Below are 57,123 nucleotides of genomic sequence, written 5' to 3'. Positions count from 1 at the left end.
AGGCGGTTGTCGAGCGTCATCACGGACAGCTCGCCCGCGCCGGGGAACAGTTGCTGCACGATGGCCCTGCCCAGCGCGATGCGCACCAGCGCCGTCAGGTCGTTCGGGTCCTGCGTGTGGACGGCATGCTCGGCCAGCGTCTCGATGATGGTGCGCATGTCGCGGATGTGCACGCCTTCGACGAGCAGGTTCTGCAGCACCTTCTGCAAGGTCGACAGCGACACCATCTTCGGCACCAGGTCCTCGACCAGCTTGGGCGCGTCCTTGCCCAGGTGATCGAGCAAGGCTTGCACCTCGGCCCGGCCCAGCAGTTCGGACGCGTGGGTGGTGATCAGATGGTTCAAGTGGGTGGCCACCACCGTGCCCGCGTCGACCACCGTGTAGCCCATGCTCTGGGCCTGGTCGCGCAAGCCGGCGTCGATCCACGTGGCCGGCAGGCCGAAGGCCGGATCGGTGGTCACCAGGCCGGGCAGCGTGCCGCTGGCCATGCCCGGATTGATGGCCAGGAACTGGCCGTTGAACGCCTCGCCCATGCCCACCTCCACGCCCTTGAGCGTGATGCGGTAGGCCGACGGCTTCAGTTCCAGGTTGTCGCGGATGTGCACCGGCGGCGCCAGGAAGCCGACCTCCTGCGCGAATTTCTTGCGGATGCCCTTGATGCGCTTGAGCAGCTCGCCGCCCTGGGTCTTGTCGACCAGCGGAATCAGGCGGTAGCCGACCTCCAGGCCCAGCGTGTCGACCGGCATGATGTCCTGCCAGGTCGCCTCCTCCTGCTCGGGGGCGGCCGGCGGCGGCGCCTCGGGCGCGGCCTCGGCGGCCGTGGCCGCGCTGCTGGCGCGGCGCGTGAGCAGCCAGCCGGAGCCGATCAGCACGCCGGCCAGCAGCAGGAACACCAGGTTGGGCATGCCGGGGATCAGGCCCATGCCGCCGATGATGGCGCCGGTGATGTACAGCACCTGCGGCTTGGCGAACAGCTGGCCGATCACCTGGCCGCCGATGTCCTGCTCGCTGGCCACGCGCGAGACGACGATACCGGCCGCCGTCGAGATGACGAGCGAGGGGATCTGCGCCACCAGGCCGTCACCGATGGCCAGCAGCGTGTAGTTCTTGATCGCGTCGCCGAACGTCATGTCGTGCTGCAGCAAGCCCACCAGCAGGCCGCCCACCACGTTGATGACGGTGACCAGGATGCCGGCCACGGCGTCGCCGCGCACATACTTACTGGCACCGTCCATGGCGCCATAGAACTCGGCCTCCTGCGCTACCTCGCTGCGGCGCTTGCGCGCCTCGGCCTCGCCGATCAGGCCGGCGTTGAGGTCGGCGTCGATGGCCATTTGCTTGCCCGGCATCGCGTCCAGCGCGAAACGGGCGCCCACCTCGGCGATCCGGCCCGCGCCCTTGGTGACGACGGTGAAGTTGATGATGGTGAGGATCACGAACACGACGATACCAACCGCGTAGTTGCCGCCGATCAGGAAGTGGCCGAAGGCCTCGATCACCTTGCCGGCCGCGTCGGCGCCGGTGTGGCCCTCGGTCAGCACCACGCGGGTGGAGGCCACGTTGAGCGACAGGCGCAGCATGGTCGACACCAGCAGGATGGTGGGGAAGGCCATGAAGTCCAGCGGCTTGACCGTGTACAGGCTGGTCAGCAGCACGATGATGGCCAGCGCGATGTTGAAGCTGAAGAACATGTCGAGCACGAAGGCCGGCAGCGGCAGCACCATCATCGCCAGCAGCATGACGATCAGGATGGGCGCGGCCAGGCTCTTGTTGGCGCCCTTGGACAGGCTTTGCAGCCAGGCCGGCAGCTTGATGTTGTTCAAGGCGTTCATGCGGGTGCTCCGTTATTCGTATCGTTAAGCTTGCCACGGCCGGCGTAGGCCGGGTTGAGCGGGTCCAGCTCGGCTGGCACGTCCAGCTTGGTCGGGGTGTCGGGACGGTGGCCGCCCTGCTTGCTGAACATGCGCAGCTGGAACACATAGGCCAGCACCTCGGCCACGGCCGCGTACAGCGCCTCGGGGATCTCGTCGCCGATCTCCGTGTGCTTGTGCAGCGCGCGGGCCAGCGGCGGGGCCTCCAGGATGGCGACCTTGTTCTCCTTGGCGATCTCGCGGATCTTGGCGGCCACCTCGTCGGTGCCCTTGGCGACCACGCGCGGCGCGCCGCGCGAACCGTCGGCGTACTTCAGCGCCACCGCGTAGTGGGTCGGGTTGGTCACCACCACGTCGGCCGTCGGCACGTCGGCCATCATGCGGCGCTTGGCCATCTCGCGCTGCATCTGGCGGATCTTGGCCTTGATCTGGGGATTGCCGTCGGCCTCCTTCGCTTCCTGGATCATCTCCTGGCGCGTCATCTTGAGCTTGTTGGCGTAGTGCCACATCTGGTACGGGCCGTCGACGGCGGCGATCAGGCCCAGCGCGCCGACGATGAACAGGAAGCTCATGGCGATCATGTCGAGCAGGTGCACCGTGCCCAGCTTGAGCGGCTCCACGGCCAGGCCCAGCACGGCGTCCTTCTGCTTCATCACCACCAGCCACGCGACAAAACCCACCACCAGCGTCTTGGCGATGGCCTTGAGCAATTCCACCAGCGCGTTGGACGACACCAGGTTGGACAACCCTTTGACGGGGTTGAGCTTGCCGAAATTGGGGGTGACGGCCTTGCCGCTGAACAACCAGCCGCCGACCAGCAGCGGCGAGGCCAGCGCCACCAGCATCACGGCCAGGCCCAACGGCAAACAGGCCAGCAGCACGCGGCCCACGTCCATGCCGATGCGCGTCAGCAGCACATCGGCGTGGAAAATCTGTTCCTGGTCCAGCGCCAGGCCCGACACCATGGCCGAGCGCAACTGGCGCACCAGCGAGGATCCGGTCAGCCACAGGCCGGCGCCGGCCACCATCAGCACGGTGAACGTCGCCACTTCACGCGATCGGGGAACGTCGCCTTCTTCTCGCGCCTGCTCGAGGCGCTTCGCTGACGCCGGTTCTGTCTTTTCTGCGTCGCTTTCTTCAGCCATCGCCTGCTCCTGTGGATACGCTAGCCATCATAGGCGATATTGCCGTATGGCTATGCGCGGAACAGGGCGGAAAACAGGCCTTATTTCGCGCTCCCGGCCGGGTCGGCCCGCGTCACCGTCTGCTCGATGGCGCCGAACACGGACTTGCCGTCGCCGTCGAGCATCTCGATGCGGATGGTGTCGCCGAAGGCCATGAACGGCGTGACGGGCGCGCCGCCGGCGATGGTTTCCAGGCAACGCTGCTCGGCGATGCAGGAATAGCCGCGCTTGCTGTCCTTGTTCGACACGGTGCCCGAACCGACGATGCTGCCGGCCCGGATGTTGCGCGACTTGGCCAGGTGGGCCAGCAGCTGGGGGAAGTTGAAGATCATGTCGACCCCGGCGTGCGGCTGGCCGACCAGCTTGCCGTTCCACGTCGAGCGCAGCGGCAGGTGCACCTTGCCGCCCTTCCACGCGTCGTCGAGCTCATCGGGGGTGACGGCCACCGGCGAGAAGCTGGTGGCCGGCTTGCTCTGCAGGAAGCCGAAACCCTTGGCCAGCTCGTCCGGAATGAGGTTGCGCAGCGACACGTCGTTGACCAGCATCAGCAGACGGATCTGCTGGTACGCCTGGTCCGGCGTCGCCCCCATGGCGATATCGTCGGTGATCACGGCCACTTCCGCCTCGAAATCGATGCCCCACTCCGCGTGGAACAGCGCGATGTCGTCGCGCGGACCGAGGAAGTCGTCGCTGCCGCCCTGGTACATCAGCGGCTCCTCCCAGAACGCGGCCGGCAACTCGGCGCCGCGCGCCTTGCGCACCAGCTCCACGTGGTTGACGTAGGCCGAACCGTCGGCCCACTGGTAGGCGCGCGGCAGCGGCGCCATGCAGTTGGCCGGGTCGAAGTCGAACGTGCGGCGGCCGCGTCCGTTGCTGAGGTCCTGGTACAGCTGCTGCAGCTGGGGCGCGATGAAGGTCCAGTCGTCGAGGGCGCGCTGCAGGGTGGGCGCGATGCCGTCGGCCAGCTGGGCCGTTTTGAGGTCGCGCGCGACGACGGCCAGCTGGCCGTCGCGCGTGCCGTCTTTGAGGGTGGCGAGTTTCATGGCGATGCGGGAAAAGTGAACGGCGTCGCCGCGCGGCGGCGGCACGGACGCCGGAAAAAGCGCTTAGACCGGGGCCAGCTGGGCCAGCTGTTCAGGCGTCAGATAGCACCATTCGCCCTCGGCGATGCCGAGCGTGTCGAGCTGCAGGGTGCCGATGGCCGAGCGGTGCAGCGCGCTGCAATGGTTGCCGGCGGCCGCCAGCATGCGCTTGACCTGGTGGTACTTGCCCTGCTCCAGCACGATCTCCAGCTGGTGCTCGCCGCGCTGCGCGCAGACCTGGGCGGCCAGCGGCGCCGGTTCGTCGTGCAACTGCACGCCGGCCAGCAACTGCGCGACCAGCGCCGGCGTCACGGGATCCTGGGTGGTGGCCTGGTAGACCTTGGGCACGTGGCGCTTGGGCGAGGACTGGGCGTGGATGAACGGGCCGTCGTCCGACATCAGCAGCATGCCCGTGGTGTCATGGTCGAGCCGGCCCACGGGCTGCACGTCGCGCCACGTGAATTGCTCGGGCAGCAAGGTCAGCACGCCGGGATGGTGGCTGGGCTTGCGCGAACATTCGAAATTGGCCGGCTTGTTGAGCGCGATATACACGTGTTCACGGTAGACCCACTCCTCGTCGAACACGGTCAACACCAGGCCTTCCGTCTCGACCGTGGTGCGGTAATTGTCCTGCACCTGGCCGGCGATGCTCACTTCGCCGTCCTCGATCAGGGAACGGCAATACTTACGGGTACCAAAACCCTGCGATTGCAGGATGCGGTCTAGGGATAGTTTACTCATGGCGAGACTTTAACAGATGCGGCCGCGACCGTGAAGGCGAGCGCCGTCCCGGCCGGCCCGCGCGGCCACCCCGCGCTTCATTGATGCAAATCAATAAGCGCCGGTTTGACGTTGATACACTGAAACTTCATTAGGAATCGGCTGAACACCGATTGGGAATAACGGAAGAGGTTGTTAGAACGCACCGGCTGTCCGCTGAAGGAAGCATCATGTTAAAACGCGCCCCACCCCGCCAGCACGCCTCCCCCCACGATCAAGCCGCGCCTGCCGATCCGCAGCTGCGGGCGGCCGCCGAAGCGGCCGCCGCGCACCGCGCCGCGCTGGCGTTGTCGCGCTGGTCCAGCGGCGAAACCGCGGCCGCCCTGAAGACGGCGGCCACCCTCCATCCGGGCCCGCAAGCCCAGTGGCACGCGGCCTTGCAGCGTCAGTTCTGCGCGTGGCTGGAAGCCGGCGGCTTCGCGGCCGGCGAGCAGGAACCGGCACAAGTGGCGCCGCCAATGAAAACAGCGGCTTTGCGCCGCTGTTCTCAGCCCCATTGCGGGACTATTGACGAGGAATTGAAATTCTCTCTACTCCGCATTCGCGATGCGGTTGAGTAGTTCCATCAATTGCTTGGCAAGACTGTTAATCCGACCTCCCTTGGAAAGAACTACAACACCACTATAGACCAAGGTGAGCGATATACAAGGCGATTCCAGACCGGATTAATAATGTTAATCATCATGCCAGACGCGGTCAGTGCAGCAGCGGCCGCGCGCCGGCGTAGACGGATTTGACGGCGCCCGCCCCCATCGCCGCGCCGAATTTCTTCAGCACCCGCTCCGGCAAGCCCTCGTGCTGGGTGTAGTCGATGATGTCCTCGGCCTTGACGATGTCGCGCGCCACGCTGTCGACCGTGCCCAGGCCATCGGCCAGGCCCATGTCGATGGCCCGCGCGCCGCTCCAGAACAGGCCGGAGAACATCTCGGGCGTTTCCTTCAGACGCTTGCCACGGCCGCTACGCACCACCTGGATGAATTGCTGGTGAATTTCATTCAACATGGCCTGGGCGTGCTGCTTGTGTTTCTCGGTCAGCGGGCTGAACGGATCCATGAAGCCCTTGTTCTCGCCGGCCGTCAACAGACGGCGCTCGACGCCGGCCTTCTCCATGATGCCGGTGAAGCCGAAGCCGTCCATCAACACGCCGATCGAGCCGACGATGGAGGCCTTGTCCACATAGATGCGGTCGGCGGCGGCCGCGATGTAATAGCCGCCGGAGGCGCAAATCTCGTCCACCACCACATACAGCGGCTTGTCCGGATAGCCCTTGCGCAGGCGCCGGATCTCGTCGACGATCATGCCGGCCTGCACCGGGCTGCCGCCGGGGCTGTTGATGTGCAACACCACGGCCACCGAGCCGCTGTCGGAGAACGCCTTGTCCAGGGCCGGGATCACGACGGCGGCCGAACCGCTGCCTTCGCTGTCGATCTCGCCCTCGATCTCGATCAGGGCCGTGTGGCGGCCGAGCGCCTCGCCATCCACGCCGGGCCAGCTGAAATCGAAATAGGCGGCCAGTCCCACCAGCACCACCAGCAGGAACAGGAACTTGAAGAAGATGCCCCAGCGGCGGTGCGCGCGTTGCTCCTTGAGCGTGGCGAACACCAGCTTCTCCAGCACCTCGCGCTCCCAGTTGGAGGGCGCGGCGGCCGGCTTGGCCGGCGCGGCCGGCGGGGTTGGCGGGGTTGGCGGAATGGGCCCGCGTTCGGACGCGCTGTCGCTTGTGTTTTCGCTCATGGTTGCTGCCGGATGAAATACATGGATAGTGGAGGTGACGACGGCTCAGGCCCGGGCCGGCCGCAGATAGTCGTCGGGTTGCCAATAGATATGCCCGTCGCGCTCGACCACGGTGATCGGGCGCAGCCGTCCGCCCCGGCACGGCCCGCCGGCGCAAAAGCCGCTTTCGGGCACGTAGATGGCGCCGTGCGTCGAGCACATCAGATACAGGCCGCTCGATTCGAAGAACTCGCCTTCTGCCCAGTCGAGCTCGATGGGCACGTGGGCGCAGCGGTTCAGATACCCGTACACGGTGCCGTGGTAACGCACGACGAAGCCGGTGCCGTCCTCGCCGCCGGCCGTGACGGGAAAGCGCACGCCCTTGCCGCCTTCCAGCACGGCATCGGCGGCGCACACGAGAATCTGGTCGACATGCGTTCCGCTACTGCTGCTGTCAGTCATGGTCATGCGTGCTCGTTCAGCCATTGATGCAATTCGGCAATGGAAGCGGCCGAGAACAGCGGCTGGCAGGCGGCCAGCTGGTCGACCGGATGGGCGCCATACTGGACGGCGATGGCCGCCGCACCCGCGTTGTTGGCCATCAGCAGGTCGTGGGTGGTGTCGCCGATCATCACCGTGCGCTTCATGTCCTGGCCCAGCTCGCGCGTCAGTTCCTGCAGCATGGCGGGATGGGGCTTGGAAAATGTTTCATCGGCGCAACGCGTCGCATCGAACATCGACAGCAGGCCGGCGTCGTTCAGGGCGCGGTTCAGGCCGACCCGGCTCTTGCCCGTGGCCACGGCCAGGAAATACGCCTGCTGCGACAATTCCTCCAGCATGTCGCGCGCGCCCTTGAACAGGGTCAGCTCGTGGTCGCGCGACAGGTAGTGGTAGCGGTAGCGCTCGACCAGCCGCGGATAGAACTTCGGGTCGAGGCCGGGCATGGCCGCCTGCATCGCCTCCGCCAGGCCGAGGCCGATCACATGCGCGGCCGCGTCGTCCTTGGGCACGGGCAAGCCGAGGTCCTTGGCCGCCGCCTGTATGCACTTCACGATCGCCGATGTGGAATCCATCAGCGTGCCATCCCAATCGAATACGATTAAGTCAAATTGCTTTCTTGCCATGTCTCCCGGCTGCGGTCGCTGCCGGCTCCTTGAGTCCGTGCCCGGCGACGACGGTTTGCCGTGCCCGACTATATATTAGGTTGATGCGTTAAGCGGTTTCCCCAAGCTTAACAAGAAACGCTCACATTCGGCGGCCAGCGGCGCATTTAATGTTAACAATTTACCAGTTTCCGGATGGGTGAACGTGATTTGATGGGCGTGCAGGAACATGCGCTTGAGCGCGCCGCGCGTGGCATCGGCCTTCAACAAGGCGCGGTTGAGCGCGAAATCGCCGTACTTGTCGTCACCTGCGATGGCAAAGCCCGACGATGCCAGATGAACGCGGATCTGGTGGGTGCGCCCCGTCTTCAGTTCCGCTTCCAGCAGCGCGAAATTCTTGAATTTGCGCAACAGGGTGAACACGGTGTGCGACGGCATGCCGTCGGCCTGCACGGCCACCCGGCGCTCGCCGTCGGCCGTCGTGTATTTATGCAAGGGCAACTTCACGTGCTGGCGCGCGTTCGTCCAGTCGCCGGCCACCAGGGTCAGGTAACGCTTGTCCGTATGGCCCTCGCGCATCTGCTCGTGCAGATTGGTCAGCGCCGAACGTTTCTTGGCGAGCAACAACAGGCCGGACGTGTCGCGGTCCAGCCGGTGCACCAGTTCCAGGAATTTCGCCTGCGGGCGCGACGCGCGCAACTGCTCGATCACGCCGAACGACACGCCCGAGCCGCCATGCACGGCCACCCCGGCCGGCTTGTCGATCACCAACAACTGCGCATCCTCGTAGATGATGTCGAATTCGGCCGCCGGCACGGCGGCGTTGTCGGCCTTCTCGGCCACGCGCACGGGCGGGATGCGCACCACGTCGCCCTGCGCCAGGCGGTACATCTGGTCGATCCGCCCCTTGTTGACGCGCACCTCGCCCGAGCGCAGGATGCGGTAGATATGACTTTTCGGCACGCCTTTGCATACACGCAACAGGTAGTTATCAATGCGCTGGCCGGCCTCTTCTTCAGTGATTGTGACGAATTGTGCTTGCGGCGGAACCTGTGTTGAAGGGGGAACAACATCGTTTTGCATCTTCATTTGCTCTGTCTTCCCAGAAAATCTCTCTAAGTCCTTCATTTTGAATATATAATCATTTAGCGGCGGTTCTAGCTGCTGCAAGTGTAAGAATAAAAGCACATTTTACACAGGGGCGTCTCCACTGGCCTCGCCAAATTGCAAATTCAGAGGAAAAAATGTATATGCACCACCCCTGCGCGGATCAAGGTTGCACCGTCGTTGTAATCGGATGGCGCGCAAGAGTGCTGAATTAGGATGGTTGGATAGTAAGGATAACGCCGGCAAGCATGATCAAGAGTCGTGCTCGCTGGTAAATGAAGTTGATAACGCTTGCCGTTTTCGCCAGACCCCATGCTTAGTAGCAAGCTAATGACGGAAGGCTGAAACAAGCCTAATTTGAAGTTGTAGCACTTGTCATGTAAGCAAGGCCAGGATCTGGCTCATCGACGCTGCCCACCGTCTGCGTTCTCTGCCCCCCGCCCACGCGGGCCGCATGGAAGAATCGCAGGCGACGCGGGTACTCGGCATGTCGATCGACTTCATGCGCCCAGTGGCGGCCGCAACCCACGTTGCTGCGCCGCCCCTCAGGGCATACCCACCGCAACCATGTTAATTCTCGCGTATATCCCTGTAGCTTCGCTGTTCCACGGAACAGCATTGAGATGGCCCATAGGGTCGCGGAGTTAATAAAAATGAAACGCATGTTGTTTAATGCTACGCAACAAGAGGAGCTGCGTGTCGCGATCGTCGACGGTCAGAAACTGATCGACATCGACATCGAAACCGCCGGGCGCGAACAGCGCAAGTCCAACATCTACAAAGGCGTGATCACCCGCATCGAGCCGTCGCTGGAAGCGTGCTTCGTCAGCTACGGCGAGGACCGCCACGGTTTCCTGCCGTTCAAGGAAGTGGCCCGCACCTACTTCCGCGAAGGCGTGGACGTGCGCAACGCCTCGGTCAAGGAAGCCCTGCGCGAAGGCCAGGAAATCATGGTGCAGGTCGAGAAGGAGGAGCGCGGCAACAAGGGCGCGGCCCTGACCTCGTTCGTGTCGCTGGCCGGCCGCTACCTGGTGCTGATGCCCAACAACCCGCGCGGCGGCGGCGTGTCGCGCCGTGTGGAAGGCGAGGAACGCCAGGAACTGCGCGAAACCATGGACAAGCTGGACCTGCCGCCAGGCATGTCCGTGATCGCCCGCACGGCCGGCATCGGCCGCAACGTGGAAGAGTTGCAGTGGGACTTGAACTACCTGATGCAACTGTGGCGCGCCATCGAAGGCGCCGGTAAGTCGGCCTCGGGCGCGTTCCTGATCTACCAGGAATCGTCGCTGGTGATCCGCGCCATCCGCGACTACTTCCAGCCCGACATCGGTGAGATCCTGATCGACACCGACGAGATCTACGAGCAGGCGCACCAGTTCATGAGCCACGTGATGCCCGACATGGTGCACCGCGTGAAACGTTACAGCGACGACGTGCCGCTGTTCTCGCGCTTCCAGATCGAGCACCAGATCGAGACCGCCTACTCGCGCACCGTGCCGCTGCCATCGGGCGGCGCCATCGTGATCGACCACACCGAAGCGCTGGTGTCGGTGGACGTCAACTCGGCCCGCGCCACCCGCGGCTCCGACATCGAAACCACGGCCTTCAACACCAACTGCGAAGCGGCCGAGGAAGTGGCGCGCCAGTTGCGCCTGCGCGACCTGGGCGGCCTGATCGTGATCGACTTCATCGACATGGAAGTGGCCAAGAACCAGCGCGAAGTGGAACAGCGCCTGAAGGACGCGCTGCACCACGACCGCGCCCGCGTGCAGATGGGCAAGATTTCGCGCTTCGGCCTGATGGAACTGTCGCGCCAGCGCCTGCGTCCTTCGCTGTCCGAAGGCTCGCACGTGACCTGCCCGCGCTGCTCGGGCACCGGCCACATCCGCGACACCGAATCGTCGGCGCTGCAGGTGCTGCGCATCATCCAGGAAGAGGCCATGAAGGAAAACTCGGCCACCATCCACGTGCAAGTGCCGGTGGATGTGGCGGCCTTCCTGCTCAATGAGAAGCGCGGCGAAGTGCTGAAGATCGAGAACCGTCACCGCATCGCCGTGATCCTGATCCCGAACAAGCACCTCGACACCCCGCACTACAAGCTCGAACGCATCAAGCACGACGATCCGCGCCTCGAAGACAGCCAGGCCAGCTACACGCTGGCCGAGCAGGCCGAGACCGACATGGCCTACAGCAAGCGCCAGAAGGAAGAAGCCAAGCCGCGCCAGGAAGCCGTGGTCAAGACCATCACCCCGGACCAGCCGGCGCCGATGGTCGAGCGCACCGCCAAGCCGGCCGAGCCGGTCAAGGCCGCCGCGCCGGCCCAGCCCGTTGCCGAGCCTGGTTTCTTCGAGAAACTGTTCAGCTTCTTCCGCGCCAAGCCGGAAGCGCCCGCCCTGCCCGTGGCGCCGACCATCGTCGTCAAGCCCGTGCCGACCGACCGTGGCGACCGCAACGCCCGTGGCCCGCGTGGCCGCAGCCGTAACGGCAAGCCAGGCAGCCGCGAGCGCGACGAGCGCGAACCAGGCGCCCGTCCGGGCCAGGAAGACGGCGTCAAGGCAGCCGACAACGGCCGTCCGGCCCGCCCGCCACGTCCACCGCGCGAGGCCCGCGAAGGCCGTGAGCCACGCGAGCCGCAAGCGGCCGAAGGCCAGCGCGAGCGCGGCGAACGCGGCGAGCGCGCCGAGCGCCCGCCACGCCCACCGCGTGAGCCACGCGGCGAGAAGCCACAAGTGACGGAAGCGAAGGTCGAGGAACTGGCACTGACGGCCGCCGCCGCACCAGCGGTTGCTGGCACGGGCCCGGTCGTGGAAGCGACCTCCATCCTGAAGACGGCCCCGCAGACGGGTCCGGAAGGCGAGGAAGCGGAAGCGGCTGACGGCGAAGAGCCACGCCGCCGCCGCCGCCGTGGTGGCCGCAACCGCAACCGCCGCGAACGCGAAGGCGGCGAAGGCATGGAAGCGGGCGCCGACGAAGGCGAAGCCCCCGTCGTGACCTTCACCGTGGCGCCGGAAACGGCCGCTGAAACGGTCGCCGCCGTGGCGCCCGTAGCCGAAGCCGCGCCAGCGGTGGAAGCCGTCGCAGCGGCGCCGGTCGCCGCCGAGCCGGCAGCGCCAGTGGCAGCCGTCGTCGAGACGGCCGCTCCGGTGGTGGAAGCAGCGCCGGTCGCTGAAGCCGCCCCGGCCGCCGCGCCTGTGGCCGAAGTGGCACCGGCGGAACCGGCGGCAGTGGTGGAAGCGGCCGCCCCGGTCGTGGCCGAGGCCGCCGCGCCGGTCGCAGCGGAAGTCGCCGCCCCGGCCGCCGTCGAGCTTGTCGCCCCGGTGGCGGAAGCCATCGTCGCAGCACCCGCCGTCGCCGCGCCCGTCGTCGCCGAGCCCGTGGCCGCCGCGCCAGCCGTGCCGGCACCGGCCCCTGTGGCTGCCGCGCCCGCTCCGGCGCCGGTGGTGGCAGCCCCCGCTGCGACCATCGACCTGCAAGCCGTGCTCGGCTCCGCCGGCCTGACGCTGGCCGCGACCGACCCGGCCAAGCTGCGCGCCGCCCAGGAGGCAGCCGCCAAGGTGGCCGCGCCCGTGCGCGTGCCGCGCGAGCGCAAGCCGCTGCCGCCGCAAGCGGACGAGCCGCTGGTGCAAGTCGACACCCGTCGTTAAACGCCACCGCGCGGGGTGATCCCCGCCGGTCGCATGCAAAAAGGGAAGCCACGCGCTTCCCTTTTTTTCGGCCTTCCCAAGCCGCCTTTTTGCGGGCAGACTGAGGTCCACATTGATATTCCGCCAACCACCGCCACTCTCGCCGATGAGCTTGCCAGACCTGAACCGCCCCGCCCCCGTTAGCCTGCGCACCGCGTTCTGGTACTGGCTCAAGCTCGGCTTCATCAGTTTTGGCGGCCCGGCCGGCCAGATCGCCATGATGCATACGGAACTGGTCGAGCGGCGGCGCTGGATTTCCGAACAACGCTTCCTGCACGCGCTGAACTACTGCATGCTGCTGCCCGGCCCCGAGGCGACCCAGCTCGCCATCTACATCGGCTGGCTGCTCCACAAAACGCGCGGCGGGATCGTGGCCGGCGTGCTGTTCGTGCTGCCATCGCTGGTCTTCCTGATCACCTTGTCATGGATCTACATGGCCTATGGCAGCGTGCCGGCGGTCGCCGCCGTGCTGTACGGCATCAAGCCGGCCGTGGTGGCCATCGTGCTGGCGGCCGCCTGGCGCATCGGCAGACGGTCGCTGAAGAATGGCGCGCTGATCGCGCTGGCCGCCGCCGCCTTCGTCGCCATCACGCTATTCCATCTGCCCTTCCCCGCCATCGTCGCCGGCGCGGCCGTGATCGGGCTGATGGGCGGCCGCTACTGGCCGGCCCTGTTCCAGGTCGGCGGCGGCCATCCCGGCCGGGCGGCCACCTACGGCCCGGCCCTGATCGACGACGACACGCCCACGCCGGACCACGCGCGCTTTTCCTGGGCCGGCCTGGCCCGCGTGGCCGTGCTCGGCTGCGCGTTGGGCGCGCTGGCGTGGCTGGCGCTGGCCCTGTCCACCGGCGCGCGCCAGCCGCTGGCGCAGATGGGCTGGTTCTTCACCAAGGCCGCCATGCTGACCTTCGGCGGCGCCTACGCGGTGTTGCCCTACGTCTATCAAGGCGCCGTGGACAGCTTCCACTGGCTGCTGCCGGCGCAAATGATCGACGGCCTGGCGCTGGGCGAAACCACGCCCGGCCCGCTGATCATGGTGGTCGCCTTCGTCGGCTTCGTCGGCGCCTGGAGCAAGGCCGTGTTCGGCGCCAGCCTGCTGGCGGCCGGCGCGGCGGGCGCCACCGTGGCCACCTTCTTCACGTTCCTGCCCTCGTTCATGTTCATCCTGGCCGGCGGCCCGCTGGTGGAGGCGACCCGCGACAACATCCGCATGACGGCGCCGCTGACGGCCATCTCCGCCGCCGTGGTGGGCGTCATCGTCAGCCTGGCCGTGTTTTTCGGCATGCATGTGTTTTGGCTGGAAACCCCGGCACCCCACCTCGACGTGCGGGCGGTATTGCTGGGCACCATGGCCAGTATCGCCCTGCTGCGCTACCAGATGGGCACGATCAAGTTGATACTGGCCTGTGCGATCTCCGGCCTCGTGCTATCGTATCTTGGTTAGCCCGCGTCCTGGCGCGGGTGTTCGTGCCGTGCCCGGCAGCAAACTAGTGATCATTCATGACTGAAAAAATCATCTTCGTGTCGGACCAGCGCCAACGGGTGCCGGTCATCCCCGCCGTGCCGGAAGCGCCCACCGGCTCGGTGACGGACCGGCTTGCCCGTCCGCTGCACGACCTGCGCATCTCCGTCACCGACCGCTGCAACTTCCGCTGCGTGTACTGCATGCCCAAGGCCGTGTTCGACCACGATTACCATTACCTGCCCCACAGTTCGCTGCTGACGTTCGAGGAAATCACCCGCGTGGCCCGCCTGTTCGTGGCCCACGGGGTCGAGAAGATCCGTCTGACGGGCGGCGAACCGTTGCTGCGCAAGAACGTGGAGCGGCTGGTCGGCATGCTGAGCGAACTGAAGACCGCCAGCGGCCGGCCGCTGGACCTGACGCTGACCACCAACGGCTCCCTGCTGGCCAGGAAGGCCCAGTCGCTCAAGGATGCCGGCCTGCAACGCGTGACCGTGTCGCTGGACGCGCTCGACGACGCCATCTTCAAGCGCATGAACGACGTCGATTTCGCCGTCGAGGACGTGCTCAAGGGCATCGATGTCGCGCACCAGGTGGGCCTGGGCCCGATCAAGGTCAACATGGTGGTCAAGGGCGGCATGAACGACAGCCAGATCCTGCCCATGGCGCGCCATTTCAAGGGCACGCCCACCATCCTGCGCTTCATCGAATACATGGACGTGGGCGCCTCGAACGGCTGGAACCTCGATGAAGTGATCCCCTCGGCCGAAGTGCGGCGCCGCATCGACGCCGAACTGCCGCTGGTGGCGGCCGACCCCAACTACACGGGCGAGACGGCCGCGCGCTGGCGCTACGCCGATGGCGGCGGCGAGATCGGCCTGATCTCCAGCGTGAGCCAGGCGTTCTGCCGCGATTGCACGCGGGCCCGCCTGTCGACCGAGGGCAAGCTGTATACTTGCTTGTTCGCCAGCCACGGCCACGACCTGCGCGCGCTGCTGCGCGGCGGCCACGGCGACGACGACATCGCCGGCGCCATCGCGCTGCTGTGGCGCGCGCGCGGCGACCGCTATTCGGAAACGCGCACCGAGCACACCAGCGGGCTGGGCGAACGGGCCAAGAAGGTTGAAATGTCTTATATCGGGGGGTAGTTTGTCAGTGAACAGCAAGGTAAGTGGCCTGATTCTGGCCGGTGGCCGCGGCACCCGCATGGGCCGCGTGGACAAGGGCTTGCAGCCATTCCGGGGCGCCACGCTGGCGGCCCACGTGCTGCAACGGCTGGCGCCGCAGGTGGCCAGCGTGGCCATCAACGCCAACCGCAACCTGCCCCAATACGAAGCCTACGGCTGCCCCGTGCTGGGCGACGAGCTGGGCGGCTTCGAGGGCCCGTTGGCCGGGCTGCAGGCGGGCCTGCGCCACTGCACCACGGAATTGCTGCTGACGGCCCCCTGCGATTCGCCGTTCCTGCCGCCGGACCTGGCCGCCCGCCTGGCGGCCGCCCTCGCGTCGCAAAACGCCGACGTGGCCGTGGCCGTCACGCTGGAACCGGACGAGCAAGGCGTGGTCCAGCGCCAGCCGCACCCCGTGTTCTCGCTGCTCAAGGCCAGCCTGCTGCCGCAACTGGACGCCTACCTGGCCACCGGCGCACGGCGCATGGAAGGCTGGTACAAATCGCTGCGCCTGGCCGAGGTGGTGTTCGAGGACGCGGCCGCGTTCCGCAACATCAACACGCTGGGCGAGTTGCAGCAAAGCGAGCAAGCCGGCGACCAGCCCGGCCAGCCGCTCACGCTGGCCGCCGTGGCCAGCTGCCTGGACGCCTACGACCCCGACGCCATGTCGGTGCGCGACGCCCAGCGCATCATCGGCGACTTCATCACGCCCATCCAATCGGCTGAAAAAGTGGCGCTGCGCAGCGCGCTCGACCGCGTGCTGGCGCAGGATGTGATCTCGCCCATCAACGTGCCGGCCTGTGACAACTCGGCCATGGACGGCTACGCCCTGCGCGGCGCCGACCTGCCGCAGGAGGGCACGGTCACGCTGGACGTGATCGGCATCGTCTACGCGGGCCGCCCCACGGCGCTGGCCTGCGGCCCCGGCCAGTGCGTGCGCATCATGACGGGCGGCGCCATGCCGGACGGCTGCGACACCGTGCTGCCGCAGGAACTGGCGGCCGCCATCGGCGACGGCAGCGTCACCATCGCGGCCGGCGTGCTGCGCGCCGGCGACAACCGCCGCCTCAAGGGCGAGGACCTGGCCGAAGGCGGCGTGGCCATCGCGCGCGGCAAGGTGGTGCGCCCGGCCGACCTGGGCCTGATCGCCTCGCTCGGCCTGGCCGAGGTGGCCGTGCAGCGCCGCCTGCGCGTGGCCTTCTTCTCCACCGGCGACGAGCTGCGCTCGGTCGGCGAGACGCTCGACACGGGCTGCGTCTACGACAGCAACCGCTACACGCTGTTCGGCATGCTGCAGCGGCTCGGCTGCGACGTGATCGACATGGGCATCGTCAAGGACGACACGGTGGCGCTGGAAGCGGCGCTGCGCAGCGGCTGCGAGAACGCGGACGCCATCATCACCTCCGGCGGCGTGTCCGACGGCGCCGCCGACTACACGCGCGCCATGATGGCGCGCCTGGGCGACGTGGCGTTCTGGAAGCTCAACATGCGCCCCGGCCGCCCGCTGGCGTTCGGCAAGATCCACTCCAACGGCCGCAGCGCTTGGCTGTTCGGCCTGCCCGGCAACCCGGTGGCCGTGATGGTGTCGTTCTATTTCTTCGCCCGCGCCGCGCTGCTGCACATGATGGGCGCCAACGCCCCGCTGCCGCTGCTGCGCGCGCGCGCGCAGGCCGGCATCCGCAAGCGTCCCGGCCGCAGCGAGTTCCAGCGCGGCGTGCTCAGCACCGGCGCGGACGGCCAGCCGCAGGTGCGGCTGACGGGCGCCCAGGGCTCGGGCATCCTGCGCTCCATGTCGGAGGCCAACTGCATGGTGGTGCTGCGCGACGAACAGGGCAACGTGGCCGAAGGCGACATGGTCGACGTGCTGCCGTTCGAAGGCTTGCTGTAAGCGGCGCCGCCGCTTTTCGTCCCTCTTCGCCGCTATTCGTCCTTCCGCAAGCGGGCCAGCGCCTCGGCCGGGTCGGCGTACAGCGCCGGCTCGGTGGCGGCGCGCCGGAACGCCCCGCCCAGGCTGGCGCGCATGAAGGTGCTGTGGGCGAAGCGCGTGACCTTGCTGTAGTAGCGCTCATGCAGGCCATTGACCATGGCCACGTAATCGTCCATCAGGTCCGGCGCGATCGAGAAATTGTCGTAGTTGATCACGGCCGGCACCTTGCGTCCCACTCCCTCCAGCCGCTGCGCCACCAAAGCCCGGATGGCCTCGATGGTGGCGCGGTCGGCCACCTCGTAACCCTCGAAATTGGCGAAGAACAGCTGCTGTTGCGGGTCGTAGACAAGGCGTTCCTCCAGCGGCCGCGCCAGGAAATCGGCGCGCCAGCCCATCGCCTGCGTGCCGAAGATGCGCGCATCCATCGTCTTGAGACTCGGGCTGATGGCGGGCCGGAAGCTCATGTGGGACAGGATGTCGCGCGCCAGATCGATGCCGGGCGCGATCTCGATCAGCTCCAGTCCCTGCGGTTGCAGGCGGAACACGCAGCGCTCCGTCACGTACAGCGCGCTCTGCCCGCGCCGCAGCGCGACCTCGCCGCTGTAGGTGCGGTGCTCGACCTCGTCGACGAACTTGCGCGCCTGCCCTTCGCGCAGGATGCACAACCGCCCGTCGCGCACGGCCACCTGCAGCGCGCCGGCCGTGAACGTGCCCACGAACACCACCTTTTTGGCGTTCTGGCTGATGTTGATGAAGCCGCCCGCGCCGGCCAGCCGCTCGCCGAATTTGCTCACGTTCAGGTTGCCGTGGCGGTCGGCCTGGGCCAGCCCGAGGAAGGCCACATCGAGCCCGCCGCCGTCGTAGAAGTCGAACTGGTAAGGCTGGTCGATGATGGCGTCGGCGTTGGTGGCCGCGCCGAAATTGAGGCCGCCGGCCGGCAGACCGCCGATCACGCCCGGCTCCGCCGTCAGCGTCACCAGATCGAACACCTTCTCCTCGGCCGCCACGGCCGCCACGCCCTCCGGCATGCCGATGCCGAGGTTGACCACGTGGTTGGGCTTGAGCTCCATCAGCGCGCGCCGGGCGATGATCTTGCGCTCGGACAGCGGCATGGTGGCCAGCGTCCCCAGCGGCACGCGCAGCTCGCCCGCGAACGCCGCGCTGTACGGTTCCGCGAAGGTCTGCATGTGGTATTCGGGCTGCTCGGCCACCACCACGCAATCGACCAGGATGCCGGGGATCTTGACCTCGCGCGGCGGCAGCGTGCCCCGCTCGGCGATGCGCTCGACCTGCACGATCACGATGCCGCCCGAGTTGTGGGCCGCCATGGCGATGGCCAGCGCCTCCAGCGTGAGCGCCTCGCGCTCCATGGTGACGTTGCCGTTGGCGTCGGCCGTGGTGCCGCGGATGATGCCCACGTGGATGGGCTGGGCCTTGTAGAACAAGACCTCCTTGCCGCCCACCGTCAGCAGTTCCACCAGCTCTTCCGTGGTGCGCGCGTTGATCTTGCCGCCGCCGTGACGCGGATCGACGAAAGTGCCCAGGCCCACGTGCGTGAGCAGGCCGGGCTTGCCGGCGGCCGTGTCGCGGAACAGCTGGCTGATCACGCCCTGCGGCAGGTTGTACGCTTCGATCTTGTTGGTCGTGGCCAGTTGCTGCAGCTTGGGCACCAGTCCCCAGTGCCCGCCCACCACGCGCCTGAGCATGCCCTCGTGGGCCAGGTGGTTCAGGCCGCGCTCCTTGCCGTCGCCCTGCCCGGCCGCGTACACCAGGGTCAGGTCGCGCGGATGGCCGCCGCCGTCGGGCGCCAGGAAGCGCCGCTCCAGCGCCACCGCGATGTTCTCCGCGAAGCCGACGCCGACAAAGCCGCCGCTGGCGATGGTGTCGCCGTCGCGGATCAAACCCACGGCGTCGGCCGCGCTCACGATCTTGTTGCGCCGCACGGCCGGCATGGCCAGCGACGAGAAATCCGGGCTACGAACAGGCATGACAGTCTCCGTTCAGAATGACTCCGGGGGATGATTCCCCTCTGGCTTTCCTTGCCGCTGCTACCGCTGCTACCGCTGTTACCTTACCGCCGCCACCGCTGCATTGCTACGCCACTTCCGATTCGTTCACATCCTGGTCCGGCCCCAGCAGCAGCTGCGCCGCCTCGCTGGGCAAGGCCTCCACCGACTTGAGCTTGCGCGCCATCTGGCGGCTGCGCGTCTCGGCCGATTCGATATTCTTGGCCGCCCGTTCCAGCGTCAGCTTGGTGGCCGACAGCACGTCGCCGAACTTGGCGAACTCCGTCTTCACGGCGCCCAGCACCTGCCACACCTCCGACGAGCGCTTCTCCAGCGCCAGCGTGCGGAAGCCCATCTGCAGGCTGTTGAGCAGCGCCGACAAGGTGGACGGGCCGGCGATGCTCACCCGGTTCACGCGCTGCAGGTCGTCGGCCAGGCCGGGACGGCGCATCACTTCCGCGTACAAGCCCTCGGTGGGCAGGAACAGGATGGCGAAGTCGGTCGTGTGCGGCGGCGCCAGGTATTTGTCGGCGATGGTCTTCGCCTCGCCGCGCACAGCCCGTTCCAGCTCGCGCCCGGCCAGCGCCACGCCGTCGGCGTCGGCCCGGTCGGCCGCCTCCAGCAGGCGCTCGTACTGCTCCTTGGGGAACTTGGCGTCGATCGGCATCCACACGGGCGGGCCGCCCTCCACATGGCCCGGCAGGCGCAGCGCGAACTCCACGCGCGCGCCGCTGCCGGCGATGGTCTCGACGTTGCGCGCATACTGCTCGGGCGTGAGCACCTGCTCGAGCAGCATTTCGAGCTGCACCTCGCCCCAGGTGCCGCGCGTCTTCACGTTGGTCAGCACCCGCTTCAAGTCGCCCACGCCCAGCGCCAGCTGCTGCATCTCGCCCAAGCCCTGGTGCACCCGCTCCAGCCGCTCCGACACCTGCTGGAACGAGGCCGACAGGCGCGATTCGAGCGTGGCGTGCAGCTTCTCATCCACCGTCTTGCGCATCTCCTCGAGCCGGGCGCCATTGTCGGCCTGCAGGTCGCGGATTTTCTCCTCCAGCGTGGCGCGCACTTCCAGCATGCGTTGCGCGTTCGATTCCGTGAGCCGGATCAGCGCCAGGTTCATGCTCTCGCCGAAGCGCTTCAGGCTTTGCGCCTGCTCCTCGCGCCCGCTCTGGCCCTGGCTGTCGATCTGACGCCGCATGGCTTCGAGCTGCTGGCCGTTGGCGGCCTGCGCCTGCGCCAGCAACTGCGTCATGTCCTGGCGGCTGGCCTGGGCCGTGGCCTGCAACTGCATGCGCACTTCGCGCTCGACCCGCTCGATGCGCTCGGCCAGCCCGTCCGCGCCCGCGGCCGCGCGCCCGCGCAACAGCGCCAGCGCTTGCAGGGCCAGCACGGCCAGCCCCACGGCCAGCAGCACGATGAATTCGATGGTGGTCATGGTCAGTCGGGCTTGTTGCGCATCCAGTCGGCGGTCTGGTAGAACGATTCCATCAGGCGCAGCCGCAGGTCTTCGGCGATGCCCACGTCCTCCATCGCCCAGGCCATGGCGCGCAGCCACTGGTCGCGCTCTTGGGTGCCGATGGCGAACGGCATGTGGCGCGCCCGCAGGCGCGGGTGGCCGAAGCGTTCGATGTAGGCGTCCGGGCCGCCCATCCAGCCGGACAGGAACCAGAACAGCCGGTCGCGCGCGTTGTCCAGCGATGGCGGATGCGTGGCGCGCAGCAGCGCGAACTCCGGCTCCAGTTCCATCAGGTCGTAAAATCGATCGACCATCTCGCGCACGCGCGTTTCGCCGCCGATCACATCGTAGAGGGTTTGTGGTTCAGTCATAACCACCATCATAGCGCACCGCAAGCCGCCGTCACAGCGCGGCCTGCGGTGCGCGCTGGCTTGGGCGGCGGCCCTGGCGATGACCTTAGACCAGCGCCAGCCGGCGCAACCGGCGGCTGGACGACCAGCTCTCCAGTTCCACCTGCTCGCGGATGGCGGCGCAGCCGGCCAGCACCCGCGCTTCCTGGGCCGCATCCAGCCCCGCGTTCAGCGTCAGGCGCACCAGCGCGCGGTTCTTGGGCGTGGCCGGGGCGCAGAACATGGCGCCATACACGCCCTGCCGTTCCAGCGCCTTGCGCAAGGCCAGCGTGCGCGGCTCGGTGCCCGGTTCGAGCGCGATGATCTGCTCGGTGCCATCGCTCACGTTGTAGCCCAGCGCGTCGAGCCCGGCGCGCACGCGCGCGGCGATGCCGGCCAGCGCGGCGCGCCGGTCGTCGGCCGCCGCCACGAAGTCGATGGCCGCGTCGAACCAGGCCAGTTCGTGCTCGAGCAGACAGGAGCTGAAAATGGCGGGGCGCGACTCGGACAGGAAATAGCCCTTGAATTTGCTGGAACAGGTGATGACGCCGGCCCGGCCCGCGAACGCCTTGGCCAGCGACGCGGTGCGGAAATGCACGCGCTCGGCCAGGCCCAGTTGCGCCACCAGCCCCGCCCCGCGCGGGCCGTGCGTGCCCAGCGAGTGGGACTCGTCGACCAGCAGCAGGCAGCCGGTGCGCTCGGCCAGGTCCACCAGTCCGGCCAGCGGGGCCACGCTGCCGTTGGTGCTGTACAGCGCGTCGACGGCGATCACGCCGGGCCCGCGCCGGTGCACCTGGCGCCGCAGGTGCTCGAGGTCGTTGTGCAGGAAGGAGATCGCCTCCGCGCCGGCCGACTGCACGCCCTCCCACAGCGAGGCGTGGGCCTGCATGTCGAGGAAGACGGGCACGCCGGGACCGGCCAGGCATTGCACCAGCCCCACGTTGGCGGCCCAGCCGGACTGGGTCAGGATGCCGTCCTCGGCCCCCATCAGGGACGCGAACTTGTGCTCCAGCCGGTGCTGCGGGCTGCCTTGCTGCAGGTAGACGGCCGACATCAGCAGCGCGGCGCCGCCGGCCAGCCGCTCGGCCTGGGCCCGCAGCAGCGCCGGCTCGCCGCCCAGGCACAGGTAGTCGTTACCGGCCAGAAAGATCGCGTCGGCCGGCGTCGGCTGCCAGGCGTGCGGGTGCTCCCCGCCCAGCAACTGTTCGATCCGGGTCACGTAATGGGCATCCATGCGGCAGGTGACGTATTCCGGCATGCAGTGTTCGGCGGCGCGTTGCGGCGCCGCGGAGAAGGCGATAGTTTTGAACATATGTTCCTCTTTTGGAATGGTTGTTTTATTTGAACTACCCCCGAGACATTGCCGTTTTGTTACAAATTGGGATTGATACGGATCAACGGCGGTGACGAAATGGCCTGCCCCGTTGCAATTTTGGAGCATCATGAAATTTTGATAAAAATCAAGCGGCGATGACCTATGCCCTGCACACGCACTGGAAGCAATGGCGGCAACGGCTGCTGCTGTCGTTGCGCCAGTACCATTGCCACCAGGAACACGCGACGGCCCGCGTGCTGGTGCTGGCGGCCATGGGCACGGTGGGCATGCCGCTGTATTACGTGGTGTGGCACAACTTCTTTCCGCAGGAATACGACAGCCTGCCGCTGCGCGGCATCGGCCTCATGCTGTGCGCGCTGGGCCTGTGGGCGCGCCACTTCAGCCGGCGCTGGCTCGAGCGCTACCTGCTGGTGACGCTCAGCTACGTGTTTTCCTTCTTCTTCAGCTACATGTTCCTGATGAACCACGCCTCGGGCGTGTGGGGCGAATCGCTGCTGATCGCGCTGGTGGTGCTGTTCCACTTCGACACCGGCCTGGCCTGCCGCGCCTACGTGGCCGGCACGGTGGCCGCCTGCCTGGCCGTGGTCGTGACCGGCCATGGCGGCGTGCTGCTGAGCCGCAGCGTGCTGCAGCAGCTGCCGATCCACTGGTTCACCATCGCCGTGCTGTCCGTGGCCAAGGTCAGCCGCGACGTGCTGGAGCAGGAAAAGCTGGCCGGGCTGGGCGCCGGCCTGGCCACGGTGGCGCACGAGCTGCGCACGCCGCTGGCCAGCCTGGACGCCAACGTGCGCGGCCTGGGCCGGCTGGCGCGCCGCACGGGCGAAGCCGCCGATGCGGCCGACGGCGCCCACCGGCTCGACGCGCTGGCCCGCATCCAGTTCGAAGTGCGCCACATGCATCACATGATCGACCTGTTCCTGCTCAGCGCCACGGCCGTCAACCGCAACCTGCGGCCGATCGAATCGGTGTCGATGGCCGACGCGGTGGAGGCGGTGCTGCGCCGCTATCCGTTCACCAGCGCGGCCCAGCGCCAGAGCGTGGTGTGCGAGGTGCGGCACAATTTCCGCTTCGCGGGCCAGAACGAGCTGACCGTGGTAATCCTGCTCAACTTGCTGCGCAACGCCCTCAAGGCCATCCACCGCGCCGGCAAGGGCCGCGTGCGCATCGTGATCGACGGCGCCCGGCCCACGCCGCGCCTGCTGTTCATCGACACGGCCTGCGGCGTGGCGCCGCGCCAGCTGCCGCTGATCTTCCGCCGCTTCTATTCCTATCCCGCGCACAACGGCACAGGCATCGGACTTGCGCTATGTAAAGAAATCATGGAGGCATGGGATGCTACTATTCGCTGTGTCTCGCGGGAAACCGCCTACGCCATTTTTGTCCTGGAATTTCCTACGTCTAGCGCAGCAAACCTTAGGTGAACCATGCAACTGCCTGTTTATACCCATCCGACCCTGACCGTCCTGGTGGACGATAGCGACTCGTTCCTCAAAAGCCTGTCGTTCCAGCTCGACCCCATGCTCGCCAGCAAGACCTTCCATGACACGGGCGTGGCGCTGGACTGGCTGACCCAGAGCCAGCCGCGCGACGAGGTGCCGCTGCACGTCAATTTCGACACCCAGAACCAGCCGCCCGACCAGTGCAACGTGGCGCTGGACCTGGAGCGCATCTACCGCATCAGCGAGCAGCGCCAGCGCTTCGCCACGCCGTCGGTGCTGGTGGTCGATTATTCGATGCCGCAGATGAACGGGTTGGAATTCTGCCAGGCCGTCCAGCACCTGCCGTGCAAGAAGATCCTGTTCACCGGCGCGGCCGACGAGAAGATCGCCGTCACCGCGTTCAACCGTGGTCTGATCGACCGCTACATCAAGAAAAGCGACGACAACGCGCTCGACATCCTCGAGATCGAGATCGCCGCCCTGCAAAAGGCCTACTTCGCGGAGCAGTCGGAAACGCTGCGCGAACTGGTGGTGCTGCACAACTACCAGTTCCTGGGCGACCCGGCGCTGGTGCAACTGGTGGAGGAACTGAGCCGCGGCAAGGGCTTCGTCGAGCACTACATCTTCCCCAACCCGACCGGCATCCTGTTCTTCGACAAGGCCGGCCAGCCCACGCTGATGATGATCGAGACGGAACAGGGCATGAGCGCGCAGTACGAGATCGCGCGCGACAGCGAGGCGCCGCCATCGCTGCTGAACGCGCTGGAGGAGCGGCGCGTGATCCCGTTCTTCAGCGACGCCGACGGCGACGGCATGTATTCAAGCGCCGTGGGCGAACACTGGCACCGCTACTGCCAGCCGGCCCAGATCTGCCACGGCCGGGAAGCCTATTACTGGGCCCTGTTCCCGCTACCCAAGCACTACTTCGACGGCCCGCTGTTCTCGTACGCGCAGTTCCTGCAGGAGCAGCACGAGACGGTCTGAGCGCGCGCCCTCACGCCGCCTCGCGCAGCGTGAGCAGCGGCGGCCGGCGCAGCACCTGGCGCAAGCCCAGCCAGCCGCCCGCCATGGCGCACAGCGCGCCGGCCAGCAAGCCGGCCAGCCACACGGTGGGCTCGAACGTCCAGTCGAACTTGAACTGGTAGGTGGCCAGGCCCCAGCCCATCACGGCCGCGCCGCTGGCCGCCAGCAGGCCGGCCAGCCCGCCCACCAGCGCGAACTCGATCAGCTGCGCCTGCGACAACTGGCGCCGCGTGGCGCCCAGCGCCCGCAACAGGCCGGCCTCGCGGCTGCGCTCATCCTGCGACCCCATCAGCGCCGCGTACAGCACCAGCACGCCCGAGGCCAGCGTGAACGCGAACAGGAACTCCACCGCCGCCACCACCTGGTCCAGCACCGCCTGCAACTGGCGCAGCAAGCCGCCCACGTCGACGATGGTCAGGTTCGGATAATCGCGGGTGAACGCGTTCATCAGCGCGCCCTGCCCCGGCGGCAGATGGAAGGCCGTGATCCAGCTTTGCGAGGTGCCTTGCAGCGCGTGCGGATTGAGGATGACGAAGAAGTTGACCCGCATCGAACCCCATTCGAGCTTGCGCAGGCTGGTGATGGTGGCCGCCACCGGCGCCCCGGCGATGTCGAAGGTCAGCCTGTCGCCCAGCTTCCAGCGCAGCGTCTTGGCGATGCCCTCCTCGACCGATGCCTCGGCCGTGCCGGGCCGGTCGGCGAACCAGGCCCCGGCGCTGATGCGGTTGCCCTGCTGGAGCCGCGTCATGGTCGACAGGTTGAATTCGCGGTCGGCGAGGTTCTTCGCGCGGTCTTCCGTGTAGGTGTCGGCCGTCACCGGCTGGCCGTTCACGGCCGTCAGGCGGCCCCGTATCATGGGGAACTGCGGCGCCTCGCGCACGCCCGCGCGCGCGAGGCGGGCCGCCAGGTCGTCGCGCTGCTCGGGCTGGATGTTGATGATGAAACGGTTGGGCGCATCGGCCGGCGTGGCGTTACGCCAGGCCGTCATCAGGTCGCCGCGCACCACGGTCAACAGCAGCAGCGCCATCAGCCCCAGCGCCAGCGACACGATCTGCACCAGCGTGGCGCCGGGCCGGCGCTGCAGCGAGGTGATGGCGAAGCGCCAGCTCTGGTGGGCGATGAGGCCGCGCAGCGGCTTGAGCGCGGCCAGTCCCAGCCAGCCGGCCAGAGCGAACACGGCGAACGCCCCCACGAAGCCGAGCGCCGTGTACAGGGCCAGCTGGGTATCGCCGGCCTGCCACAACAGCAGCACGACGAAGCTGGCCAGCCCCAGACCGTAGGTGGCCAGCGCCAGCGGTTGCGGCGCGGCCTGTTCGCGCCGGATCACGCGGTTGTGCGGCACGTTGCGCAACTGGAGCACGGGCGGCAGCGCGAAGCCGGTCAGCAGCAGCATGCCGGCCGCCAGTCCCTGCAAGGCCGGCGCCACGGTCGGCGGCGGCAGCGCCACGGCCACCAGGCTGCCCAGCGCCTGCAGCAGCACGTAATGGGCCGCGTAGCCGACCGCCACGCCCAGCGCGCTGCCGGCCAGTCCCACCAGCAGGAATTCGATCAGGTACAGGGCCGTCACCTGGCGCTGACTCAGGCCCAGGCAACGCAGCATGGCGCACGCGTCGAGGTGGCGCAGCATGAAGCGGCGCGCGGCCATCGCCACGGCCACGGCGGCCAGCAGCGCCGACAGCAGGCCCACCAGCGCCAGGAAGCGCTCGGCCCGGTCCAGCGTGGCCCGCATCTCGGGCCGGCCCGTCTCCAGCGATTCGATCCGCACGCCCTTCACGTTGCGGGCCTCGACCTGTTGCTGCAACCACTGGCCGTAAGCGGCGGCCACGTCGGACTGGGCCGGCGTGGGCGCGGCCGCCAGCAGCCGGTAGGTGACGCGCGAGCCGGGCTGGATCAGATGGGTGGCCTCCAGGTCGGCCAGCGCCAGCATCACGCGCGGCGCGAAATTGAGGAAGCCGGCGCCACGGTCCGGCTCGGACGCGATCAGCCGCGCCACTTTGAACGCGCGGTCGCCCAGGCGCAGCGTGCCGCCCAGGCCCACGTTCAGGCTGCCCAGCAGGCCGGGATCGATCCACACGGTACCGGCGGCGGGCGTGCCGCCGGCCGGCTGGCCCAGGCCCTGCTCGGCCTGCGCCGGATCGTCGCTCAGTTTGAGCTGGCCGCGCAGCGGGTAGCCGGGGCCGACCGCCTTCAGCGCGGCCAGTTGCGATTGCGAGCGCTCGCCCTCGCCGGCCTGCGCCATGCTGGCGAAACCGACCGTGTCGGTCAGCGTCAGGCCGCGCCGCAGCGCCTCCGCGCGCCAGGCCGGATCGACCGGCAGGTCGGCGTTGACGACCACGTCCGCGCCCAGCAACTGGTGCGCGTCGCGCTCCATGCCGGTGCGCAGGCGGTCGATGAAAAAGCCGGACGCGGCCAGCGCCGCCACGGCCACCGTCAGCGCCACCAGCAGGAAGCGCAGCTGGCCGGCGCGCCAGTCGCGCGCCGTCATCTTCAGGGCCAGGGTCAGCATGGCGCGTCCGCCCGTGTTACAGCTTGGCGAAGAAGGCGTCCACCTCGTCCAGGTAGCGCTGCTTGACGTCGGCCGGCAGGAAGGCGGCCGCGAAGCTGTTGCGCGCCAGCCGCTGCGCGTGCGACAGGCCCAGCGGCAGCGCCTCGAACGTGGCCTCGAAGTTGGCGTTCATGTAGCCGCCGAAGTAGGCCGGGTCGTCCGAGTTGATGGTGGCCACCAGGCCCGCGTCCAGCAGCTGCAGCATGTTGTGCTGCTCCATGCGGTCGAACACGCACAGTTTCACGTTCGACAGCGGGCACACCGTCAGCGGCACCTGCTCGCGCGCCAGCCGCGCCGTGAGGGCGGCGTCCTCCAGGCAGCGCACGCCGTGGTCGATGCGCTCCACGTGCAACACGTCGAGCGCGGTCTCGATGTAGGCCGGCGGGCCTTCCTCGCCCGCGTGGGCCACCAGGTGGAAGCCCAGTTCGCGGCAGCGCGCGAACACGCGCGCGAACTTCTCGGGCGGGTTGCCCACCTCGGACGAATCGAGGCCGATGCCGATGAACTTGTCGCGGAACGGCAGCGCCGCCTCCAGCGTGGCGAACGCGTCCTCCTCCGACAGGTGGCGCAGGAACGACAGAATCAACGTGGCGCTGACCGGGCTGTCCTGGCAGGCGCGATGCAGGCCGTCGATCACGGCCTGCATCGGCACGCCGCGCGCCGTGTGGGTCTGCGGGTCGAAGAAGATTTCCGCGTGGCGCACGTTGTCGGCCTCGGCGCGGCGCAGGTAGGCGGCCGTCATGTCGTAGAAGTCCTGCTCCTTGAGCAGCACGCTGGCGCCGGCGTAGTAGATGTCGAGGAACGATTGCAGGTCCGTGAAGGCGTAGGCCGCGCGCAGCGCCTCCACCGATGGATAGGCGAGCGCCACGCCGTTGCGCGCGGCCAGCGCGAAGATCAGTTCCGGCTCCAGCGAGCCTTCGATGTGGATGTGCAGTTCGGCCTTGGGCATCTGTTGCAGCGCGGCGCGCAATTGGTCGTTCATCATGTTTTATTCCTTGTTCTGATAGGGCTGACGCGGCGATGCGACAACCATGAACAGCCATCTTAGCGCATGCGCGGCGCGGCTGCGGGCGGAGGCGCCTGTTGCGGCGCGATTTCACATTTTGCGGCGCGTGATGCGCGCTCTCGGCAGCCGTGATAAGGTGATATCCATGGGGCGGAAATACGCCGGAAAAGCCGTTGAAAATAGCATAAAGTGGTCATTTTTATCTTTTAAAATCAATGACTTACAAAGTATTTTTAAGAATGTAATGACATAGCGCTTGACTTCCTGAACCAATAGAGCAATGATCAATTTCATCAACGTAAGATGCGTTACGACGAACTAACATAAAGCCGGCCAACATCCATCGCGCGGCGACAATAAACGTCCACTCCAGGGTCCGGGCAATCCGGCCGCCACAGGGAAGCGGACGAGAACAACAACAAAAACCATCAGGAGTGAGTAACGACTAAAACACCAGGCAGAGACCACGACACCGACTGCCGAGATACACGACTTGTAGGCTTACATTAAAGGACATTCAAATGACCATTTTTGACAACTACGCCGCACGGTATGAACGGACTCGCGAAGAGGAAATGTCGATGTCGGAATATCTTGCCCTGTGCAAGAAGGACCGCCTGACCTACGCCAGCGCCCCGGAGCGCATGCTCGCCGCGATCGGCGAGCCCACCCTGGTCGACACCCGTAACGATACCCGGCTGTCGCGCATCTTCGCCAACAAGGTCATCAAGATTTATCCTGCGTTCCGCGAGTTCTACGGCACCGAGGAAGTGATCGAGCAAGTGGTGTCCTACTTCCGCCATGCCGCGCAGGGCCTGGAGGAACGCAAGCAGATCCTGTATCTGCTCGGTCCCGTGGGCGGCGGCAAATCGTCGATCGCCGAAAAGCTCAAGTCGCTGATGGAGCATGTGCCGTTCTATTGCCTGAAAGGCTCGCCCGTCAACGAATCGCCGCTGGGCCTGTTCAACGAGGAGGAGGACGGCACCATCCTGGAAGAGGATTACGGCATTCCGCGCCGCTACCTGCGCAGCATCCCCAGCCCGTGGGCCGTCAAGCGGCTGCACGAGTTCAACGGCGACATCAACCAGTTCCGCGTGGTCAAGCGCTACCCGTCCGTGCTGAAACAGGTGGCCATCTCCAAGACCGAGCCGGGCGACGAGAACAACCAGGACATCTCCTCGCTGGTGGGCAAGGTCGACATCCGCAAGCTCGAGGACTACGCCCAGGATGATCCGGACGCCTACAGCTATTCGGGCGGCCTGTGCCTGGCCAACCAGGGCCTGATGGAATTCGTGGAGATGTTCAAGGCCCCGATCAAGGTGCTGCACCCCTTGCTGACGGCCACCCAGGAAGGCAACTACAAGGGCACGGAGGGCTTCGGCGCCATCCCCTTCGACGGCATCATCCTGGCCCACTCGAACGAGTCGGAATGGAAGTCGTTCAAGAACAACCGCAACAACGAGGCTTTCCTCGACCGGATCTACATCGTCAAGGTGCCGTACTGCCTGCGCGTGACGGACGAGATCAAGATCTACGACAAGCTGGTGGCCAATTCCTCGCTGTACCAGGCGCCATGCGCGCCCGGCACGCTGAAGATGATGGCGCAGTTCGCGATCCTGTCGCGCCTGAAGGAGCCCGAGAACTCCAGCATCTACAGCAAGATGCTGGTGTACGACGGCGAGAACCTCAAGGACACCGATCCCAAGGCCAAGTCCATCCATGAATACATGGACTACGCCGGCGTGGACGAGGGCATGAACGGCCTGTCGACCCGCTTCGCGTTCAAGATCCTGTCCAAGGTGTTCAACTTCGACACGACCGAGGTGGCGGCCAACCCCGTGCACCTGCTGTACGTGCTCGAGCAGCAGGTCGAGCGCGAGCAGTTCCCGCCCGAGACGGAACAGAAATACTTCTCCTACATCAAGGAGTACCTGGCGCAGAAGTACGTGGAGTTCATCGGCAAGGAAATCCAGACCGCCTACCTGGAGAGCTATTCCGAGTATGGCCAGAACATCTTCGACCGTTACGTGACGTTCGCCGACTTCTGGATCCAGGACCAGGAATACCGCGATCCGGACACCGGCGAGAGCTTCGACCGCGAATCGCTGAACAACGAGCTGGAGAAGATCGAGAAGCCGGCCGGGATCTCCAATCCCAAGGACTTCCGCAACGAGATCGTCAACTTCGGCCTGCGGGCGCGGGCCAACAACGGCGGCAAGAACCCGGCCTGGACCAGCTACGAGAAGTTCCGCACCGTGATCGAGAAGAAGATGTTCTCCAACACGGAGGAGCTGCTGCCCGTGATCTCCTTCAACGCCAAGGCCAGCGCCGAGGACGCCAACAAGCACGCCGACTTCGTGGCGCGCATGGTGGAGAAGGGTTACACGGCCAAGCAGGTGCGGCTGCTGTGCGAATGGTACTTGCGCGTGAGGAAGTCGTCTTAAGACGGTCGGGGGCTTAAGCCGGGACGGGCGCCGCGCGCCCGCCCCGCCCCGACCGCCGCATCAATCGCAGCAGGAGGCATCTTTTGACTTACCTCATCGACCGTCGTTTGCAGGGCAAGAACAAGTCCGCCGTCAACCGCGAGCGGTTCCTACGCCGTTACAAGGCCCAGATCAAGGACGCCGTCGGGCGCGCCATCAAGGGCCGTTCCATCACCGACATCGAGAACGGTGAGAAAGTCTCCATCCCCGTCAAGGACGTGGGCGAGCCGTCGTTCGGCCACGCCCATGGCGGCGTGTGGGAAACCATCAACCCCGGCAACGAGGAATACCAGAAGGGCGACCTGATCAACCGGCCCAAGGGCGGCGGCGGGGCCGGGCGCGGCAAGGCCGGCAACAGCGACCAGCTGACCGAGGATGATTTCATCTTCGAACTGTCGCGCGAAGAATTCATGAACTACTTCTTCGAGGACCTGGAACTGCCGCACATGGTCAAGACCCAGCTGGCGGCCACCACGGAATTCAAGAACCAGCGGGCCGGCTACACGGTGTCGGGCACGCCGTCCAACATCCACGTGCTGCGTTCGCTGCGCGGCGCGCTGGGCCGGCGCATCGCCGTGGGCGGCTCGTCGCGCAAGCGGTTGATCGAGGCCGAGCGCGAACTCGAGGAATTGCTGCTGGCCGGCGCCCCGCTGGAAGACCCGCAAGTGGTGGAGCTGAAGAAACTGATCCACCACCTGCACACGCGGCTGCTGGCCATCCCCTACATCGACCCGTTCGACCTGCGCTACAGCAACCGCATCAAGGTGCCCAAGCCCATGACCCAGGCCGTGATGTTCTGCATCATGGACGTGTCGGGCTCCATGGACGAGACGCGCAAGGACACGGCCAAGCGCTTCTTCATCCTGCTCTACCTGTTCCTCAAGCGGGTCTACGACAAGATCGACGTGGTCTTCATCCGCCACCACACGGCCGCGGCCGAGGTGGACGAGGATGAGTTCTTCCACTCGCGCGAGTCGGGCGGCACGGTGGTGTCGTCGGCCCTGCACCTGCTCAACAAGATCATCGACGAGCGCTACGGCGGCGGCCAGTGGAACAGCTACGTGGCCCAGGCGTCCGACGGCGACAACTGGGACAACGATTCCGTACTGTGCCGCCAGCTGCTGATCAACACCATCATGCCCAAGGTGCAGTACTACACCTATGTCGAGATCACGGACGGCCCGCCGCAGAACCTGTGGGAGCAGTACGCCCAGGTGCCCGACCACCACCCCAACTTCGCCATGCAGAAAATCGTCACGCCGGCCGACATCTACCCGGTGTTCCGTGAACTCTTCAAGAAGCAGCCGAAATAATGAACCAGATGCTCAAAAAGCCGCGCCATCCGAACGCCCTGCCCGAGCAATCGGAATGGACGTTCGACCTGATCGAGCAGGCGCACGAGGAAATCCGCCGGGTGGCCGAGAATTTCGGGCTGGACACCTATCCCAACCAGCTGGAGATCATCACGGCCGAGCAGATGATGGACGCCTACACGTCCGTCGGCATGCCCGTGTCCTACAACCATTGGTCGTTCGGCAAGCACTTCCTGGCCACGGAGAAGGGCTACAAGCGCGGGCAGATGGGGCTGGCGTACGAGATCGTCATCAACTCCAACCCGTGCATCGCCTATTTAATGGAGGAGAACAGCCTGACCATGCAGGCGCTGGTGATCGCGCACGCGGCCTACGGCCACAACTCTTTCTTCAAGGGCAACTATCTGTTCCGCACCTGGACCGACGCCGAGGCCATCGTCGACTACATGGTGTTCGCCAAGAACTACATCGCCGAGTGCGAGCAGCGCCACGGCATCGACGCCGTGGAATTGCTGCTCGATTCCTGCCACGCGATCCAGAATTACGGCGTGGACCGCTACAAGCGCCCGGCCAAGCTGTCCATGGCCCAGGAGTACGCGCGCCAGAAGGAGCGCGAAGCCTATGTGCAGTCGCAGATCAACGAGTTGTGGCGCACCGTGCCGCGGCGCGAGGAGGAGGAGGTGGACCGGACGGTGCGGCGCTTCCCGCCCGAGCCCGAGGAGAACCTGCTGTACTTCATCGAGAAGTACGCGCCGCTGCTGGAGCCGTGGCAGCGCGAGATGGTGCGCATCGTGCGCAAGATCTCCCAGTATTTCTACCCGCAGCGCCAGACCCAGGTCATGAACGAGGGCTGGGCCACGTTCTGGCACTACACCATCCTCAACCAGCTGTACGACGAGGGCGTGGTCGGCGACGGCTTCATGATGGAGTTCCTCAAGAGCCATACCAACGTGGTCTACCAGCCGCCCGTCAACAGCCCTTATTACAGCGGCATCAACCCGTACGCGCTCGGCTTCGCCATGATGACGGACATCCGCCGCATCTGCGAACACCCGACGGCCGAGGACAAGGAATGGTTCCCCGACATCGCCGGCAGCGACTGGCGCAAGACGCTGGACTTCGCGATGCGCAATTTCAAGGATGAGAGCTTCATCGCCCAGTATTTGTCGCCCAAGCTGATCCGCGAGTTCCACTTCTTCGCCGTGCTCGACGACGACAACAACGAGAAGCTGGCCGTGTCGGCCATCCACGACGAGCTCGGCTACCGCTACGTGCGCCAGCAACTGGCCGAGCAGTACAACCTGGGCAACCGCGAGCCCAATATCCAGGTGTGGTCCGTCAACACCCGCGATGATCGCGCCCTCACCCTGCGCCACACGCAGTTCCAGCGCCGGCCCCTGAACCAGCAGGCCAACGAGGTGCTCAAGCACGTCGCCCGCCTGTGGGGTTTCGACGTGCACCTGGAGACGGTGGCCCCGAACGGCGAGGTGGTCAGCTCGCTCGAAGTCAAGCGCGAAAAACGGGCTCGTAACAGCTGAGCCCGGCGGCCTCCCGTCCCGTCGCGGAGGCCGCGCTCCTCAACCCGGTTTGAATCGGCAATGCATGCTGCGGTGCGGAAGTCAAATTTTTTTTGACCTGTTTCTCATCATCCACGCAGAACAAGTTCCATCGAAGCAACAGAAAGCGCCAAATTTCGCATCGCGTAAATTTGAAATCGGCACACATAATTTCGCGTTTTGTGAATTTTAAAAACATAATAACGCTATCGATTATCTTGCATCAAAAACGTGCCGAAATTACTTGCTTTTTGTGCCAGAACGGTGCAGACGCACCGCAGCAGAGCACCGCCCACAGGGGCTAAGCGCATGAAATTTAACCGGTTTTAGGCTTGAAAATTCTATGTAAAATCAAGAATTCGTATGTATAATTCGCCGACGTCCCGGATGCGACTGTTGTTTTGTGTCGCCATTTTGGGGTTTGGTAGCAACAAAAAGAGTTGGTATTGGAGAAAGCAGGCATGAATTTCACGCACAACGAGAAAAGCGCCGGGAAGAACGTAACAGGCATCACCATCGTGGTTCTTCTGCACATCCTGGTCGCTTACGGGATCGTGTCAGGCTTGGGCAAACGGATGGTCAGCAAGATGATCGAGCCCGTTGAAACCAAGATTATCGAGGAAGTGAAACCTCCTCCACCGAAAGAGCTCCCACCGCCGCCCCCGCCGCCGGAAATGAAAGCGCCGCCGCCGCCTTTCATCCCGCCAGTTGAGGTGAACGTGCAGCAACCGCCACCGGTCCAGAACACGATCGCCAACGCGACCAACGTGAAGCCGGCGACGAACGAGCTGCAGAAGGCGCCTCCGGCCCCGCCGGCAGCCCCTCCTGGCCCGGCCAAGTCGGTGCACATTCCAGCAGTATACGATTTCAACGCTTGCGCAAAACCAGAATGGCCTAAGTCATCGCTGCGCAACGAAGAAACCGGTACGGTGACCCTGCAGTTCCTGGTCGGAACGGATGGTCACGTACTCGAATCCAAGATCCTGAAATCGAGTGGTTTCAGAGAACTGGACAAAGCAGCAGTGAAGGGTATTAGCCAATGCAAGTTCAAGCCAGGCATGACCGACGGCAAGCCAGAACAGTCGTGGACGCAAGTGCAATACGTTTGGACGCTGGAGTAAACCGGGACTCGCCAGTCTCACCGAAGTTCGTTGTTAACCTTATTTCAGCGATCTGATTATTTTATCAATTTGGAGGAAGCATGTTTAAGAATACCCGTTTGTCCGCTGTACTGGCCGCTGTGCTGTTTTCGGTGACCGCAGCTACCGCCCTGGTAAGCGCACCAGCCCTGGCTGAAGACGCACCAGCTTCGGCAGCCGCCTCGGCGCCAGCAGCGACGGATACGGCAGCAGCGCCCGCAGCGGATGCGGCAGCAGCAGCACCGGAAGCGTCCGCTCCAGCCGCCAAGGTCACCAAGGAAGAAGTGGAAAACCCATACGGCTTCGAAGCTGTCTGGAACGGCGGCTTCGTGTCGCGCGGCACCCTGATCATCCTGTCGCTGATGTCGATGGGCTCGTGGTACATCATCATCACCAAGCTGATCGACCAGATGAAGATCTTCAAGCAGTCGAAAGAAACCACGGCCAAGTTCTGGAAAGCGTCGTCGATCGCCGCCGGTTCGAGCGCGCTGACCGATGGCTCGCCGTTCCGTTTCATCGCTGAAACCGGCACCAAGGCCACCGCCCACCACGACGGCGCCCTGCTGGAACAAATCGACCTGTCGACCTGGGTCACCATGTCGATCCAGCGCGCCGTGGACAAAGTCCAGTCGCGTCTGCAAGACGGCCTGTCGTTCCTGGCCACCGTCGGTTCGACCGCACCGTTCATCGGTCTGTTCGGTACCGTGTGGGGTATCTACAATGCACTGATCGCCATCGGCATGTCCGGTAACGCCTCGATCGACAAAGTGGCGGGTCCTGTGGGTGAAGCACTGATCATGACCGCCTTCGGTCTGTTCGTCGCCGTTCCTGCCGTGCTGGGCTACAACTGGCTGGTGCGTCGCAACAAGTCGGCCATGGAAGACGTGCGTTCCTTCAGCGCCGACGTGCACTCGGTGCTGATCTCGGGCGCCATGTCCACCAGCGAAGCTGGCCGTGCCGCCGGCGCTAAAAAGATCGGGTAATCACCATGTCGATGTCCGTAGGCTCCGATAGCGGAGATGAAGATCAGGTCATGTCGGAAATCAACACGACGCCCCTCGTGGACATCATGTTGGTTCTGCTGATTATCTTCCTGATCACGAGCCCGGTTGTTCTGAAGCTGATCAAGATCAAGCTGCCGGAAGAAGCCAACCAGGTGATTCAGACCAAGCCGGAAGATGTCAACATCGTCGTGAGCAAGGATGGCGACATCTACTGGAATCAGAAGAAAATGAAGGACACGAATGAGTTGTTCGATTTTCTGAAGCTGGAAGCAGTCAAGCTGCCGCAGCCGGAAGTGCACGTACGTGGCGACCAGGAAACGCGCTACGAAGCGATCGGCAAGGTGATCTACACGACCCAGCGTGCTGGTATCCAGAAGGTCGGCTTCATCACCGAACCGCCTGATAAGGGTTAATGCCCTGCCCGCCCCGGACGGCAACATCGCGCCGGGGCGGATCCAGCCCCCTTCTTAAAAGGAAACACCATGAGTATGAATGTCGGTTCGGGCGGCGCCAAGGGCGCGGATCCGGAACCAATGATGGAAATGAATATGACGCCCCTCATCGACGTGATGCTGGTGCTGATTATCATGATGATCATCACGATTCCTAAGGCTAACCACTCGGTGAACTTGAACATGCCGGTCGGCACCCCGCCGCCGCCGACCAAGGAACCGGTCGTGGTCACCATCGACGTGGACTTCGACGGTACGATTCTGTGGGACAATGCGGTCATTCCGGACCGTCACTCCCTGGAAGCGAAACTGATGGATGTGGCGGCGCAAGCCGACCAGCCGGAAGTGCACCTGCGGCCCAACAAGCTGGTGTCGTACAAGGTTGTGGCAGGCGTGATGGCTTCGGCCCAGCGTCTGGGCGTGACCAAGATTGGCCTGGTCGGCAACGAACAGTTCCAGTAAGAAGTTGTTTCAAAATGACCATGGCGAGGCGTGGCGCCGAAGACAGTGCGCCTGCACGGCAAGGCGCCACAACGAAGCCATGGGCTTTTTGAAATGACTTCAGCAGTACGTCCCTTTACACGAACGATAGGCAGGATTATCCTGCCTATTTTCGCATTTTGAAGAAAGATTTCTCCCCATGACCAAGTTTCGTCTCGCTCATCTCGGCCTGGTAATGGCCGCTATCGGTTTCACCGCAGCCGCCCCCATCGTTGGCCTGAGCCCGGTCGCCTACGCGGCCGACACGGTGCGCGCGGAAATCGGCAAGCCCCTGCTGGAAGCGCAGAAACTGGCACAGGCAGGCAAGAACAAGGAAGCGCTGGCCAAGCTGAAAGAGGCCGACGCCGTGGGCGGCAAGACCCCCAACGAAATCTACATGATCGAGCGCACCCGCGCCTCGGCCGCGGCCGCCGCCGGCGACAACGACGCCGCCGCCAAGGCCTTCGAGGCCGTGATCAATTCCGGCAAGCTGTCCGCCGCCGAAGCCCCCAAATTCACCCAGGCCCTGGCCGGCATCTACTACCGCGCCAAGGACTACCCGAAAGCCATCATCTGGATCCAGCGCTCGCTCAAAGACAGCGACAATCCACAGATGCGCGAACTGCTGGTGCAGACCTACTACATCAGCGGCAAATACGCGGAAGCGGCCAAGGAACTGCAATCGTCGCACGCCAACAGCGAGTCGTCGCTGCAGATGCTGGCCAACATCCAGCTGAAACAGAACGACAAGGCCGGCTACGTGCAGACCCTGGAGAAACTGGCCGGCTCCTATCCGAAGACCAGCTACTGGGCCGACCTGCTGAACCGCGTGTCGGGCAAGCCCGGCTTCTCGGGCACCCTGTCGCTGGACGTGCTGCGCCTGCGCCTGGCCAACGGCCTGCTGGCCAAGCCGGGCGAATACATGGAGATGAGCCAGCTGGCCCTGCAGGCCGGCAATCCGGCTGAGGCGCTGAAGGTGATCGACCAGGGCTACAAGAAGGGCGTGCTGGGTGTCGGCTCCGATGCGCCCCGCCACCAGCGTCTGAAGGACCTGGCCGTGAAGACGGCCGCCGACAGCGAGAAGACGGCGGCGGCGCAGGAAGCGGAACTGACCAAGAACAAGGATGCCGATGGCCTGAGCAACCTGGGCTTCGGCATGGTCACCGCCGGCAAGGTCGACAAGGGTCTGGAGCTGATGACCAAGGCGGCCAAGATGGACGACGCCAAGCACCCTGAGGAACTGAAGCTGCACCTGGGCATCGCCCAGGCCCAGGCCGGCAAGAAGCCTGCCGCCCTGGCCACGCTGAAGACGGTCAAGGGCACGGACGGCGCCGCCGACCTGGCCCGTTACTGGATGCTGCAGATCAACCACCCGATGTAAGGTGAACCAGACGGGCTCCGGCCCGTTTTCGATCTGATCCTCTAAAAAGCGCGGTTGATCCGCGCTTTTTGCGTTTACAGGGCCCGAAATCGCCCCCCCGGCACCCCCGGCGGCTGTGCTTAGTCCAAACAGTCCGTATAATCCCCCTTTTGGCGACAGTTTTTCCTCACATCCCATGAAGGTATTTCGCGGTCTCCCCAATGCGGCGGCGCGCGCGCCATGCGCGTTGACCATCGGCAATTTCGACGGTGTCCACCGTGGCCACCAGGCCCTGCTGGCGCACGTGCGCGCCGCGGCCGACCAGCTCGGCCTCGAAGCGGCCGTGATGACGTTCGAACCCCACCCGCGCGAATTCTTCGCCCACAAGGCCGGCGACCTGTCCAAGGCCCCGCCGCGCATCGCCAACCTACGCGACAAGCTGCAATCGCTGGACAACAACGGCATCGACCGCGTCATCGTCGAGCACTTCTCGGAGCACTTCGCGGCCCTCACGCCGCAGGAATTCACGGAACGGGTGCTGGTCGAAGGCTTGCACGTGAAGTGGCTGATGGTGGGCGACGACTTCTGCTACGGCGCCCGGCGCGCCGGCAACGTCGCCATGCTGCAGGAGGCCGGCCGCCACTACGGCTTCCAGGTCGAGACCCTGCCCACCGTGATGAACGGCGAGACCCGCATCTCGTCCTCGGCCGTGCGGGCCGCCCTGCACGCGGGCGACTTCGCGCACGCCGAGCAGTTGCTGGGCCACCCGTACGCCATCTCCGGCCACGTGATCCATGGCCAGAAACTGGGCCGCACGCTGGGCTTCCCCACCCTCAACCTGCGCGTGCCGCACCGGCCCGCGCTGGGCGGCATCTTCATCGTCCAGGTGCACGGCCTGGCCGACGGGCCGCTGCCGGCCGTGGCCAGCCTGGGGGTGCGCCCCACGGTGGAGGACAGCGGCCGCGTGCTGCTGGAAGTGCACGTGTTCGACTTCAACCAGTCCTGCTACGGCCGCCAGGTGCGGGTGGAATTCCTGCACAAGCTGCGCGACGAGGAAAAATACGTGGACCTGCCCACGCTGACGGCCGCCATCGAGCGCGACTCGGAGCAGGCGCGCGCGTATTTCCGCCTGCGCGCCGGCGCCAGCAATGGGGCCACCGGGGCCACCGACCGAATTTGAGTGCGCAACGCGAAGCCAAACGCGCCGGCACACTCCCAAGCAAATACGATAGACGTCACCTAGAAGATAAACATGTCCGATAACAAACCAGCCAATCCGAAACAAGACAAGCAAGGCAAGAAGCCCGAGAGCAAATACCCGGTCAACATGACCGAAACCCCCTTCCCCATGCGCGGCGACATGGCCAAGCGCGAGCCGCAATGGGTCAAGGAATGGCAGGACAAGAAGATTTACCAGCGCATCCGCAAGGCGGCCGCCGGCCGTCCCAAGTTCGTGCTGCACGACGGCCCGCCGTACGCCAACGGCGACATCCACATCGGCCACGCCGTCAACAAGATCCTGAAGGACATGGTGGTCAAGTCGCGCACCCTGGCCGGCTACGACGCGCCCTACGTGCCGGGCTGGGATTGCCACGGCATGCCGATCGAGATCCAGATCGAAAAACTGTACGGCAAGAACCTGCCCACGGCCGACGTGCTGACCAAGGCCCGCGCCTACGCCCACGAGCAGGTCGAGCGCCAGCGCAAGGACTTCATCCGCCTCGGCGTGCTGGGCGAGTGGGAGAACCCGTACCTGACCATGAACTACTCGAACGAGGCCGACGAGCTGCGCGCCCTGGGCCAGCTGCTCGACAAGGGCTTCGTCTACCGCGGCCTGAAACCGGTCAACTGGTGCTTCGATTGCGGCTCGGCCCTGGCCGAGGCGGAAGTGGAATACGCCGACAAGCGCGACCCGGCCATCGACGTCGGCTTCAAGTTCGCCGAGCATGACAAGCTGGCGGCCGCCTTCGGCCTCGACCAGCTGCCGACCGAGAACGGCTACATCGTGATCTGGACCACCACCCCGTGGACCATCCCGTCCAACCAGGCGCTGAACGTGCACGCCGAGGTCAAGTACGCGCTGGTGGAAACCGTGCGCGACGGCCAGCCGCTGCTGCTGATCCTGGCCCAGGACCTGGCCGTGTCGTGCCTGGCCCGCTACAAGCTCGAAGGCACCACCATCGCCACCTGCGACGGCCAGGCCCTGGCCGGCATCGGCTTCCGCCACCCGCTGGCCGCGCGCGACGCGTTCTACGACCGCCTGTCGCCGATGTACATCGCCGACTACGTGACCACCGAGAGCGGCACCGGCGTGGTGCACTCGGCGCCCGCCTATGGCCTGGACGACTTCATCTCCTGCAAGGCGCACGGCATGAAGGACGACGCCATCCTGACCCCGGTGCTGGGCGACGGCAAGTACGCCGAATCGCTGCCCCTGTTCGGCGGCATGACGATCTGGGAGGCGTCCAAGCCGATCTGCGCGGCCCTGAAGGAGGAAGGCGCGCTGTTCGAAGTGAAGATGTTCGACCACAGCTACATGCACTGCTGGCGCCACAAGACCCCCATCATCTACCGCGCCACCTCGCAGTGGTTCGCCGGCATGGACGTCCATCCCAAGGATGGCGGCCCGACGCTGCGCCAGACGGCCCTCAAGGGCATCGACGCGACCAAGTTCTTCCCCGACTGGGGCCAGGCGCGCCTGCACGGCATGATCGCCAACCGTCCCGACTGGACCCTGTCGCGCCAGCGCCAGTGGGGCGTGCCGATGGCCTTCGTGGTGCACAAGGAGACGGGCGAGCTGCATCCGCGCACGCCGGAGCTGCTGGAACAGGTGGCGCAGCTGATCGAAAAGAGCGGCATCGACGCCTGGCTCAAGCTGGACCTGAAGGACCTGATCGGCGACGAGGCGGCCCACTACGACAAGAACAAGGACACGCTGGACGTGTGGTTCGACTCGGGCACCACGCACCAGACCGTGCTGCGCGGCTCGCACAAGGAGCAGTCGCACTTCCCGGCCGACCTGTACCTGGAAGGCTCGGACCAGCACCGCGGCTGGTTCCACTCGTCGCTGCTGACGTCGTCCATGCTGAACGGCGTGCCGCCGTACAAGGCCCTGCTCACGCACGGCTTCGTGGTCGACGGCGAAGGCAAGAAGATGTCCAAGTCGGTCGGCAACACCGTCTCGCCGCAGGACGTGTCCAACAAGCTGGGCGCCGACATCCTGCGCCTGTGGGTGGCCGCCACCGACTACACGGGCGAGCTGTCGATCTCCGACGAGATCCTCAAGCGCGTGACCGAATCGTACCGCCGCATCCGCAACACGCTGCGCTTCCTGCTGGCCAACACCTCCGACTTCGACCCGGCGCAGCACGCCGTGCCGGTGGCCGAGCTGCTGGAGATCGACCGCTACGCGATCGCCAACATGGGCGCGCTGCAGGCGCAGATCACGCAGCACTATGAGCAGTTCGAGTTCCACCCCGTGGTGGCCAAGCTGCAGAACTTCTGCTCGGAGGACCTGGGCGGCTTCTACCTCGACATCCTCAAGGACCGCCTGTACACGTCCGGCCTGACCTCGCCGGCGCGCCGCTCGGCGCAGACGGCGCTGTGGCACATCACGCAAAGCCTGCTGCGCCTGATGGCGCCGGCCCTGTCGTTCACGGCCGAGGAAGCATGGGCCATCTTCGCCGGCCCGGCCTCGTTCCAGGCCAGCGACGAGACCATCTTCACCCAGACCTGGTGGCAGCTGCCGGAACTGGCCGACGGCCCGGCCCTGCTGGCCAAGTACGACGCGCTGCGCGCCGTGCGCGCCGACGTCACCAAGCAGCTGGAGGACCTGCGCACCTCGGGCGCCATCGGCTCGTCGCTGCAGGCGGAGCTGAACATCAAGGCGGCCGGCGACAAGTACGCGCTGCTGGCCAGCCTGGACGACGACCTCAAGTTCGTGTTCATCACCTCGCAGGCCAAGGTGGCCGAGGTGGCCGACGCGGCCCAGGAGACGGTCGAAGTGGCCGCATCGACCGCCGACAAGTGCGAGCGCTGCTGGCACTACCGGGCCGACGTGGGCAGCCACGCCGACCACCCGACCCTGTGCGGCCGCTGCCACAGCAACCTGTTCGGCGCAGGCGAGCGCCGCAAGTTCGCCTAACTCTGTACCATGCCTGCCTCCGCCGCCGCGCCGGCCAGCATCCCCCCGGGATGCCGGACCCGGCGCGGCGGCGGCCACGAAACCAACCAACATTCCATGGCCACCAACAAATCCCGCTTTTCCGCCAAATCCTCCTCCAGCATCACGCCATGGCTCGGCATCGCCGCCATCGTGATCCTGCTCGACCAGCTGTCCAAGATCACCATCACCAAGCTGTTCACGCTCGGTGAGGAAAAAGTCGTCACCTCCTTCTTCAACCTGGTGCTGGCCTACAATCCCGGTGCCGCGTTCAGCTTCCTGCGCGACGCGGGCGGCTGGCAGCGCTACTTCTTCACCGCCCTCGCCCTCGGCGCGGCGGCCTACATCATCTACCTGCTCAAGAAGCATGGCGGCCAGCGCCTGTTCTGCTGGGCCCTGGCCCTGATCCTGGGCGGCGCCATCGGCAATGTGATCGACCGCCTGCTGTACGGCCACGTGATCGACTTCCTCGACTTCCACCACAAGGCATTCGGCCACTTCCCGGCGTTCAACCTCGCCGATTCGGCCATCTGCCTGGGCGCCGGCCTGTTCATCCTCGATGAACTGCGCCGCGTGAACCGCTAACTCCGGAGCACCAGCATGGACCTCACTGGTAAGAAAATCGTCCTCGGCCTGTCCGGCGGCGTGGCCTGCTACAAGGCGGCCGAATTGTGCCGCCTGCTCACCGGCCAGGGCGCCAGCGTGCAGGTGGTGATGACGGACGCCGCCGCCCACTTCATCACGCCCGTCACCATGCAGGCCCTGTCGGGCCAGCCCGTGTACTCCAGCCAGTGGGATCCCCGGGTGGACAACAACATGGCCCACATCGACGTCACGCGCGGCGCCGACGCCATCCTGGTCGCGCCCTGCTCGGCCGACTTCATGGCCAAGCTGGCCCACGGCGCGTGCGACGACCTGCTCTCGACCATGTGCCTGGCCCGTCCGCGCCAGTTGCCGCTGCTGATCGCGCCGGCCATGAACGTGGAGATGTGGCAGAACCCCGCCACCCAGCGCAACGCGGCCCTGCTGCGCGAGGACGGCATCGTCATCTTCGGCCCCGGCGCCGGCGAGCAGGCCTGCGGCGAAGTGGGCCTGGGCCGCATGCTGGAACCGCAGCAGCTGCTGGAGGAGGTGATCGCCGCCTTCCAGCCCAAGACCATGGCCGGCAAACGCATCCTGGTCACGGCCGGCCCCACCTTCGAGGCCATCGACCCGGTGCGCGGCATCACCAATCTGTCGTCGGGCAAAATGGGCTACGCGGTCGCGCGCGCGGCGCGCGAAGCGGGCGCCGAGGTGCTGCTGATCTCCGGCCCCACCGCCCTGCCCACGCCCTACGGCGTGCAGCGCATCAACGTGCAGAGCGCGCAGCAGATGCACGACGCCGTGATGGCGGCCGTGGAAGGCCAGCACGTGTTCGTGGCCGTGGCGGCCGTGGCCGACTGGCGCGTGGCCAACAGCAGCGCCCAGAAAATGAAGAAGAAGGGCGACGGCTCCGTGCCCGAACTCAAATTCGAGCAGAACCCGGACATCCTGGCCACCGTGGCCGCCCGCACCTCGCTGGCCGGCCATCCGTACTGCGTGGGCTTCGCGGCCGAATCGGAGAACCTGCTCGAATACGGCGCCGTCAAGCGCGAGAAGAAAGGCATCCCGCTGCTGGTGGGGAACATCGGCCACCACACCTTCGGCCAGGACGACAACACCATCATCCTGTTCGACGAGAACGGCCACACCATCCTGCCGCGCGCCGACAAGCTCACGCTGGCGCGTCAGCTGGTGTGCGAGATCTCGAAACGGATCGACAAGTACTCGCTGTTCCAGTGACGCTTGCGCGGCCCGATAGTCCGCACCGCCCGAACCATCCGAACCACCCGAAACACTGAAACCGCAACAATGAAAAACATCGACGTCAAGATCCTCGACCCGCGCATGAAGGACATGCTGCCCGCCTACGCCACGCCCGGCAGCGCCGGCCTGGACCTGCGCGCCTGCATCGACGCCCCCATCACCATCGAGGCCGGCCAGACCGTGCTCATTCCCACCGGCCTGGCGATCCACGTGGCCGATCCCGGCTACGCCGCCATGATCCTGCCGCGCAGCGGCATGGGCCACAAGAACGGCATCGTGCTGGGGAATCTGGTAGGCTTGATCGATTCCGACTACCAGGGCCAGCTGATGGTATCGACCTGGAACCGCGGCCACGCCGCCTTCACGCTGCAGCCGATGGAGCGCCTGGCGCAGCTGATCATCGTGCCGGTCCTGCAGGTTGGATTTAACATCGTCGACGATTTCGACGCCAGCGAACGCGGTGCCGGCGGTTTCGGCAGCACCGGCAAACACTAAGGACAGACCATGCCCCACACCGACCTGCAGCCAGGCGCGCCGCGCCGCCACCCCGCAACGCCATGGGCCGCCATGACGGCGGCGTTGCTGCTGTCGGCGTGTTCGGCCTTCAAGACGGCGCCGCAAGCGCCCGCGCCCACCGCGCCGCGCGCCGCGCCGGCGCCGGAGCCGGTGGTGGTCACGGCCCGCATGCTGGAAGCGCGCGACATGGTGAGCGGCATGGTGGCCACCCAGGAGCGGCTGTACCAGATCGTGGCGCCGCTGCTGATCAACAATGCGGACTTGTGCCGCACCCATGCCCATGCGCTGCTCGGCTTCACGGCCAAGAACAAGTATTCGTATCCGGGCGAGTACGCGGACGCGGCCCAGGCCGCGCTGGGTTACGGCGAACAGCTGCAGGTGTCGGGCGTGCTGCCCGGCAGCGGCGCCGCCCGCGCCGGCCTGCGCAAGGGCGACGAGCTGGTGTCGGTGGAGGCGCAGCCGCTGCCCACCGGTCCCAACGCCGAAACCCAGGCCGCGCGCATCCTCGGCCCGCTGGTGGGGCGCCATTCCGCGCTCAGCATCACCGTGCGCCGCGGCAGCGCCGTGCGCGCCATCACCGTGCCCGTCACGCGCGCCTGCGCCTTCAAGGTCGACCTGGGCAACTCGGACAACATCAATTCCTATGCGGACGGCCAGCGCGTGCTGATCACGCGCGGCATGGTCAACTTCGCCCAGAGCGACGAGGCGATCGCCTTCGTGCTGGCCAAGGACATCGCCCACAACGTGCTGGGCCACGCCAACACCACGCGCCAGGCCTACACCGTGGGCAGCATGATCGACAATCTGGTGGCCGTGCGGCCCGACACCTCGCTGCTGATCGGCAGCGCCGGCATCAAGCCCGTGCCGCAGGAACTGGACGCGGCGGCCGACTACCTGGCCCTGTACCTGCTGGCCCGCGCCGGCTACAACATCGAACACGCGCACGCGTTCTGGCAGCGCCTGGCCGGCCAGTACCCGCCCACGGTGCTGAACGGCTACACGGCGATCCATCCCGCCACCAGCTACCGGCTCGGCGTGATCGACAAGACCGTGGCCGAGATCAAGGCCAAGCAGGCCGCCCGCAAGCCGCTGCTGCCGTAAGCCGGCACACCGCCATGCGCGCCCTGCTCCTGTCCTTGCTGCTGCTCTGCTGCGGCATGGCGCAGGCGGCGGGGAAATCCCCATCCCATCACCGCACGCACTGGAGCCGCGTGGGCTGGGCCGAAGGCGCCACGCTGTACCTGGACCGGGCCGGCGTCGTGCGCGTGGAACAGGGCCGGCGCGCCTGGACGTTGCGCAGTTTCCGCCATCCCCAGAGCACGCCCGGCGGCAAGCCGTTCCGCTCCATCAAGGCGCAGCACGTGTATGCGTGCGGCGCGCGCACCGCCATCCTGCGGGCGCAGATCTACTATCCCGAGCCGATGGGGCGCGGCGAGCCGGTCGAGAACTATCGGTTCGAGGAATTCAGCCCGGAAGCGATCGCGCCCGGCAGCCCCTACGCGGCCGCGCTGGCCGCCGTGTGCCGGCGCCGCCGGTGAGCCGGCGCCAGGGAGCCGGCAGTCAGCTGAAGTTGGGGAAGTTGGGGAACACCGCGCCCATCACCCATGTGAGGGCGACGCAGAACAGCACGGCGATGATCAGCACGATCAGCAGGCGCCCGAACTTGGGATTGCCGTCGTCGTGGTTGTCGGGTTGGGTCATCAGGTCTTCCTGCAGGCTTTGGAGAGCCATAGTATAGTCGAATGCCTGCAGCCGCGAGGAGCCCACCGCCATGGACAGCATCGACCTTGAAGTATTGAAGACCTGCGCCGCCTGGATCGCCGCCGGGCGGCGCTGCGAACTGGTCACCGTGATCCGCACCTGGGGCTCCAGCCCGCGCCCCGTGGGCGCCATGCTGGCCATCGGCGAGGACGGCAGCGTGGTCGGTTCCGTCTCGGGCGGCTGCATCGAGGACGACCTGATCGCCCGCGCGCGTGGCGACGGCTTGCGGCGCGCCGCGCCGGCGCGGGTCAGCTACGGCATCAGCGCCGACGAGGCGCACCGCTTCGGCCTGCCCTGCGGCGGCACCATCGAACTGGCGATCGAACCGCTGTCGCTCCGCAGCCGCGTCGCCGAGCTGCTGGAACGGCTGGAGCGGCACGAGCTGGTCGAACGCCGGCTCGATATGGCCAGCGGCGCCGTCACGCTGGCGCCCGCGCCGCCGGGCGCCGTGATGCGGGCCGACGAACGTGAACTCGTCACACTGCACGGCCCCCGCTGGCGCCTGCTGATCATCGGCGCCGGCCAGTTGTCGCGCTTCCTGGCCCAGGTGGCCATGGCCATGGACTACCACGTGATCGTCTGCGATCCGCGCGAGGAATACCGCGCCGGCTGGAACGTGGACGGCGTGCGGCTGGTGCATGCCATGCCCGACGACCTGGTGCTGGAACTGAGGCTGGACCACCGCAGCGCCGTGGTGGCACTGACCCACGATCCCAAGCTGGACGACCTGGCCCTGATGGAGGCGCTCAAGTCCGACGCGTTCTACGTGGGCGCCATCGGCTCGCGCGTCAACAACGCCAAGCGGCGCGAACGGCTGCTGCAGTTCGACGTCACGCCGGCCCAGCTGGCGCGGCTGCACGGTCCCATCGGCCTGTACATCGGCAGCAAGACGCCGGCCGAAATCGCCATCTCCATCCTGGCCCAGATGACGGCCATCAAGAACGGCGTGCCGGCCGCGCTGCAGGTCGGCCACGCGGCCACGCCGGAAGCGCCGGGCAGCCAGGCCTGCGTGGCCTGAGCAATTCGAAAGCAAGAAGCGGGTGGCGTGCGCGCCGCCCATGAACGACAATCACGCCTTTTCCATGGGACGCCGTCCATGAGCACCGCCAACCTGTTCCGACTGATCCTGCTGGCCGCCATCTGGGGCGGCTCGTTCCTGTTCATGCGCATCGCCGCCCCCGTGCTGGGCGCCGCGCTGCTGATCCAGTACCGCGTGCTGTTCGCCGCCCTGTTCCTGGCGCTGGTGGCACTGGTGCTGCGCAAGCCGCTCGACCTGCGCCGGCACTGGAAGCACTACCTGGTCCTGGGTCTGTTCAATTCGGCCCTGCCCTTCCTGCTGTTCGCGTTCGCCGCGCGCACGCTGTCGGCCTCGCTGATGGCCGTGCTCAACGCCAGCACGCCGTTGTGGGGCGCCGTCATCGGCGCCGCCTGGTCGCGCCGCATGGTGTCGCCCACCGTGGCGGCGGGCCTGCTGCTGGGCGCGGCCGGCGTGGCGCTGCTGGTCAGCTTCGACCATGTGAGCGCCGGTCCCGGCGCCGGTCTGGCCATCGCGGCCGTGCTGTTCGCCTCCTGCAACTACGGCATCGCCAGCAACTACGCCAAGTCGGCCAAGGCGGCGCAATCGGTGCCGCCGTTCGCCAACGCCCACGGCAGCATGTGGGCCGCCACCCTGCTGGTGCTCCCCGTGCTGCCGTGGTTCCCGGCGCCGGCCGCGCCCACCATCGGCATCATGGGCGCCGTGCTGGCACTGGGCGTGTTGTGCAGCGGCGTGGCCTACCTGATCTACTACCGCCTGATCGACGACGTGGGGCCGGCCTCCGCGCTCACGGTGACCTTCCTCAGCCCCGTGTTCGGCATCCTGTGGGGCGTGCTGTTCCTGGGCGAGACCACGGGCTGGTACACCTGGACCGGCGCCGCCATCGTGCTGCTGGGGACCGCGCTGGTGACGGGCTTCCGCCCCAGTTTCGGCGCACCGCGCAAGGCCGGCGCCACATGACGCGCGCCGGATTCACACTGCCGCTGCCACCCGGCTACCGGCTCGACGACGTGCTGGCCTTCCACCGGCGCGACCCGGAGAGCGTGGCCGAACAGGCCGACGCCCGGCGCCTGCGCAAAGGCATGCTGCTCGACGGCGTGCCGGTGGTGCTCGACATCGCGCTCAATCTGGCGCCCGATATAGCAAACGACGGCGCAACCGGCCGGGCGACCGACCGGGCAAACCACCGGGCAAACGACGGTGCAAACGACGGTGCAAACGACGGCGCGCCATCGTCCGCCGACTGCACCATCGTGGCCGACGGCCCCTGCACGCCCGCCATCATTGCCTATGCGCGCGCCGCGGCCGAGGCCATGCTGGGCCTGCGTATCGATCCCCGGCCATTCACCGAGTTCACGGCCGGCGATCCCTTGTTCGGCCCCCTCACGCGCGCGCAGGCGGGCCTGCGCGTGGTGCAGTCGGCCACCATCTTCGAAGCGCTCACGTGGGCCATCATCGGCCAGCAGATCAACCTGCCGTTCGCGATCGCGCTGCGCCGCACCTTCATCCTGCAGGCGGGCCGCCAGCACAGCGGCGGCCTGTGGTGCTACCCGGACGCCACCAGCGCGGCCCGGCTGGATCCGGACACGCTCACGACGCGCAAGTTCTCGCGCGCCAAGGCCGAGACGGTGCTGCGCCTGGCGCGACTGGTGGCCGGCGGCGAACTGCGGCTGGCGCTGGGGCCGGACTATGGCATCGAGCAAGTCTCGGCTGCGCTGCTGGCCGTGAAAGGCATCGGTCCGTGGACCGTCAACTACGGCCTGCTGCGCGGCTATGGCTATGCCGACTGCTCGCTGCACGGCGACGTGGCCGTGCGCGCCGCCCTGCAGCACTTGCTGGGCGAGGCAGCCAAGCCCGATATGGCGCGCACCGAACAATTCCTGGCCCGCTACCGCCCCCACCGCACGATGGCCGCCGCCCACCTGTGGGCCAGCCTGCATCCGCGCGCGGACGGCGCGGGCGCGTCATCCGGCGCCTGAGGCGGCGCGCGGCGCGTCACTCGCCGGTCCACTGCCACGGCGCGCGCCGCCGGTGGATGACATGGCTGCGCGCCCGCTCGCACGGGGCGGGACGGCGCCCACGGCGCCGCAGCGGGCGATGCGCCCTCACGCCGCGCATGGTTCCACCTCTTGGACAAAGCGGCCGAACTGTTCGGCCGTCAGGGGCCTGCTGTAGAAATAGCCCTGGATTTCGTCGCAGCCGTGCTCGCGCAGGAAGTCGAGCTGGTCCTGCGTCTCCACGCCCTCGGCGATGGTGCGCAGGCCCAGGCCGCGCGCCATGGCGATGATGGCCGTGACGATGGCCCGGTCCTCCGGGTCGGCGCTGATGTCGCGCACGAACGACTGGTCGATCTTCAGCTTGTAGACCTTGAACTTCTTCAGATAGCTGAGCGAGGAATAGGCGATGCCGAAATCGTCGATCGCCATGCGCACGCCATGCTCGTGCAACTGGTCCATCACGGCGATGGCGGCCGGCGGATCGTGCATGGCGCCGCTCTCGGTCAGCTCCAGCTCCAGGTACCTGGCCGGCAGCTGTTCCTCGGCCAGGATGGTGGCCACCATGGCCGGCAGGTTGGGATGGCGGAACTGCACGGTCGACAGATTGACGGCCATCACGATCGGCGCCATGCCCCCGTCCAGCCACGCCTTCATCTGGCGCACGGCGCGCCGCAACACCCACTCGCCGATGGGCACGATCAAGCCGCTGTCCTCGGCGGCCGGGATGAATTCCTCCGGCGACACCTGGCCCAGCACCGGATGATGCCAGCGCAGCAGCGCCTCGGCGCCGATGATGCGGCCGTCGCGCGCGCTGAGCTGGGGCTGGTAGTGGATGGTCAACTGGTGCTGCTCCAGCGCGTGGCGCAGCGCGCTCACCACCTGCATGCGGCGCACGGTCAGCGCCTCGATCTCGGCGGTGAAGAAGCAGTAGCGGTTGCGCCCGTTCTGCTTGGCGCGGTACATGGCCGCGTCGGCGCACTTGACCAGGCCTTCCAGGTCGCCGCTGTCGTCCGGATACAGGGCGATGCCGATCGAGCCGCTGACGGCCAGTTCATGCTGCTCGATCGAGAACGTCTCCTCCACCACATCCAGGATGCGCTGGGCCGTCTGCGCCAGTCCGGCCACGTCCACCCCTTGCAGCAGGAAGACGAACTCGTCGCCGCCCAGGCGCGCCACCATGTCGTCGGCGCGCATGATGGCGCGCAGCCGCCGCGCCAGCGCCACCAGCAGCGCGTCGCCCACGCTGTGCCCGAGGCTGTCGTTGATGTCCTTGAAATGATCGAGGTCGAGGAACAGCAGGGCCAGTTTCTGCCCGCCCTCGGCCACCTGCACGATGGCGTGCTGGATGCGCTCGTCGAGCTGCACCCGGTTGGGCAAGCCGGTCAGCACGTCGTAATGGGCCAGGTACTGGATGCGCTCCTCGGCCAGCTTGCTCTTGGTGATGTCGCGCGACACGCCGAACATGCCGACCACGGCGCCGGAGGTGTCATAGATGGGGCCCTTGGTCGACTGGAACAGCAGGCGCTCGCCCGCCTGGTTGACGAAGAATTCCTCATGGGTCTGGGTGCGGCCGCTGACGATGACTTCCTGGTCCAGCTTGCCCAGCGCCAGCGCCGTGTCGACCGGCAGCATGGCCAGGTCGTCGCGCCCCAGCACCTCGGCCTGCGGCCGGCCCAGGTAGGCGGCCGCCGCGCCATTGGCCAGCAGATAGCGGCCATGCAAGTCCTTGACGTAAATGGCGTCGGAGGTGCCGCCGACGACGCTGGTGAGCAGGGTGCGGTCCACATCGCGCCGGTGCAGCGCGCCGCGCAGGATCTCGCTGAGCACGCTGACGACGACGCCGTTCAGCACCAGCAAGCTCCACACCAGCAAGTCCGCGCCACGTTCGAAGCGCATGCTGTACAGCGGCTCGATGGCCAGCAGTTTGTCGCCCACCGTGGACACGGCCGTGGCCAGCAGGCCCGGCCCCAGGCCGCCCAGCATGGCGCTGAGGATGATCGGCAGCACGAACAGGATCAGCCACGGATGGTGCTGGCCGGCGGTCACCATGTTGAGCCGCGCGAACAGGGTGGCGCCGGACAGGGCGGCCGCCAGCAGATAGCAGAGCGGGCCGCAACCGCGCGCGGGCGCCAGCCCGGTGGCCATCATCGACAGCAGCGGCTGCGGTTGGCCGTCGTCGCCGGCCAGGGCGCGCAGGGCGAGGAAATAGCCGACGGCGGTGCTGACGACGAAAAACACGCCCTTGGCCGTCGACATCCAGGCCGCGTCGCGCACATTGACCAGATTGAGCAGCATCTGGTCCGACAGGAAGATCCATGCCAGGGCCAGCACCGTGTAGCTGACGGTGACGAGAGCGATGAAACGATTGCGCGACGATGCCATTTCATCCCCCCTTTCAGGTTGCGGCGGCGGTGAATCCACAAGGCGTCCCGATGGCGGAACGGCGTACCGGGCGATCCCGGCGGGTTCAAACGGCTGGCACAGTGATTGGGGGCGCAGGCTGGCGTTCCGGGAGCCGCGATCCGCAGGACAGAGGGGATGGCGCACTCAACGCTTATGCTGGGAGATTAGCATTGAACCTTCCGCCACAGCCATACTTCTTGCGCTGCATCAATCGCGGAGTGGGAATTCAATGATCTGAATCAAATTCTCGCCGGACGCTGTTGCTTGGTCACGGCAATAAAAAAACCGTCACCAGCTTAGCATGGATGACGGTTTTTTTGGAATTTGGTTGCGGGGACAGGATTTGAACCTGTGACCTTCGGGTTATGAGCCCGACGAGCTGCCAGACTGCTCCACCCCGCGTCTGATGTGATCATTATAGGGCAAAGACTTGATTTAGGCAATATTAATCCCGAAATCGTCAGCGATAGACCCGATAAATGCCGCGCCCCGCCCCGCGCCACGCCGCCCGGCCCCGTTTTCCCTCGTGCGTGGCCCGCGGGGACATGCCGCGGCGGCGGCATTGGGTGTAAAGTAAGCACATCACGACTTGAGCCTGTCCTATGAAATTTTGTTCCGAATGCGCCCACCCCGTGTCGCTGACCGTGCCGGCCGGCGACAACCGTCCGCGCTACGTGTGCAGCCACTGCGCCACCATCCATTACCAGAACCCCAAGATGGTGCTGGGCTCGATTCCCGTGTGGGAGCGCGACGGCCAGACCCAGGTGCTGCTGTGCCGGCGCGCCATCGAACCGCGCTACGGTTACTGGACCCTGCCGGCCGGTTTCATGGAGAACAATGAAACGACCTCCCAGGCCGCCGTGCGCGAGACGGTGGAGGAAGCAGGCGCCAACATCGAACTGGGCCAGTTGTTCACGCTGCTCAACGTGGCCCGCGTGCACCAGGTCCATATGTTCTACCTGGCCACGCTGCGCGACCTCGATTTCGCGCCCGGCGAGGAAAGCCTGGAAGTGAAGATGTTCACGGAGGCCGAAATCCCGTGGGAGGATCTGGCCTTCCCCACCGTCCGCACCACGCTGGAGCTGTTCTTCGCCGACCGCGCCCGCATGCGCGAAGGCGGCGGCCACGGCTTCTACACCCAGGACGTGGACCGTCCCATGCGCACCGACGTCTGAGGCGGCCGTGATCCCCTGGCTTGAAGCGCACAGCCCTTTCCCGGACGTGGCCGACGCGCTCACGACGGACGCGCCCGGCCTGCTGGCGGCCGGCGCCGACCTGTCGCCGCAGCGCTTGCTGGCGGCCTACCAGCGCGGCATCTTCCCGTGGTTCTCCGAAGGCCAACCGATCCTGTGGTGGAGCACCGACCCGCGCATGGTGCTGATGACGGAGCAGTTCCGCATCAGCGACAGCCTGAAAAAAACCTTGCGCAAGGTCGAGCGCAGCCGCCACACCGATGGCCGCTGGCAGGTGCGCTTCGACAGCGCGTTCGAGCAGGTGATGCGGGCCTGCGCCGCGCCGCGCAAGGACGGCCCCGGCACCTGGATCTCGGAGGACATCATCGCCGGCTACACGGGCTTGCACCGGCTCGGCTATGCCCATTCGTCCGAACTGTGGCTCGATGGCAAGCTGGTGGGCGGCGCCTACGGCGTGTGCATCGGGCGCATGTTCTATGGCGAATCGATGTTCGCCCGCGTCAGCGACGGCTCCAAGGTGGCGCTGGCCTACCTGGTGCAATTCCTGCGCAGCCACGGCGTGGCCATGATCGACTGCCAGCAGGAGACCAACCACCTGGCCTCGCTGGGCGCCGCGCCGATACCGCGCGCGCGCTTCCTGGCGCATCTGCGCAACAGTATCGCCCTGCCGCCAATTTCCACATGGGAACCAATTGCGCCCTTGCCATGCGCCGGTTAAGCTGGAACCGCATGCGCGCGCGCACACCCGCGCCCGCGCGACGCGCTAAGATATGCCTGACCGCACCATCTGTTTTGCCATCGTACCGATAGGACGTGCTCGATGACGCACCTGAACGACCTGCCATTCGCCACGCTGCAGTTCTACACCACGGCGCCCTACCCGTGCAGCTACCTTGATGGCCGCCAGGCCCGCTCGCAGGTGGCCACGCCGTCGCACCTGATCAACGCCGACGTCTATTCGGAGCTGGTCAAGAACGGCTTCCGCCGCAGCGGCATCTTCACCTACCGCCCGTATTGCGATGGTTGCCAGGCCTGCATCCCGGTGCGCGTGGTGGCCGACCTGTTCACGCCCAGCCGCACCCAGCGCCGCGCGTGGGTCAAGCACGGCCAGTTGCGGGCGGCCGTGGCCACGCTGTCGTTCTCGGATGAACACTACGCGCTGTACCTGCGCTACCAGAGCGCGCGCCACGCCGGCGGCGGCATGGACCAGGACAGCCGCGACCAGTACGCCCAGTTCCTGCTGCAAAGCCGGGTCAACACGCGGCTGGTGGAATTCCGCGACCCGGACGGCACGCTGCGCATGGTCAGCATCATCGACATGCTGTCGGACGGCCTGTCGTCCGTGTACACCTTCTTCGACCCCGACGTGGAGGGCGCGTCCTACGGCACCTACAACGTGCTGTGGCAGATCGGCCAGGCGCGCGAGCTGGGCCTGCCCTACGTCTACCTCGGCTACTGGATCGAGGACAGCCCCAAGATGAGCTACAAGATCAACTTCCGCCCGCTGGAGGCGCGCATCCGGGGCCAGTGGGGCGTGTTGCAACCGGGCCGCTAACGGGCCGCAAACGCGCAGCCCGCTCTAGGGCTTGCCGGCCGGACACGGTAAAATACCGCACCTAATTCAGAGTGCCCCCATGTCCAACCATTTCCTGTATTCCCTGGCCCGCCCGCTGCTGTTCTCGATGGATCCCGAGGCGGCCCACCATCTGACGCTGCCTGCCCTCAAGCGCGCCGCCGCGCTGGGCCTGACCAAGTGCCTGCCGCAACCGAAGGCCGATCCGCGCACCGTGATGGGCCTCACCTTCAAGAACCCGGTCGGCCTGGCCGCCGGCCTGGACAAGGACGGCGCCTACATCGACGCGCTGAACGACCTCGGTTTCGGTTCCATCGAAGTGGGCACCGTGACCCCGCGCGCCCAGCCCGGCAACCCCAAGCCGCGCATGTTCCGCCTGCCGGAGGCGAACGCCATCATCAACCGCATGGGCTTCAACAACGGCGGCGTGGACGCCTTCGTGGCCAATGTGCAGGCGTCACGCTTCTACCAGGACAAGGCCGGCGTGCTGGGCCTGAACATCGGCAAGAACGCCGACACGCCGATCGAACGGGCGGTCGACGACTACCTGCTGTGCCTGCAAAAAGTCTACCCCTACGCCAGCTATGTGACGGTCAACATCTCCTCGCCCAACACCAAGAACCTGCGCCAGTTGCAGGGCGGCTCGGAACTGGACGGCCTGCTGGGCCAGCTCAAGGAGGCCCAGTCGCGCCTGGCCGACCAGCACAAGCGCTACGTGCCGCTGGCCCTGAAGATCGCGCCCGACATGGACGGCGAGCAAGTCAAGAACATCGCCGACGCCCTGCTGCGCCACAAGATCGACGGCGTGATCGCCACCAACACCACGCTCAGCCGCACGGCCGTGCAAGGCATGCGCCACGGCGAGGAAGCGGGCGGCCTGTCGGGCGCGCCCGTGTTCGAGCTATCGAACCAGGTGATCCGCCTGCTCAAGGCGGAACTGGGCGACGCCCTGCCCATCATCGGCGTGGGCGGCATCATGCAAGGCGCCGACGCGCGCGCCAAGTTCGACGCCGGGGCCAAGCTGGTCCAGCTGTACAGCGGCCTGATCTACGCCGGCCCGGCCCTGGTGCGCGACTGCGCCGACGCTCTGCGCGGACGTTGAACCATGCGCTACACCACGCTGGGTAAAACCGACCTGAAGGTCAGCCGCATCTGCCTCGGCACCATGACCTTCGGCGAGCAGAACACGGAAGCGGACGCGCACAGCCAGCTCGACCTGGCGCTCGAGCGCGGCATCAACTTCATCGACACGGCCGAGATGTATCCGGTGATGCCGCGCGCCGAAACGCAGGGCAGCACGGAGCGCCACATCGGCAGCTGGCTGAAGCGGTCGGGCAAGCGCGACCAGGTGGTGCTGGCCACCAAGGTGGCGGGCCCGAACCCCGCCATGCACTGGGTGCGCGGCGGCCGCAACAACCTGGACGCGGCCAACATCCGCGCCGCCGTCGACGCCAGCCTGCAGCGCTTGCAGACCGACTATATCGATTTATACCAATTGCACTGGCCGAGCCGCAACGTGCCCATCTTCGGCGCCCACGCCTTCGAGCCGGCCAAGGAGCGGGCCCATGTGGCCATAGCGGAAACGCTGGCCGTGCTGGGGCAGTTGCAGCAGGAAGGCAAGATCCGCCACATCGGCGTGTCGAACGAATCGAGCTGGGGCGTGTGCGAGTTCATCAAGCAGTCCGAGCTGCAAGGCTTGCCGCGCATCGCCACCATCCAGAACCTGTACAACCTGACGGCGCGCCATTTCGAAACCAGCCTGCTGGACGAAACCTGCTACCGCGAGCAGGTCAGCCTGCTGGCCTACAGCCCGCTGGCGTTCGGCCAGCTCAGCGCCAAGTACCATGACGATCCGAAGGCGCACGGCCGCCTGAACATCTTCCCGCCCAACTGGAGCCCGCGCTACCTGCGGCCCGGCGTGCTGGCCGCCGTGGCGCAATACGCGGCACTGGCGCGCGCGCACGGCATGACGCCGGCGCAGATGGCGCTGGCCTGGTGCTACACGCGCTGGTGCGTGGCCTCCACCATCATCGGCGCCACCACGCTGGCGCAGCTTGAAGAAAACATCGGCGCGCTGAACGTGCAGCTCGCGCCGGAAGTCGTGGCGCAGATCGACGCGATCCACGCCAGCCTGCCCAACCCGGGCCAGTAAGCAGCCGGGGCCGGGCAACCGGCCCCGCGCGGGCGTGCGGCGTACGGGCGCGCGTCCGCGTCCCGCGCACCACGCGCATCATTGTTTCGTTCTCACCACAAAACCACGCCATTCCACCTCGCGGCTGCCGCATTGCCGCCGCGCGCGTCACCGCCGCCAGCGCATTATTTTATTAATGTATATCATTAGTTGAAACGATTCGTGGGCGGCAATTTTGCCCGCTGTTAAGCTTTTTTTTCCACTTCCACCGGAGAGAGCCACATGCGATTACGTCAAAATTCCCGTCCAGATTCCCGTCCCCGTCTCCCCCTTCGTCCCACCGCGCCAGCCGTGCTGGCCGCCGCCCTGGCCGCCAGCATCAGCTTGCCCGCCATCGCCCAGGAAACCGAACCACTGGCCGGCGAATTGCCCTCGGTCGTGGTG

General features: G+C 66.4%; 48 protein-coding genes and 1 tRNA gene (2 of these 49 only partly in view). 32 read left to right on the top strand and 17 right to left on the bottom strand.

Translation table 11 applies throughout. The features are described from left to right. From flhA to AC1RQG_RS05785, 4 genes are all read right to left on the bottom strand, one after another. A protein-coding gene (gene flhA / locus AC1RQG_RS05800) for a flagellar biosynthesis protein FlhA (RefSeq protein WP_493129208.1) crosses the window boundary here: on the bottom strand, positions 1-1,832 show its 5' portion. It extends 280 nt beyond the left edge of the window; 1,832 of the gene's 2,112 nt are visible here — the first part of the coding sequence; it begins with the start codon at positions 1,830-1,832; its stop codon lies off the left edge, out of view. Further along, positions 1,829-3,016 (bottom strand): flagellar biosynthesis protein FlhB, encoded by a 1,188-nt coding sequence (flhB, locus tag AC1RQG_RS05795; protein ID WP_493129206.1) that lies wholly within the window; start codon positions 3,014-3,016, stop codon positions 1,829-1,831. Before flhB ends, flhA begins: the two co-directional genes overlap by 4 nt. Positions 3,017-3,096: 80 nt before the next feature. Then, on the bottom strand, positions 3,097-4,098 hold the full coding sequence (locus tag AC1RQG_RS05790; protein WP_493129204.1) for a fumarylacetoacetate hydrolase family protein: 1,002 nt from the start codon (positions 4,096-4,098) through the stop codon (positions 3,097-3,099). Between the two features lie 63 nt (positions 4,099-4,161). Next, complete coding sequence (locus AC1RQG_RS05785; protein ID WP_493129202.1) at positions 4,162-4,878, bottom strand: pseudouridine synthase; 717 nt, start codon at positions 4,876-4,878, stop codon at positions 4,162-4,164. Positions 4,879-5,087: 209 nt separating this feature from the next. Here AC1RQG_RS05785 and AC1RQG_RS05780 point away from each other — a divergent pair, with 209 nt between their 5' ends. After that, complete coding sequence (locus tag AC1RQG_RS05780; protein ID WP_493129200.1) at positions 5,088-5,477, top strand: hypothetical protein; 390 nt, start codon at positions 5,088-5,090, stop codon at positions 5,475-5,477. A 136-nt stretch (positions 5,478-5,613) separates the two neighbouring features. On the opposite strand, the gene AC1RQG_RS05775 is transcribed toward AC1RQG_RS05780, so the two are convergent. The 4 genes from AC1RQG_RS05775 to rluC all read right to left on the bottom strand — a co-directional run bounded on the left by AC1RQG_RS05775 (position 5,614) and on the right by rluC (position 8,822). Further along, a complete protein-coding gene (locus tag AC1RQG_RS05775; protein WP_493129198.1) occupies positions 5,614-6,651 on the bottom strand; it encodes a S49 family peptidase in 1,038 nt (345 codons plus the stop codon). A 45-nt stretch (positions 6,652-6,696) separates the two neighbouring features. After that, positions 6,697-7,098 carry a Rieske (2Fe-2S) protein gene (locus AC1RQG_RS05770; protein WP_493129196.1) on the bottom strand — a complete coding sequence of 134 codons (402 nt, stop codon included), beginning with the start codon at positions 7,096-7,098 and terminating at the stop codon, positions 6,697-6,699. Further along, complete coding sequence (locus AC1RQG_RS05765; protein ID WP_493129194.1) at positions 7,095-7,754, bottom strand: HAD-IIIA family hydrolase; 660 nt, start codon at positions 7,752-7,754, stop codon at positions 7,095-7,097. The genes AC1RQG_RS05770 and AC1RQG_RS05765 overlap by 4 nt, the downstream gene beginning before the upstream one ends. 75 nt (positions 7,755-7,829) lie before the next feature. Continuing rightward, positions 7,830-8,822: a 23S rRNA pseudouridine(955/2504/2580) synthase RluC gene (gene rluC, locus AC1RQG_RS05760; RefSeq protein WP_493129297.1), complete on the bottom strand. Its 993-nt coding sequence runs from the start codon at positions 8,820-8,822 to the stop codon at positions 7,830-7,832. A gap of 671 nt (positions 8,823-9,493) precedes the next feature. Between rluC and AC1RQG_RS05755 the strand changes: the two genes are divergently transcribed. The 4 genes from AC1RQG_RS05755 (at position 9,494) to moeA (ending at position 17,039) form a co-directional block, all read left to right on the top strand. Continuing rightward, positions 9,494-12,484 carry an Rne/Rng family ribonuclease gene (locus AC1RQG_RS05755; RefSeq protein WP_493129192.1) on the top strand — a complete coding sequence of 997 codons (2,991 nt, stop codon included), beginning with the start codon at positions 9,494-9,496 and terminating at the stop codon, positions 12,482-12,484. 145 nt (positions 12,485-12,629) lie between these two features. Continuing rightward, a complete protein-coding gene (chrA, locus tag AC1RQG_RS05750; protein ID WP_493129190.1) occupies positions 12,630-13,967 on the top strand; it encodes a chromate efflux transporter in 1,338 nt (445 codons plus the stop codon). Positions 13,968-14,023: 56 nt separating this feature from the next. Next, entirely contained in the window at positions 14,024-15,133 is a 1,110-nt protein-coding gene (gene moaA, locus AC1RQG_RS05745; RefSeq protein WP_493129188.1) for a GTP 3',8-cyclase MoaA, read from the top strand. Between the two features lie 7 nt (positions 15,134-15,140). Continuing rightward, positions 15,141-17,039: a molybdopterin molybdotransferase MoeA gene (moeA, locus tag AC1RQG_RS05740; RefSeq protein WP_493129186.1), complete on the top strand. Its 1,899-nt coding sequence runs from the start codon at positions 15,141-15,143 to the stop codon at positions 17,037-17,039. Positions 17,040-17,071: 32 nt separating this feature from the next. On the opposite strand, the gene AC1RQG_RS05735 is transcribed toward moeA, so the two are convergent. The 4 genes from AC1RQG_RS05735 to cqsA form a co-directional block, all read right to left on the bottom strand. Continuing rightward, positions 17,072-19,066 (bottom strand): acyl CoA:acetate/3-ketoacid CoA transferase, encoded by a 1,995-nt coding sequence (locus AC1RQG_RS05735; protein ID WP_493129184.1) that lies wholly within the window; start codon positions 19,064-19,066, stop codon positions 17,072-17,074. Between the two features lie 106 nt (positions 19,067-19,172). Beyond that, positions 19,173-20,516 carry a DNA recombination protein RmuC gene (locus AC1RQG_RS05730; RefSeq protein ID WP_493129182.1) on the bottom strand — a complete coding sequence of 448 codons (1,344 nt, stop codon included), beginning with the start codon at positions 20,514-20,516 and terminating at the stop codon, positions 19,173-19,175. A 2-nt stretch (positions 20,517-20,518) separates the two neighbouring features. Continuing rightward, positions 20,519-20,917 carry a group II truncated hemoglobin gene (locus AC1RQG_RS05725; RefSeq protein WP_493129180.1) on the bottom strand — a complete coding sequence of 133 codons (399 nt, stop codon included), beginning with the start codon at positions 20,915-20,917 and terminating at the stop codon, positions 20,519-20,521. Between the two features lie 76 nt (positions 20,918-20,993). Then, a complete protein-coding gene (gene cqsA, locus AC1RQG_RS05720) occupies positions 20,994-22,238 on the bottom strand; it encodes an alpha-hydroxyketone-type quorum-sensing autoinducer synthase (RefSeq protein ID WP_493129177.1) in 1,245 nt (414 codons plus the stop codon). 158 nt (positions 22,239-22,396) lie between these two features. Between cqsA and AC1RQG_RS05715 the strand changes: the two genes are divergently transcribed. Together AC1RQG_RS05715 and AC1RQG_RS05710 are read left to right on the top strand one after the other, a co-directional pair. Continuing rightward, positions 22,397-23,683, top strand: coding sequence for a sensor histidine kinase (locus tag AC1RQG_RS05715; protein WP_493129175.1), 1,287 nt, complete (start codon positions 22,397-22,399; stop codon positions 23,681-23,683). Positions 23,684-23,686: 3 nt separating this feature from the next. Then, positions 23,687-24,685 (top strand): response regulator, encoded by a 999-nt coding sequence (locus tag AC1RQG_RS05710; RefSeq protein ID WP_493129173.1) that lies wholly within the window; start codon positions 23,687-23,689, stop codon positions 24,683-24,685. Between the two features lie 10 nt (positions 24,686-24,695). Here AC1RQG_RS05710 and AC1RQG_RS05705 read toward each other — a convergent pair whose 3' ends face one another. Next, positions 24,696-27,230: an ABC transporter permease gene (locus AC1RQG_RS05705; RefSeq protein ID WP_493129171.1), complete on the bottom strand. Its 2,535-nt coding sequence runs from the start codon at positions 27,228-27,230 to the stop codon at positions 24,696-24,698. Between the two features lie 16 nt (positions 27,231-27,246). Next, complete coding sequence (locus AC1RQG_RS05700) at positions 27,247-28,254, bottom strand: adenosine deaminase (protein WP_493129169.1); 1,008 nt, start codon at positions 28,252-28,254, stop codon at positions 27,247-27,249. Between the two features lie 46 nt (positions 28,255-28,300). Between AC1RQG_RS05700 and AC1RQG_RS05695 the strand changes: the two genes are divergently transcribed. The 16 genes from AC1RQG_RS05695 (at position 28,301) to AC1RQG_RS05620 (ending at position 46,123) form a co-directional block, all read left to right on the top strand. Then, a complete protein-coding gene (locus AC1RQG_RS05695; protein WP_493129167.1) occupies positions 28,301-28,528 on the top strand; it encodes a hypothetical protein in 228 nt (75 codons plus the stop codon). 268 nt (positions 28,529-28,796) lie between these two features. After that, positions 28,797-30,719: a PrkA family serine protein kinase gene (locus tag AC1RQG_RS05690; protein ID WP_493129165.1), complete on the top strand. Its 1,923-nt coding sequence runs from the start codon at positions 28,797-28,799 to the stop codon at positions 30,717-30,719. An 83-nt stretch (positions 30,720-30,802) separates the two neighbouring features. Continuing rightward, entirely contained in the window at positions 30,803-32,071 is a 1,269-nt protein-coding gene (locus AC1RQG_RS05685; RefSeq protein ID WP_493129163.1) for a YeaH/YhbH family protein, read from the top strand. Next, positions 32,071-33,609: a SpoVR family protein gene (locus tag AC1RQG_RS05680; protein ID WP_493129161.1), complete on the top strand. Its 1,539-nt coding sequence runs from the start codon at positions 32,071-32,073 to the stop codon at positions 33,607-33,609. Before AC1RQG_RS05685 ends, AC1RQG_RS05680 begins: the two co-directional genes overlap by 1 nt. 479 nt (positions 33,610-34,088) lie before the next feature. Continuing rightward, positions 34,089-34,748, top strand: a complete 660-nt coding sequence (locus AC1RQG_RS05675; RefSeq protein WP_493129159.1) for an energy transducer TonB — start codon at positions 34,089-34,091, stop codon at positions 34,746-34,748. 80 nt (positions 34,749-34,828) lie between these two features. Then, positions 34,829-35,749: a MotA/TolQ/ExbB proton channel family protein gene (locus AC1RQG_RS05670; protein ID WP_493129157.1), complete on the top strand. Its 921-nt coding sequence runs from the start codon at positions 34,829-34,831 to the stop codon at positions 35,747-35,749. Positions 35,750-35,754: 5 nt separating this feature from the next. Next, complete coding sequence (locus AC1RQG_RS05665) at positions 35,755-36,183, top strand: ExbD/TolR family protein (protein ID WP_182152276.1); 429 nt, start codon at positions 35,755-35,757, stop codon at positions 36,181-36,183. Between the two features lie 69 nt (positions 36,184-36,252). Further along, positions 36,253-36,684, top strand: a complete 432-nt coding sequence (locus AC1RQG_RS05660; RefSeq protein ID WP_182163516.1) for an ExbD/TolR family protein — start codon at positions 36,253-36,255, stop codon at positions 36,682-36,684. Positions 36,685-36,898: 214 nt separating this feature from the next. Next, positions 36,899-38,083, top strand: a complete 1,185-nt coding sequence (locus tag AC1RQG_RS05655; protein WP_493129153.1) for a tetratricopeptide repeat protein — start codon at positions 36,899-36,901, stop codon at positions 38,081-38,083. Positions 38,084-38,258: 175 nt separating this feature from the next. Next, positions 38,259-39,242 carry a bifunctional riboflavin kinase/FAD synthetase gene (locus AC1RQG_RS05650; protein ID WP_493129151.1) on the top strand — a complete coding sequence of 328 codons (984 nt, stop codon included), beginning with the start codon at positions 38,259-38,261 and terminating at the stop codon, positions 39,240-39,242. 72 nt (positions 39,243-39,314) lie between these two features. Next, positions 39,315-42,206: an isoleucine--tRNA ligase gene (ileS, locus tag AC1RQG_RS05645; RefSeq protein WP_493129149.1), complete on the top strand. Its 2,892-nt coding sequence runs from the start codon at positions 39,315-39,317 to the stop codon at positions 42,204-42,206. Positions 42,207-42,302: 96 nt separating this feature from the next. Continuing rightward, the gene (gene lspA, locus AC1RQG_RS05640; protein WP_493129147.1) at positions 42,303-42,809 is read left to right on the top strand and encodes a signal peptidase II; all 507 of its coding nucleotides are present in this window, start codon (positions 42,303-42,305) and stop codon (positions 42,807-42,809) included. 15 nt (positions 42,810-42,824) lie between these two features. Continuing rightward, complete coding sequence (gene coaBC, locus AC1RQG_RS05635; RefSeq protein ID WP_493129144.1) at positions 42,825-44,045, top strand: bifunctional phosphopantothenoylcysteine decarboxylase/phosphopantothenate--cysteine ligase CoaBC; 1,221 nt, start codon at positions 42,825-42,827, stop codon at positions 44,043-44,045. Between the two features lie 69 nt (positions 44,046-44,114). Continuing rightward, entirely contained in the window at positions 44,115-44,564 is a 450-nt protein-coding gene (gene dut / locus AC1RQG_RS05630; RefSeq protein WP_493129142.1) for a dUTP diphosphatase, read from the top strand. Positions 44,565-44,573: 9 nt separating this feature from the next. After that, positions 44,574-45,686: a M48 family metalloprotease gene (locus tag AC1RQG_RS05625; protein ID WP_493129140.1), complete on the top strand. Its 1,113-nt coding sequence runs from the start codon at positions 44,574-44,576 to the stop codon at positions 45,684-45,686. 14 nt (positions 45,687-45,700) lie between these two features. Further along, entirely contained in the window at positions 45,701-46,123 is a 423-nt protein-coding gene (locus AC1RQG_RS05620) for a surface-adhesin E family protein (protein WP_493129138.1), read from the top strand. A gap of 22 nt (positions 46,124-46,145) precedes the next feature. On the opposite strand, the gene AC1RQG_RS05615 is transcribed toward AC1RQG_RS05620, so the two are convergent. Next, positions 46,146-46,286 carry a hypothetical protein gene (locus tag AC1RQG_RS05615; protein WP_493129136.1) on the bottom strand — a complete coding sequence of 47 codons (141 nt, stop codon included), beginning with the start codon at positions 46,284-46,286 and terminating at the stop codon, positions 46,146-46,148. A gap of 70 nt (positions 46,287-46,356) precedes the next feature. Between AC1RQG_RS05615 and AC1RQG_RS05610 the strand changes: the two genes are divergently transcribed. The 3 genes from AC1RQG_RS05610 (at position 46,357) to AC1RQG_RS05600 (ending at position 49,361) form a co-directional block, all read left to right on the top strand. Beyond that, positions 46,357-47,364, top strand: coding sequence for an XdhC family protein (locus AC1RQG_RS05610; RefSeq protein WP_493129134.1), 1,008 nt, complete (start codon positions 46,357-46,359; stop codon positions 47,362-47,364). Positions 47,365-47,442: 78 nt separating this feature from the next. Continuing rightward, positions 47,443-48,342: a DMT family transporter gene (locus tag AC1RQG_RS05605; RefSeq protein ID WP_493129132.1), complete on the top strand. Its 900-nt coding sequence runs from the start codon at positions 47,443-47,445 to the stop codon at positions 48,340-48,342. Next, positions 48,339-49,361 (top strand): DNA-3-methyladenine glycosylase family protein, encoded by a 1,023-nt coding sequence (locus AC1RQG_RS05600; RefSeq protein WP_493129130.1) that lies wholly within the window; start codon positions 48,339-48,341, stop codon positions 49,359-49,361. Before AC1RQG_RS05605 ends, AC1RQG_RS05600 begins: the two co-directional genes overlap by 4 nt. A 126-nt stretch (positions 49,362-49,487) precedes the next feature. Here AC1RQG_RS05600 and AC1RQG_RS05595 read toward each other — a convergent pair whose 3' ends face one another. Beyond that, positions 49,488-51,761, bottom strand: a complete 2,274-nt coding sequence (locus AC1RQG_RS05595; RefSeq protein WP_493129128.1) for a putative bifunctional diguanylate cyclase/phosphodiesterase — start codon at positions 51,759-51,761, stop codon at positions 49,488-49,490. A gap of 346 nt (positions 51,762-52,107) precedes the next feature. Continuing rightward, positions 52,108-52,184, bottom strand: a tRNA-Met gene (locus tag AC1RQG_RS05590). Positions 52,185-52,384: 200 nt separating this feature from the next. Between AC1RQG_RS05590 and AC1RQG_RS05585 the strand changes: the two genes are divergently transcribed. The 6 genes from AC1RQG_RS05585 to AC1RQG_RS05560 form a co-directional block, all read left to right on the top strand. Continuing rightward, positions 52,385-52,957, top strand: coding sequence for an NUDIX hydrolase (locus AC1RQG_RS05585; RefSeq protein ID WP_493129126.1), 573 nt, complete (start codon positions 52,385-52,387; stop codon positions 52,955-52,957). Between the two features lie 7 nt (positions 52,958-52,964). Beyond that, positions 52,965-53,693, top strand: a complete 729-nt coding sequence (aat, locus tag AC1RQG_RS05580; RefSeq protein ID WP_493129124.1) for a leucyl/phenylalanyl-tRNA--protein transferase — start codon at positions 52,965-52,967, stop codon at positions 53,691-53,693. A 102-nt stretch (positions 53,694-53,795) separates the two neighbouring features. After that, positions 53,796-54,530: an arginyltransferase gene (locus AC1RQG_RS05575; RefSeq protein WP_493129122.1), complete on the top strand. Its 735-nt coding sequence runs from the start codon at positions 53,796-53,798 to the stop codon at positions 54,528-54,530. A gap of 79 nt (positions 54,531-54,609) precedes the next feature. Further along, complete coding sequence (locus AC1RQG_RS05570) at positions 54,610-55,650, top strand: quinone-dependent dihydroorotate dehydrogenase (RefSeq protein ID WP_493129120.1); 1,041 nt, start codon at positions 54,610-54,612, stop codon at positions 55,648-55,650. A gap of 3 nt (positions 55,651-55,653) precedes the next feature. Beyond that, a complete protein-coding gene (locus tag AC1RQG_RS05565) occupies positions 55,654-56,700 on the top strand; it encodes an aldo/keto reductase (RefSeq protein ID WP_493129118.1) in 1,047 nt (348 codons plus the stop codon). Between the two features lie 261 nt (positions 56,701-56,961). Then, positions 56,962-57,123, top strand: partial view of a TonB-dependent receptor plug domain-containing protein gene (locus AC1RQG_RS05560; RefSeq protein WP_493129116.1) — the beginning only. It continues 2,241 nt past the right edge of the window; 162 of the gene's 2,403 nt are visible here — the first part of the coding sequence; its start codon is at positions 56,962-56,964; its stop codon lies off the right edge, out of view.

This window comes from Rugamonas sp. GW822-FHT03B10 (genome assembly GCF_058801745.1).
Note: the sequence above shows the minus strand (reverse complement) of the source record. Positions and strands in the feature narration are given on the sequence as shown.

What these genes read in the sequence shown, in the direction of transcription:
- rluC (WP_493129297.1), bottom strand. Translation starts at nt 8,822, where the DNA reads ATGAAGATGCAAAACGATGTTGTTCCCCCTTCAACACAGGTTCCGCCG.
- AC1RQG_RS05655 (WP_493129153.1), top strand. Translation starts at nt 36,899, where the DNA reads ATGGCCGCTATCGGTTTCACCGCAGCCGCCCCCATCGTTGGCCTGAGC.
- lspA (WP_493129147.1), top strand. Translation starts at nt 42,303, where the DNA reads ATGGCCACCAACAAATCCCGCTTTTCCGCCAAATCCTCCTCCAGCATC.
- coaBC (WP_493129144.1), top strand. Translation starts at nt 42,825, where the DNA reads ATGGACCTCACTGGTAAGAAAATCGTCCTCGGCCTGTCCGGCGGCGTG.
- AC1RQG_RS05785 (WP_493129202.1), bottom strand. Translation starts at nt 4,878, where the DNA reads ATGAGTAAACTATCCCTAGACCGCATCCTGCAATCGCAGGGTTTTGGT.
- AC1RQG_RS05730 (WP_493129182.1), bottom strand. Translation starts at nt 20,516, where the DNA reads ATGACCACCATCGAATTCATCGTGCTGCTGGCCGTGGGGCTGGCCGTG.
- AC1RQG_RS05625 (WP_493129140.1), top strand. Translation starts at nt 44,574, where the DNA reads ATGCCCCACACCGACCTGCAGCCAGGCGCGCCGCGCCGCCACCCCGCA.
- AC1RQG_RS05775 (WP_493129198.1), bottom strand. Translation starts at nt 6,651, where the DNA reads ATGAGCGAAAACACAAGCGACAGCGCGTCCGAACGCGGGCCCATTCCG.
- AC1RQG_RS05575 (WP_493129122.1), top strand. Translation starts at nt 53,796, where the DNA reads ATGACGCACCTGAACGACCTGCCATTCGCCACGCTGCAGTTCTACACC.
- AC1RQG_RS05715 (WP_493129175.1), top strand. Translation starts at nt 22,397, where the DNA reads ATGACCTATGCCCTGCACACGCACTGGAAGCAATGGCGGCAACGGCTG.
- dut (WP_493129142.1), top strand. Translation starts at nt 44,115, where the DNA reads ATGAAAAACATCGACGTCAAGATCCTCGACCCGCGCATGAAGGACATG.
- ileS (WP_493129149.1), top strand. Translation starts at nt 39,315, where the DNA reads ATGTCCGATAACAAACCAGCCAATCCGAAACAAGACAAGCAAGGCAAG.
- AC1RQG_RS05595 (WP_493129128.1), bottom strand. Translation starts at nt 51,761, where the DNA reads ATGGCATCGTCGCGCAATCGTTTCATCGCTCTCGTCACCGTCAGCTAC.
- flhB (WP_493129206.1), bottom strand. Translation starts at nt 3,016, where the DNA reads ATGGCTGAAGAAAGCGACGCAGAAAAGACAGAACCGGCGTCAGCGAAG.
- AC1RQG_RS05790 (WP_493129204.1), bottom strand. Translation starts at nt 4,098, where the DNA reads ATGAAACTCGCCACCCTCAAAGACGGCACGCGCGACGGCCAGCTGGCC.
- AC1RQG_RS05770 (WP_493129196.1), bottom strand. Translation starts at nt 7,098, where the DNA reads ATGACCATGACTGACAGCAGCAGTAGCGGAACGCATGTCGACCAGATT.
- AC1RQG_RS05600 (WP_493129130.1), top strand. Translation starts at nt 48,339, where the DNA reads ATGACGCGCGCCGGATTCACACTGCCGCTGCCACCCGGCTACCGGCTC.
- AC1RQG_RS05660 (WP_182163516.1), top strand. Translation starts at nt 36,253, where the DNA reads ATGAGTATGAATGTCGGTTCGGGCGGCGCCAAGGGCGCGGATCCGGAA.
- cqsA (WP_493129177.1), bottom strand. Translation starts at nt 22,238, where the DNA reads ATGTTCAAAACTATCGCCTTCTCCGCGGCGCCGCAACGCGCCGCCGAA.
- AC1RQG_RS05605 (WP_493129132.1), top strand. Translation starts at nt 47,443, where the DNA reads ATGAGCACCGCCAACCTGTTCCGACTGATCCTGCTGGCCGCCATCTGG.
- AC1RQG_RS05695 (WP_493129167.1), top strand. Translation starts at nt 28,301, where the DNA reads ATGAACAGCCATCTTAGCGCATGCGCGGCGCGGCTGCGGGCGGAGGCG.
- AC1RQG_RS05755 (WP_493129192.1), top strand. Translation starts at nt 9,494, where the DNA reads ATGAAACGCATGTTGTTTAATGCTACGCAACAAGAGGAGCTGCGTGTC.
- moaA (WP_493129188.1), top strand. Translation starts at nt 14,024, where the DNA reads ATGACTGAAAAAATCATCTTCGTGTCGGACCAGCGCCAACGGGTGCCG.
- AC1RQG_RS05570 (WP_493129120.1), top strand. Translation starts at nt 54,610, where the DNA reads ATGTCCAACCATTTCCTGTATTCCCTGGCCCGCCCGCTGCTGTTCTCG.
- AC1RQG_RS05670 (WP_493129157.1), top strand. Translation starts at nt 34,829, where the DNA reads ATGTTTAAGAATACCCGTTTGTCCGCTGTACTGGCCGCTGTGCTGTTT.
- AC1RQG_RS05690 (WP_493129165.1), top strand. Translation starts at nt 28,797, where the DNA reads ATGACCATTTTTGACAACTACGCCGCACGGTATGAACGGACTCGCGAA.
- AC1RQG_RS05705 (WP_493129171.1), bottom strand. Translation starts at nt 27,230, where the DNA reads ATGCTGACCCTGGCCCTGAAGATGACGGCGCGCGACTGGCGCGCCGGC.
- AC1RQG_RS05610 (WP_493129134.1), top strand. Translation starts at nt 46,357, where the DNA reads ATGGACAGCATCGACCTTGAAGTATTGAAGACCTGCGCCGCCTGGATC.
- AC1RQG_RS05675 (WP_493129159.1), top strand. Translation starts at nt 34,089, where the DNA reads ATGAATTTCACGCACAACGAGAAAAGCGCCGGGAAGAACGTAACAGGC.
- AC1RQG_RS05615 (WP_493129136.1), bottom strand. Translation starts at nt 46,286, where the DNA reads ATGACCCAACCCGACAACCACGACGACGGCAATCCCAAGTTCGGGCGC.
- AC1RQG_RS05585 (WP_493129126.1), top strand. Translation starts at nt 52,385, where the DNA reads ATGAAATTTTGTTCCGAATGCGCCCACCCCGTGTCGCTGACCGTGCCG.
- AC1RQG_RS05700 (WP_493129169.1), bottom strand. Translation starts at nt 28,254, where the DNA reads ATGATGAACGACCAATTGCGCGCCGCGCTGCAACAGATGCCCAAGGCC.
- chrA (WP_493129190.1), top strand. Translation starts at nt 12,630, where the DNA reads ATGAGCTTGCCAGACCTGAACCGCCCCGCCCCCGTTAGCCTGCGCACC.
- AC1RQG_RS05650 (WP_493129151.1), top strand. Translation starts at nt 38,259, where the DNA reads ATGAAGGTATTTCGCGGTCTCCCCAATGCGGCGGCGCGCGCGCCATGC.
- AC1RQG_RS05565 (WP_493129118.1), top strand. Translation starts at nt 55,654, where the DNA reads ATGCGCTACACCACGCTGGGTAAAACCGACCTGAAGGTCAGCCGCATC.
- AC1RQG_RS05680 (WP_493129161.1), top strand. Translation starts at nt 32,071, where the DNA reads ATGAACCAGATGCTCAAAAAGCCGCGCCATCCGAACGCCCTGCCCGAG.
- AC1RQG_RS05710 (WP_493129173.1), top strand. Translation starts at nt 23,687, where the DNA reads ATGCAACTGCCTGTTTATACCCATCCGACCCTGACCGTCCTGGTGGAC.
- AC1RQG_RS05620 (WP_493129138.1), top strand. Translation starts at nt 45,701, where the DNA reads ATGCGCGCCCTGCTCCTGTCCTTGCTGCTGCTCTGCTGCGGCATGGCG.
- AC1RQG_RS05665 (WP_182152276.1), top strand. Translation starts at nt 35,755, where the DNA reads ATGTCGATGTCCGTAGGCTCCGATAGCGGAGATGAAGATCAGGTCATG.
- AC1RQG_RS05725 (WP_493129180.1), bottom strand. Translation starts at nt 20,917, where the DNA reads ATGGTGGTTATGACTGAACCACAAACCCTCTACGATGTGATCGGCGGC.
- AC1RQG_RS05780 (WP_493129200.1), top strand. Translation starts at nt 5,088, where the DNA reads ATGTTAAAACGCGCCCCACCCCGCCAGCACGCCTCCCCCCACGATCAA.
- AC1RQG_RS05735 (WP_493129184.1), bottom strand. Translation starts at nt 19,066, where the DNA reads ATGCCTGTTCGTAGCCCGGATTTCTCGTCGCTGGCCATGCCGGCCGTG.
- AC1RQG_RS05765 (WP_493129194.1), bottom strand. Translation starts at nt 7,754, where the DNA reads ATGGCAAGAAAGCAATTTGACTTAATCGTATTCGATTGGGATGGCACG.